Origin of the sequence: Clostridium sp. AF32-12BH, assembly GCF_003477935.1 — a bacterium.
Classification (GTDB): Bacteria; Bacillota; Clostridia; order Lachnospirales; family Lachnospiraceae; genus Brotaphodocola.
Map to the genome: position 1 here is coordinate 115,344 of NZ_QUEH01000010.1, position 47,221 is coordinate 162,564.

At 50.9% G+C, this 47,221-nt stretch carries 40 protein-coding genes, 4 tRNA genes and 1 pseudogene (1 of these 45 running past the window's edge); 17 read left to right on the forward strand and 28 right to left on the reverse strand.

Annotated elements, in window-relative coordinates:
• From DWZ40_RS11550 to DWZ40_RS11590, 9 genes are all read left to right on the forward strand, one after another.
• Window positions 1–1,819, forward strand: the 3' portion of a protein-coding gene (locus DWZ40_RS11550) for a glycoside hydrolase family 13 protein (RefSeq protein ID WP_118543213.1). Its footprint begins 254 nt before the window's first position; 1,819 of the gene's 2,073 nt are visible here — the last part of the coding sequence; its start codon lies beyond the left edge, outside the window; it ends in the stop codon at window positions 1,817–1,819.
• Between the two features lie 293 nt (window positions 1,820–2,112).
• Window positions 2,113–2,194, forward strand: a tRNA-Tyr gene (locus tag DWZ40_RS11555).
• Window positions 2,195–2,211: 17 nt separating this feature from the next.
• Window positions 2,212–2,297, forward strand: a tRNA-Leu gene (locus DWZ40_RS11560).
• 22 nt (window positions 2,298–2,319) lie between these two features.
• Window positions 2,320–2,392, forward strand: a tRNA-Phe gene (locus DWZ40_RS11565).
• Window positions 2,393–2,517: 125 nt separating this feature from the next.
• A tRNA-Gly gene (locus DWZ40_RS11570) sits at window positions 2,518–2,590 on the forward strand.
• A 384-nt stretch (window positions 2,591–2,974) separates the two neighbouring features.
• Window positions 2,975–4,306 (forward strand): leucine-rich repeat protein, encoded by a 1,332-nt coding sequence (locus DWZ40_RS11575; RefSeq protein WP_182431721.1) that lies wholly within the window; start codon window positions 2,975–2,977, stop codon window positions 4,304–4,306.
• A gap of 107 nt (window positions 4,307–4,413) precedes the next feature.
• Window positions 4,414–5,784 carry a VWA-like domain-containing protein gene (locus DWZ40_RS11580; RefSeq protein ID WP_118543186.1) on the forward strand — a complete coding sequence of 457 codons (1,371 nt, stop codon included), beginning with the start codon at window positions 4,414–4,416 and terminating at the stop codon, window positions 5,782–5,784.
• Window positions 5,785–5,896: 112 nt separating this feature from the next.
• A complete protein-coding gene (locus DWZ40_RS11585; RefSeq protein WP_118543187.1) occupies window positions 5,897–7,408 on the forward strand; it encodes an AAA family ATPase in 1,512 nt (503 codons plus the stop codon).
• 8 nt (window positions 7,409–7,416) lie between these two features.
• On the forward strand, window positions 7,417–8,355 hold the full coding sequence (locus DWZ40_RS11590) for a mechanosensitive ion channel domain-containing protein (protein WP_243035321.1): 939 nt from the start codon (window positions 7,417–7,419) through the stop codon (window positions 8,353–8,355).
• A 57-nt stretch (window positions 8,356–8,412) separates the two neighbouring features.
• On the opposite strand, the gene hcp is transcribed toward DWZ40_RS11590, so the two are convergent.
• Window positions 8,413–10,047 (reverse strand): hydroxylamine reductase, encoded by a 1,635-nt coding sequence (gene hcp, locus DWZ40_RS11595; protein WP_118543188.1) that lies wholly within the window; start codon window positions 10,045–10,047, stop codon window positions 8,413–8,415.
• A gap of 166 nt (window positions 10,048–10,213) precedes the next feature.
• On the opposite strand from hcp, the gene bsh reads away from it, so the two are divergent.
• Complete coding sequence (gene bsh, locus DWZ40_RS11600; protein WP_118543189.1) at window positions 10,214–11,203, forward strand: choloylglycine hydrolase; 990 nt, start codon at window positions 10,214–10,216, stop codon at window positions 11,201–11,203.
• Window positions 11,204–11,206: 3 nt separating this feature from the next.
• On the opposite strand, the gene DWZ40_RS11605 is transcribed toward bsh, so the two are convergent.
• From DWZ40_RS11605 to bioB, 4 genes are all read right to left on the reverse strand, one after another.
• Window positions 11,207–12,340 carry a diguanylate cyclase gene (locus tag DWZ40_RS11605; RefSeq protein WP_347560080.1) on the reverse strand — a complete coding sequence of 378 codons (1,134 nt, stop codon included), beginning with the start codon at window positions 12,338–12,340 and terminating at the stop codon, window positions 11,207–11,209.
• 62 nt (window positions 12,341–12,402) lie between these two features.
• Window positions 12,403–13,113 (reverse strand): alpha/beta hydrolase, encoded by a 711-nt coding sequence (locus tag DWZ40_RS11610; protein WP_118543190.1) that lies wholly within the window; start codon window positions 13,111–13,113, stop codon window positions 12,403–12,405.
• Between the two features lie 93 nt (window positions 13,114–13,206).
• Complete coding sequence (locus DWZ40_RS11615) at window positions 13,207–13,767, reverse strand: biotin transporter BioY (protein WP_118543191.1); 561 nt, start codon at window positions 13,765–13,767, stop codon at window positions 13,207–13,209.
• 22 nt (window positions 13,768–13,789) lie between these two features.
• Entirely contained in the window at window positions 13,790–14,761 is a 972-nt protein-coding gene (gene bioB / locus DWZ40_RS11620; RefSeq protein ID WP_118543192.1) for a biotin synthase BioB, read from the reverse strand.
• Window positions 14,762–15,108: 347 nt separating this feature from the next.
• Here bioB and DWZ40_RS11625 point away from each other — a divergent pair, with 347 nt between their 5' ends.
• A complete protein-coding gene (locus DWZ40_RS11625) occupies window positions 15,109–15,630 on the forward strand; it encodes a phosphatase PAP2 family protein (protein ID WP_118543193.1) in 522 nt (173 codons plus the stop codon).
• A gap of 225 nt (window positions 15,631–15,855) precedes the next feature.
• Window positions 15,856–18,447, forward strand: coding sequence for an ATP-dependent chaperone ClpB (gene clpB, locus DWZ40_RS11630; RefSeq protein ID WP_118543194.1), 2,592 nt, complete (start codon window positions 15,856–15,858; stop codon window positions 18,445–18,447).
• A 47-nt stretch (window positions 18,448–18,494) separates the two neighbouring features.
• On the opposite strand, the gene DWZ40_RS11635 is transcribed toward clpB, so the two are convergent.
• Window positions 18,495–19,394: a LysR family transcriptional regulator gene (locus DWZ40_RS11635; protein ID WP_118543195.1), complete on the reverse strand. Its 900-nt coding sequence runs from the start codon at window positions 19,392–19,394 to the stop codon at window positions 18,495–18,497.
• A 276-nt stretch (window positions 19,395–19,670) separates the two neighbouring features.
• Between DWZ40_RS11635 and DWZ40_RS11640 the strand changes: the two genes are divergently transcribed.
• Complete coding sequence (locus DWZ40_RS11640; protein WP_182431722.1) at window positions 19,671–22,055, forward strand: phosphoketolase family protein; 2,385 nt, start codon at window positions 19,671–19,673, stop codon at window positions 22,053–22,055.
• 362 nt (window positions 22,056–22,417) lie between these two features.
• Here DWZ40_RS11640 and DWZ40_RS11650 read toward each other — a convergent pair whose 3' ends face one another.
• From DWZ40_RS11650 to DWZ40_RS11690, 7 genes are all read right to left on the reverse strand, one after another.
• The gene (locus DWZ40_RS11650) at window positions 22,418–24,094 is read right to left on the reverse strand and encodes a recombinase family protein (protein ID WP_118543196.1); all 1,677 of its coding nucleotides are present in this window, start codon (window positions 24,092–24,094) and stop codon (window positions 22,418–22,420) included.
• Window positions 24,095–24,194: 100 nt separating this feature from the next.
• Window positions 24,195–24,422 (reverse strand): transposon-encoded TnpW family protein, encoded by a 228-nt coding sequence (locus tag DWZ40_RS20325; RefSeq protein WP_004613661.1) that lies wholly within the window; start codon window positions 24,420–24,422, stop codon window positions 24,195–24,197.
• A gap of 417 nt (window positions 24,423–24,839) precedes the next feature.
• Window positions 24,840–25,100 carry a helix-turn-helix domain-containing protein gene (locus DWZ40_RS11670; RefSeq protein ID WP_002569189.1) on the reverse strand — a complete coding sequence of 87 codons (261 nt, stop codon included), beginning with the start codon at window positions 25,098–25,100 and terminating at the stop codon, window positions 24,840–24,842.
• Window positions 25,081–25,521, reverse strand: coding sequence for a sigma-70 family RNA polymerase sigma factor (locus tag DWZ40_RS11675; protein ID WP_002569188.1), 441 nt, complete (start codon window positions 25,519–25,521; stop codon window positions 25,081–25,083). The genes DWZ40_RS11670 and DWZ40_RS11675 overlap by 20 nt, the downstream gene beginning before the upstream one ends.
• Window positions 25,522–25,622: 101 nt before the next feature.
• Window positions 25,623–25,808 carry a hypothetical protein gene (locus DWZ40_RS11680; RefSeq protein WP_009243795.1) on the reverse strand — a complete coding sequence of 62 codons (186 nt, stop codon included), beginning with the start codon at window positions 25,806–25,808 and terminating at the stop codon, window positions 25,623–25,625.
• 250 nt (window positions 25,809–26,058) lie between these two features.
• Window positions 26,059–27,048: a 23S rRNA (adenine(2503)-C(2))-methyltransferase RlmN gene (rlmN, locus tag DWZ40_RS11685; RefSeq protein ID WP_002569187.1), complete on the reverse strand. Its 990-nt coding sequence runs from the start codon at window positions 27,046–27,048 to the stop codon at window positions 26,059–26,061.
• Window positions 27,049–27,071: 23 nt separating this feature from the next.
• The gene (locus DWZ40_RS11690; protein WP_002588768.1) at window positions 27,072–27,251 is read right to left on the reverse strand and encodes a cysteine-rich KTR domain-containing protein; all 180 of its coding nucleotides are present in this window, start codon (window positions 27,249–27,251) and stop codon (window positions 27,072–27,074) included.
• A gap of 384 nt (window positions 27,252–27,635) precedes the next feature.
• On the opposite strand from DWZ40_RS11690, the gene DWZ40_RS11695 reads away from it, so the two are divergent.
• From DWZ40_RS11695 to DWZ40_RS11710, 4 genes are all read left to right on the forward strand, one after another.
• Entirely contained in the window at window positions 27,636–27,989 is a 354-nt protein-coding gene (locus DWZ40_RS11695; RefSeq protein ID WP_002569186.1) for a helix-turn-helix transcriptional regulator, read from the forward strand.
• A 267-nt stretch (window positions 27,990–28,256) separates the two neighbouring features.
• Entirely contained in the window at window positions 28,257–28,586 is a 330-nt protein-coding gene (gene mobC, locus DWZ40_RS11700) for a plasmid mobilization relaxosome protein MobC (protein WP_002569185.1), read from the forward strand.
• On the forward strand, window positions 28,547–29,893 hold the full coding sequence (locus DWZ40_RS11705) for a relaxase/mobilization nuclease domain-containing protein (RefSeq protein WP_002569184.1): 1,347 nt from the start codon (window positions 28,547–28,549) through the stop codon (window positions 29,891–29,893). The genes mobC and DWZ40_RS11705 overlap by 40 nt, the downstream gene beginning before the upstream one ends.
• 63 nt (window positions 29,894–29,956) lie before the next feature.
• The gene (locus DWZ40_RS11710) at window positions 29,957–30,208 is read left to right on the forward strand and encodes a helix-turn-helix domain-containing protein (protein ID WP_002569183.1); all 252 of its coding nucleotides are present in this window, start codon (window positions 29,957–29,959) and stop codon (window positions 30,206–30,208) included.
• A 177-nt stretch (window positions 30,209–30,385) separates the two neighbouring features.
• Here the strand turns inward: DWZ40_RS11710 and DWZ40_RS11715 are convergent, their stop codons facing one another.
• From DWZ40_RS11715 to DWZ40_RS11785, 15 genes and pseudogenes are all read right to left on the reverse strand, one after another.
• Window positions 30,386–30,751, reverse strand: coding sequence for a cysteine-rich VLP domain-containing protein (locus DWZ40_RS11715; RefSeq protein ID WP_002569182.1), 366 nt, complete (start codon window positions 30,749–30,751; stop codon window positions 30,386–30,388).
• The gene (locus DWZ40_RS11720; protein WP_002569181.1) at window positions 30,748–30,954 is read right to left on the reverse strand and encodes a transposon-transfer assisting family protein; all 207 of its coding nucleotides are present in this window, start codon (window positions 30,952–30,954) and stop codon (window positions 30,748–30,750) included. The genes DWZ40_RS11715 and DWZ40_RS11720 overlap by 4 nt, the downstream gene beginning before the upstream one ends.
• Before the next feature lie 2 nt (window positions 30,955–30,956).
• Window positions 30,957–31,910 carry a hypothetical protein gene (locus DWZ40_RS11725; RefSeq protein WP_002569180.1) on the reverse strand — a complete coding sequence of 318 codons (954 nt, stop codon included), beginning with the start codon at window positions 31,908–31,910 and terminating at the stop codon, window positions 30,957–30,959.
• 3 nt (window positions 31,911–31,913) lie between these two features.
• Window positions 31,914–35,477, reverse strand: a complete 3,564-nt coding sequence (locus DWZ40_RS11730; RefSeq protein ID WP_002569179.1) for a YodL domain-containing protein — start codon at window positions 35,475–35,477, stop codon at window positions 31,914–31,916.
• Between the two features lie 212 nt (window positions 35,478–35,689).
• Window positions 35,690–37,780: a DNA topoisomerase 3 gene (locus DWZ40_RS11735; RefSeq protein ID WP_002569178.1), complete on the reverse strand. Its 2,091-nt coding sequence runs from the start codon at window positions 37,778–37,780 to the stop codon at window positions 35,690–35,692.
• Between the two features lie 15 nt (window positions 37,781–37,795).
• On the reverse strand, window positions 37,796–37,984 hold the full coding sequence (locus tag DWZ40_RS11740; RefSeq protein WP_002569177.1) for a hypothetical protein: 189 nt from the start codon (window positions 37,982–37,984) through the stop codon (window positions 37,796–37,798).
• Window positions 37,981–38,682, reverse strand: a complete 702-nt coding sequence (locus DWZ40_RS11745; RefSeq protein WP_002569176.1) for a DUF4366 domain-containing protein — start codon at window positions 38,680–38,682, stop codon at window positions 37,981–37,983. Before DWZ40_RS11745 ends, DWZ40_RS11740 begins: the two co-directional genes overlap by 4 nt.
• The gene (locus DWZ40_RS11750; RefSeq protein WP_002569175.1) at window positions 38,675–38,953 is read right to left on the reverse strand and encodes a DUF4315 family protein; all 279 of its coding nucleotides are present in this window, start codon (window positions 38,951–38,953) and stop codon (window positions 38,675–38,677) included. Before DWZ40_RS11750 ends, DWZ40_RS11745 begins: the two co-directional genes overlap by 8 nt.
• 34 nt (window positions 38,954–38,987) lie before the next feature.
• On the reverse strand, window positions 38,988–41,057 hold the full coding sequence (locus DWZ40_RS11755; RefSeq protein WP_118543197.1) for a CHAP domain-containing protein: 2,070 nt from the start codon (window positions 41,055–41,057) through the stop codon (window positions 38,988–38,990).
• 35 nt (window positions 41,058–41,092) lie between these two features.
• Window positions 41,093–42,052 (reverse strand): site-specific DNA-methyltransferase, encoded by a 960-nt coding sequence (locus DWZ40_RS11760; RefSeq protein WP_002569173.1) that lies wholly within the window; start codon window positions 42,050–42,052, stop codon window positions 41,093–41,095.
• A complete protein-coding gene (locus DWZ40_RS11765; RefSeq protein WP_002569172.1) occupies window positions 42,049–44,487 on the reverse strand; it encodes a VirB4-like conjugal transfer ATPase, CD1110 family in 2,439 nt (812 codons plus the stop codon). The genes DWZ40_RS11760 and DWZ40_RS11765 overlap by 4 nt, the downstream gene beginning before the upstream one ends.
• Complete coding sequence (locus DWZ40_RS11770; RefSeq protein ID WP_002569171.1) at window positions 44,438–44,839, reverse strand: PrgI family protein; 402 nt, start codon at window positions 44,837–44,839, stop codon at window positions 44,438–44,440. Before DWZ40_RS11770 ends, DWZ40_RS11765 begins: the two co-directional genes overlap by 50 nt.
• 177 nt (window positions 44,840–45,016) lie before the next feature.
• Window positions 45,017–45,886 (reverse strand): VirB6/TrbL-like conjugal transfer protein, CD1112 family, encoded by an 870-nt coding sequence (locus tag DWZ40_RS11775; protein ID WP_002595174.1) that lies wholly within the window; start codon window positions 45,884–45,886, stop codon window positions 45,017–45,019.
• A 19-nt stretch (window positions 45,887–45,905) separates the two neighbouring features.
• Window positions 45,906–45,989 (reverse strand): annotated as a pseudogene (locus DWZ40_RS11780) (Maff2 family protein); the annotation flags it as partial.
• A 90-nt stretch (window positions 45,990–46,079) separates the two neighbouring features.
• Window positions 46,080–47,221 (reverse strand): recombinase family protein (locus DWZ40_RS11785; protein WP_118543198.1); only part of this gene is annotated, 1,142 nt, incomplete at its 5' end.

The window sequence follows — 47,221 nt, forward strand, 5'->3', positions numbered from 1 at the left end:
GCGGTATTATTTCCAGGTAGTGAAGGATAACGAAATCTGTTATTTTAACAGATTAGGAGCTACGATGGACATCCAGAGCTGCTATGCATTTCGCATTACCCCGGGTTTTCACACCCCGGAGTGGGCCAAGGGTGCGGTCATGTATCAGATCTTTGTGGACCGCTTCTGCAATGGAGACAAGAGCAATGATGTGACAGAGTGTGAGTACGTCTACATTGGGCGTCCGGTACACCGTGTTACGGACTGGAGCACCAATCCGTCTACGATGGATGTGGGCTGTTTTTATGGCGGAGACCTGCAGGGTGTGTGGGACAAGCTGGATTACCTGCAGTATCTGGGGGTGGAAGTCATCTATTTTAATCCGCTGTTCGTCTCCCCATCCAATCACAAGTATGACAGCCAGGATTATGACCACATCGATCCGCACTATGGCGTGATCGTGAAAGATGGCGGAGAACCGGTGGCAGAGAATGCAGTGAATAATGACCATGCGACCCGCTACCAGATGCGCAGTGCAGATCCGGAGAATCTGGCTGCCAGTGATGCCTTTTTTGCCCGTTTTATGGAGGAGGTCCACAAGCGCGGCATGCGTGTGATCATCGACGGAGTCTTCAATCATTGCGGTTCTTTTAATAAATGGCTGGACCGTGAGAAAATCTACAGCAACCAGGGCAGCTACGAGCCTGGTGCTTATGAGAGTAAGGAAAGTCCGTACCGCAGCTTCTTTAAGTTTTACAATGAAGATGCATGGTCGGATAACGGCACTTACGATGGCTGGTGGGGACACGATACCCTGCCGAAGTTAAACTATGAGGATTCCCCGAAGCTGTTTGAATACATCATGAAGATTGCCCGCAAGTGGGTATCCGCACCGTACCAGGTAGACGGCTGGCGTCTGGACGTGGCAGCCGATCTGGGTCACAGCAGCGAGTATAACCACAAATTCTGGCAGGAGTTCCGCAAACATGTCAAAGAAGCAAATCCGGAGGCTATCATTCTGGCAGAGCATTATGGAGACCCCAGCAGCTGGCTGGCCGGAGACCAGTGGGATACGGTCATGAACTATGACGCGTTCATGGAGCCGCTGACCTGGTTTTTAACGGGCATGGAAAAGCACAGCGATGAGTATAATGGTGCTCTCTACGGCGATGGTGTCAGCTTTTTCCGCTCCATGTATTACCACATGAGCCGGATGCAGACCCAGTCGGTATTGGTGGCCATGAACCAGCTGTCAAACCACGACCATAGCCGTTTTCTGACCAGGACCAACCAGATTGTGGGACGTCTGGCCAGTGCGGGTGCGAAGATGGCAGAATTTGGCATCAATTACGGAACGTTCCGGGAAGCCATTATGGTGCAGATGACCTGGCCTGGTGCGCCGACCTTATATTATGGCGATGAGGCAGGCGTGTGCGGTTGGACGGATCCGGATAACCGCAGAACCTACCCATGGGGATCGGAAAATTTTGAACTGATCGAGTATCACCGTTATCTCATTGACCTGCACAAGAAACTTCCGGCCCTGCGTCGCGGCTCCTTAAAACAGCTGCAGGCAGACCGTCAGCTTATCATGTATGGTCGTATGAGCGGGGAAAATAAGTGCGCGATCATCATCAACAACCGCGGCGATGGCAGAACCGTCAGCGTGCCGGTTTGGGAGCTTGGCATTACCGATGAAGATGTGATCACCCGCATGATGATGTCCTATGAGAGCGGCTATAACGCAGGACGGGTAGACTACCATGCAGACCACGGATATCTGACACTGGATGTACCGGCGCACAGCGGCGTACTGCTGTCCAGCGGAGCGCTGGTGTAAGGAGCGCCAATCGGTGTCAGCATGACAGACCGCATATAGACTGCAGTCTCGCGGAAGAATATGGAGGAATGTAACTGTTCAGTAGGGCTGCGCATTTACTGCGCTGACCGTAAGAAAACATAGGCTGACAGGAAAAAATCAGATAAAGAAAAGACCTTCGTACCGGGAACATGCCACGGTGCGGAGGTCTTTTTTGGCAATTTGTATCTATAAAAGTAAACGGAAAAGCAAAAAACTGCTTGCTTTTTGGCAGTTGGTATGATAATATAATTTTTGCTTGTCGAAGCTAGTATGGATGGGTTCCCGAGTGGCCAAAGGGGGCAGACTGTAAATCTGTTAGCTGTGCTTTCGGTGGTTCGAATCCACCTCCATCCATTTCCTGAAAAGGATATGCCGCAGTGGCGGAACTGGCAGACGCACAGGACTTAAAATCCTGCGGGACTAATCTCCCGTGCCGGTTCGATTCCGGCCTGCGGCATTAAAGCTTTTTGGCAGGACAGGCCTTGGTAGCTCAGTTGGTAGAGCAGAGGACTGAAAATCCTCGTGTCACTGGTTCGATTCCGGTCCAAGGCACTTGGATATACAAAGATTCTTATTCACATGGTTTTCACGAATTTCAAAAAAACTTGAAAAAGTGCTTGCAATCCTAAATAACTTGTGGTAAGATATGAAATGTCCGAAAGACAACAATAAAATATGCGCGAGTGGCTCAGTTGGTGGAGTACGACCTTGCCAAGGTCGGGGTCGCGGGTTCGAGTCCCGTCTCGCGCTCTCAACAGTACGGGTTCCGAGTTATTCGGGATCCGTTATTTGTTTGTATAAATGAAATTACTGAAAGTTTTTATTTGAAGAAAACCCCAGAGGATTAATTAGGACCCTCTGGGGTTTTTGGTTTGCCTTCTGGCAAATTCCAGTAATCTTTGGAGGTATAAGGACCTTTGACCAATGGCATGTTAACACTTCCTTTCCATTATCGTTATTATAGGAGAAACAGAGACAACAAACAAGGCTTTACTTTTGCCCCAAAGTTTTCTAATATATTAGAGAACCGTGTGACTGCAAAGTGTAACGCAGTTATTACCGTTCATGCGTTGCGCAAACAGCAGGATTTGTTTGTTGTTTTTCAGCAACAAGTTAGAATATAGAGGCATTACGATGAAGTTTATTTATACCAGAAGCAACGATGAAATCCGTATAGATCAGATCGAAGACCCAGAGGCGGTGATCTATGTACCGGAGCGTTTTGAGGATTGTCCGGTGACAGAGCTTGGCTCCTATGTGCTGGCGCACAGTTCTGTGGAGGAGATTCATCTTCCACCGTATGTCAGAAAGATCGGTGCGTACGGATTTTATGAGTGTGAACAACTTAAAAGAATTTATTGTTACAGCCGGGTGCTGGACCTTGGTGCCGGGCTGTTTGCGGGTGTACCTGCAGTAGAGTATCTGGATATTACGGAGTTTCCGGCTGAGCGTTCCTGCTTAAAGGAGATGTTGACAGAACTCCGGCAGACTTTGCGGGTGCAGATCCATTGTTACTGCACACGCATGCGTGTGCAGCAACGGGATTTTGCCGATGCTTCGCATTCCAAATCGGCAAAATCCGCAGCCACAACTGTATCGTACGGAATTTTCAGTTCAGAAAATTCCTACCCGTGTACAGCTATGATTCAGCCGCTGCGGCAGGCGGGGCGAAAGGAAGCAGGGCAGGAAATCTTAAAACCGGAAGAAACAAAGCAGCGGGAAAGAGAACAGCAAAACTTGGATCTGTCTTCGGAGAAACTGCCGGAAGAATACGAGGCGAGACTGATCTTTCCGGAGTATTTCGAGGATTCGGTTGAGAATACACCAGCCCGCATTGTCTGCATCGAGACGCATGGCTGTGGGCATCGTTACCGGTACTGTTTTGCCGGGCGGGTGTTCCAGTACCGGGGCTACGATGAGCTTTTTCCACATGTACAGGTGCAGGAAAAAGAAGAACTGGTTACAGAGCTGGCATTGGGAAGGCTGCTCTATCCCAAAGAATTATCGGAGAAATTCCGGGAACAGTACCAGACTTATATCCGGGAGCACTGGGAGATGGCCGGACGGCTTTTGATTCAGGCAGATAACATGAAGAAGAACCACGTGAGCAACCTGGAACCAGGAAAACTGCCGTGGCTGGTAGAAGAGGTGCTTATGCCAAGGAAGGATCAATGCGAAACCCGGCAGCCAGAACTTGCGGCAGAACAACTCCGGAATACGGAACAAAATCAGCCGCTTCAGAATTTCTCTGCCCAGCTTTCCACATTTATTCAGATAGCTCAGGAATCCGGCGATACGGAAATGGTGAGCTGGCTGATGGAACGGCGGCATCAGCTTCGGGCTGCAGATTCGATGCAGTCTGCAGGTGCACTACAGGATGCCGAAACAATACAGGATTTAACTGGTGACATGGAACATTCAGTGAAAACGCAGTCATCAAAGCGGAAACGCCGATTCGAATTTTGAAAATCGCCCTCGCAGTGTTTTTTGGCGATGGGCAGTTTATAGATAAGAAAGGGGAAATCGCTGTCGGACGCACATGGTTGTGTGTCTGGTAACGAGAATTACGGAACATGATCGATCCAACCAGGCACAGACAGCTGGAAGAACTGAATATGGTGGAACTTTGTACCCGGATCTTCCGGAATGCCAGGAATGAACTGTACCTGAATATGCGGTATCTGGACCTTTCGTTAAGTTCGCTTGGCTTTGAGGCAGACCCGTGCTGCCGTGGTGTGGGGACAGATGGATTTGTGATCTACTATCATCCGGATTACGTCTGCGATCTGTACCAGAGGGGGCGCGTGCATGTGAACCGGGCATATCTGCACATGGTGCTGCACTGCCTGTTCTGCCATATGGACACGCGCGGCAAACGGGAACCGGAACTTTGGAACCTGGCCTGCGATATTGCGGTGGAATCCATGCTGGACGACATGTATGTAAAATGCATTCGTGTGGCACCGACGCCGTTTCGCCGGGACTGGTACGGACGGCTGCATGCGAAGCTTACTGTGCTGAATGCAGAGGGTGTGTATCGTGTGCTGAAGGAAGAGCAGCTGGAGCCGAGGAGGCTGGAGCGTCTGGCAGCGGAATTTCTGGTGGATGACCACAGTTTCTGGGATCTCCCGGGGGATTCCCCGAAGACTCCCATGGTGCGCCAGACGCAGTGGAGCAATAACCGGGAAAAGGTGCAGACCGAGATGGAGACCATGGGAAACCAGCAGGACGAGGAAAATAAAAGTATGCTAGAGCAGATCCAGGTGGAGAACCGGGAACGGTATGATTACCGTCACTTTCTGCAGCGCTTTTCGGTGCTGCGGGAGGAGATGCAGGTCGATCCGGATTCCTTCGATGCGATCTTTTATACCTACGGGCTTTCGCTGTATGGCAACATGCCGCTCATCGAGCCGCTGGAATCCAAAGAAGTCAGCCGGATCGAGGATTTTGTTGTGGTGATCGACACCTCCATGTCCTGTTCCGGGGATCTGGTGCGGTGTTTTCTGGAGGAAACCTACGACGTGCTTTGTCAGTCGGACAGTTATTTTAAGAAGACCAACATCCACATCATCCAGTGCGATGAACAGGTGCAGCAGGATCGTCTCATTACGAATCAGGAAGAGATGGAAACCTACATGCGGGATTTTACCATCATCGGGCAGGGCGGCACGGATTTCCGTCCGGCATTCGAGTATGTGAATGGACTGATCCGCCAGGGGGCTTTTCGCCGCCTGAAGGGACTGCTGTATTTTACAGACGGAGAGGGGATCTATCCGGTAAAACGGCCGGTGTATGATACTGCCTTCGTCTTTTTGAAGGATCAGTATACCGATATTTCTGTCCCGGCCTGGGCCATGAAGCTGATCCTGGAGCCGGAGCAGCTGCTGGAGAACAGCGGAGGACAATCTTCTGGCAGTAAGGCAGCGAAGGACGGTCCGCTTTAGGAGCAGCTGCTGGAGAACGATGTCACAGGCAGCGAACATGACGGACGGAACGTAACTGTGAAGGTACGGAACAGTTACGACAGAATTACATTGGAAAGGAAGAATAGGAATCATGAACATTAAGCGGGCAAAACAGGAAATCAAAGACACTGTGGCCGCGTATCTGGCAAAGGATGAGTTTGGGGCTTACGAGATTCCCTCCATCCGCCAGCGCCCGATGCTTCTGATCGGACCGCCGGGAATCGGCAAGACCCAGATTATGGAGCAAGTGGCGCAGGAATGTCAGATCGGTCTGGTGGCTTATACCATCACCCATCATACCCGGCAGAGTGCGGTGGGACTGCCCTTTATCGAGCATAAACAGTACGGCGGAAAGGAGTATGCCGTTACCGAGTATACGATGAGTGAGATCGTGGCATCGGTCTACGAGCGCATGGAACGGAGCGGTATGCCGGAGGGCATTCTGTTTATCGATGAAATCAACTGTGTGTCGGAAACATTGGCACCGACTATGCTGCAGTTTCTGCAGGGCAAGTCGTTTGGAAACCATAAGATTCCGGAGGGCTGGATCATTGTGGCAGCAGGAAACCCGCCGGAATACAACAAGTCAGTGCGCGAGTTCGATATCGTCACCATGGACCGGATCCGCCGCATCGATGTGGAGCCGGATCTGAACGTCTGGAAAGAGTATGCAAAGACAGCCGGGGTGCATCCGGCGATCCTTTCTTATCTGAGCGTGCGGCCGCAGAATTTCTGTCAGATCGAGACGACGGTGGACGGCAAGCGCTTTGTGACGCCGCGTGGCTGGGAAGATCTGTCCGAACTGATCTGGATCTACGAAAAGCAGGGCCGCAAGATGGACCGGGAACTGGTGGGAGAATATCTGCAGTTTCCAAAGATTGCGAAGGACTTTGCAAATTATCTGGAGCTGTACTACAAATACCAGGATGATTACCAGGTGGAGCAGGTGCTTGCGGGTCATATTTCCGAGGCTGCGGTGGACAAGCTGCAGCGGGCATCCTTTGATGAGCGCATCAGCGTGGTGAGCCTGCTTCTGTCGGGGCTGAATGAAAAGTTCCGAAATCTTATTTATATGGAAGAGATGATGAGTCTGCGTATGGAGCAGATGAAAAAGCTGCAGAATGCCCAAACAGCAAACCGGGATGGTGTGCTGGCAAATGCCCTGGCAGCACTTGCCAATCAATTCCGCGCAGACTGGACCAACCGGCTGGAAAATGCCCTGCTCTCCCGCGCACAGCTTCGCACCTGCCGTGCGGTGAGTGCCAAACTGGAAGAGGATTCCATGGCACTCTTAAAGAGCGGCATCACCGACTGGGACGGGGGCTTTGCGCTGTTGCGTGAGCGTTTTGGCGTGGACAGTGACCGTTATGAGGAACGGTTCGACGAGGCGGGCGCAGCGCTGGAGCATGCGTTTGACTTTATGGAAGCGGCTTTTGCAAACAGCCAGGAGCTGGTGCTGTTTGTGACAGAACTCAATACCGGGGCATACAGCGTTCATTTCCTGCAGGATTATGAATGCGAGCGCTATTACCAGTACAACCGGAATCTGCTGTTCTCCCAGGAGGAGCAGGAGATCGAAGCACTACTAAATAAGAGAGGGTAAGAACCACAATGATGTTTTTGACAAAGCTGATGCTGCTCACGGCAGCAGAAACGGATGCAGACCTTTCTACTGTTTTGGAGGAAACCAAGGCAGTGGCAGAAGAGGTTCAGGAGGATCTGCAGAATTTAAAACCCAATGTAATTTTAGAAACCGTAAAGAGCTGGCTTCCGGGACTTATGAGCTTCGGATACCGTCTGGCGATCGCCATTCTCATTCTGGTGATCGGAAACCGGATCGTGCATGCCGTGCGCAAGTTCTTACATAAGACCTTTATACGCATGAATCTGGATCCGAGTATCAGCCGTTTCCTGATCTCTGTGGCAGATGCCTGCATTTACGCGCTGGCGATCTTTATCGCGGCCGATAAGATCGGTATCCCGTCGGCCTCCATCATCGCGCTTTTGGGTTCTGCCGGACTGGCCGTTGGCCTTTCCCTGCAGGGCAGCCTGGCGAATGTGGCAGGCGGAATCCTGCTGCTGCTGCTGCGTCCGTTTGGCGTGCATGACTATATTGTGAGCGGCGGATACGAGGGAACGGTACAGAGTATCGGCCTGGCTTACACCACCATCATTACGGTCGATAACAAAAAGATTACGATCCCCAATGGCCAGATTTCCAACAGCACGGTTGTGAATGTCACTTCCCAGGAAAAGCGCCGGGTAGACCTGGTGATAGGAATCGGTTACGGTGCCGATATCAAAAAGGCAAAAGAGCTGATCCGTCAGGTGTACGAGAAGCATCCGCTGGTACTGGCAGAGGACGGCATCACCGTTTATGTGGATGAACTGGCCGACAGCGCGGTTATGCTCGGCTGCCGCGGCTGGACCAAAACGGAAAATTACTGGCAGGTCCGCTGGGATGTGCTGGAAAGCATTAAGGAAGTGTTCGATGCGAACGGCATTGAGATCCCGTTCAACCAGATGGATGTGAATATCAAACATCAGTGAGACATTGAAAATGCACCGCAGGCTTTTGGCTTGCGGTGCATTTTTGCAGAAACTCCATTACTCGAAAAATAATTTCAGATCCTCTTCAACCGTTCCAATACCCGTGATGCCGAAGTTTTCCACCAGAACTTTCGCAACATTTGGGGATAAGAAGGCCGGAAGGGTCGGTCCTAAGTGGATATTCTTCACACCAAGGTATAAAAGCGCCAGCAGGACAATGACCGCTTTCTGCTCATACCACGCGATGTTGTAGACGATCGGCAGGTCGTTGATGTCGTCCAGACCGAAAACTTCCTTTAATTTCAGTGCGATGACAGCCAGGGAGTACGAGTCATTGCACTGTCCGGCATCCAGCACACGCGGGATCCCGTTGATATCGCCCAGGTCCAGCTTATTATATTTGTACTTTGCGCAGCCTGCGGTTAAGATCACGGCATCGTGCGGCAGTGCCTTTGCAAAATCGGTGTAGTAGTTTCTGGATTTGGCCCGTCCGTCACAGCCAGCCATAACTACGAACTTCCGGATCGCACCGGTTTTTACTGCGTCTACGATCTGGTCAGCCAGGGCCAGCACCTGGTTGTGGGCAAAGCCGCCCAGGATCTCACCCTGCTCAATCTCCGTTGGAGCGGCGCAGCGTTTTGCCTGCTCGATGATTTCAGAGAAATCTTTTTCTTCGCCAATCTCACCGCCGATGTGCTTACAGCCCGGATATCCGGCTGCACCGGTGGTGTAGAGGCGGTCTTTATAGCTGTCCTTCGGCGGCACGATGCAGTTGGTCGTCATAAGGATCGGTCCGTTGAAGCTCTCAAACTCTTCTTTCTGTTTCCACCATGCATTTCCATAGTTGCCGACGAAGTTCGGATACTTCTTGAAAGCCGGATAGTAGTGGGCCGGAAGCATCTCGGAATGGGTGTATACATCTACACCGGTTCCCTGTGTCTGGATCAGCAGCATCTCAAGGTCGCGCAGGTCGTGGCCGGAAACCAGAATGCCCGGGCGCTTGCCGACACCAATGTTTACACGGGTCATTTCCGGGTGACCGTAAGCGCCGGTATTGGCTGCATCCAACAGAGCCATGCCCTCCACACCGTATTTTCCGGTCTCCAGGGTTAAGTTTACATAATCCGAGACAGTCAGGGAATCATCCAGCGTAGCGGCCAGGGCGCGCTGCAGGAAAGCATCCAGCTCCGCATTCTCCTTTAACAGGGCATTCGCGTGCTTGCTGTAGGCGGAAAGTCCTTTTAAACCATAAGTGATCATCTCGCGCAGGCTGCGGATATCCTCATCCTTGGTAGAGAGAACCCCTACCAGGGCCGCTTTGACTGCAAAGGTATGTTCCTCACCGTTCCAGAGTGCGGCAGCCGGAAGCACGGAGGTATCCGGGCATTGCTTTAAGAGATTTTCCTTGGTGTCCAGCGTTTCGCGGATGCGGGCAACGATCATCTCTTTGTCAAAGTTCGCGTTGGTGATGGTGGTGAAGAGATTCACAGTGATGAGATGGTTGATCTCAGCGCTGATTTCGGTTCCCAGGCTGCGCAGATGCGTGGTGACAGCGGAAATCCCGCGGGTAACATATACTAAAAGGTCCTGCATGGCAGCGACATCCGGAGTTTTTCCGCAGACACCGGAATTGGTGCATCCGGTACAGCCTGCAGTTTCCTGGCACTGATAGCAAAACATATTCTGACTCATAAATATTTCCTCCTTATAAAACAAACAATAAAAATAATATTAGTAGCAACATGGTTAGAGTATAATAGATATTGCGGCATTTGAATGTTGTTAAAACAACAAAATTGCATTATAATGGTGTTAAAATGCTGGAAATATATGGAATGATAAAGAAGGAGGAACCGCGATGTGTACAGCAGCAGTCTATAAAACAAAAGACTTTTATTTTGGACGGAATCTGGATTACGAATTTCCGTACGGGGAGGAGGTTACAGTCACACCCCGGAATTATCCGTTCCATTTCCGTTTCCTTGGTGAGATGGAGCATCATTATGCCATGATCGGCATGGCACATATTGCGGATAACTATCCGCTTTATTACGATGCGGTAAATGAAAAAGGGCTCGGCATGGCCGGTCTGAACTTTGTGGGAAACGCTGTGTACGGAGAACCCGTAACCGATGGAACAAAAGAAAATGTTGCGCAGTTTGAACTGCCGCTGTGGCTGTTGGGACAGTGCGCAACTGTGAAAGAGGTGCGTGCGCTGCTTGCAAAAATCCAGATCACGAATACGCCATTCAATGAAAAATATCCGGTTTCCCAGCTCCACTGGATGATCGCGGACCGGGAAGAAACCATCGTAATGGAAGCCGTGGCAGACGGACTTCATATTTATGATAATCCGGCCGGAGTCCTCACAAACAACCCGCCGTTTCCGCAGCAGATGTTCCGCTTAAATGATTACCGCGGTCTGTCTCCGAGGCAGCCGGAAAACACCTTCGCACCGGGACTTGACCTTACGACCTACAGTCGCGGTATGGGTGCATTGGGGCTGCCGGGCGATCTATCTTCTGCATCCCGCTTTATACGGGCTGCTTATGTCCGTGCAAATTCTTTATCGAAAGACTCTGAAAGCGCAAGCGTGAGCCAGTTCTTCCATATCCTGCACTCCGTAGAGCAGCAGAGAGGCTGTTGTGATGTAGGCGGCGAAAAGTATGAGATTACGATTTATACTTCCTGTTGCAATGCAGACAAGGGAATCTACTACTACACCACCTACGAAAATCACCAGATTACAGGCGTGGACATGCATGCGGAGAATCTGGACGGGGCAGAACTCGCACGGTATCCGCTTGTGCAGGGTGAGCAGATCTGCTGGCAGAACCGGAGAAAATAACAATTATTTCCCCGAGCTATATTCCCGCCCCATCTTACTTTTCTGCTTATTCAGATACATGTAGTGATCTGCCTTGTCGAACAGCGTCCGCAGCGTGCATTCTTTGTACTCGGTGGATACTGCCCAGCCGCATGCATAGCTGATTGGCGTGTGCTTTCCATACTGGTTGAAGCGGTCAACCATTTCCTTTAATGCCTTCAGATGGGACATGATCTGGGGTTCATCGGTGTTGTAGATCACAGCCATAAATTCATCGCCGCCGTAGCGTCCCACAAAATCCATGGATGGGATGGTGTTTCTAAGGATCCGTGCGAAATTGGAGATCAGCGCATCTCCGGCAGAGTGCCCCAGGGAGTCATTGACGGTTTTTAAGTTATTCAGGTCAAAAACCAGGCAGCCGATGGGTTCCTCTGCCGAGATAAAGCTGGAATCCTGCAAAAGCTCCTCGCAGCGGCTCTTGTTAGGAAGGCCGGTGTGAACGTCAAGATACGCCTTTTGCTGGAGGATTTTGTTTGCTTTTGCGATTTTTCTTGCGGTGATATACTGGCGGAGAATCAGCACAAGAAGCAGGATCATAACGGCTGCGGAGATGTATTCAATCGACCGGATATGGCGTGCCAGCATTTCGGAATAATCCTCAGCGGCGGTTACGGTCTGGTCGGCAAGGGCGAAGTAGGTCTCACTCATGCCAACCACATCGGTTTTCAGATATCCGTTTTCGCGGACCAGAAGAATCTCCTGTTTTAGCTTTTCCCAGTAGGCAACCTGTTCATCCAGCTTCTGCTGGTAGGTATCGTCCGGGATACGCACCAGCTCGTATTCGCCGGTGCCGTATTTCAGACCAGTCAGAATATTGTCCAGATATTGGATCAGATTATTGTTCGGGGCATCGGTAATTTCGAGCTTGACCAGACGCTGGGTCGCACCGCGCACCAGTCCGGCATAGTTGATGACCCGGGCTGTGCCCTGGATCTGTCCGATCTGGACCATCATGGTGCTGACAAGTCCGATCAGGATCACGATCAGTATGCTTTGCAGGGCAGTGAAAAAATTCTGCAGTTTCTTTATCTGTTCCGAGACAAACTGGGAACGTGTCATGACAATGCTGTCTGAAGATGCTGATGATGTTTGTTTCATAAGAACTCCTCCGAAAAATGTGCTATAATGCGGCTATTGTTTCCATAATATTTAAAACGCTGTTAACGGGCGAAGCTTTCCCGGATAAAATCCAGAAGCCGGTGGTAAGAAATCTTTCCCTGCATGAGTGCCTGCAGGCGCTCTTCGGTCAGAGTTTTTCCCTTGTTGCCGAACATGACATCCCTTCCGTAATTGTCACGGAAGCTCTGGGTGTTGCAGGTCATGTCGGTCCAGGCGGAGATGCAGAATGCGGCTCTCGGCATGGTTTTGTTTAGATCCCGCAGCTTTAAGAGCAGAGCCAGGGCCAGATTGGCGCCTGCGGAGTCACCGCCCAGTATGATCTGGTCCGGCGCATAACCCTGCCGTTTGGTAAGATTATCCCAAAGATCCAGGGCTTCATTTAATTGTGTGGGGTATTGGTAGTCCGGAGCGCACCGGTAATCCAGGTAAATGGTCTCGCAGCCATTGGCTGCTTGAAAAAAGCCGGTGGAAAAATTGCGGTAGGATGGCACCAGGCCGTCCCGGTAGGCACCTCCATGAAAATATAGGAGTACACGTCCGGTACGTCCGGTGTCTGTACGGATGACACGTTGAAAGGCAGTGCCGCCTGGTGTGGTCTCTGCAGACCAGGTGTAGGCTTCTGGCAAGCGGTCTTTATTGAAAATAGCATCCTGCCAGCGGTGTCTTGCGGCAGAATGCTTTTTATGTGGCGCATTATGATTCATATTTTTCCAGATCATATGACTGATCAGGAGACCTCGGATGGATGTCATGTTTTTTTCCTCGCTTGTTTAAGGTTTTGTGTTTTTACGATTCGTTGTCTCATGGAGACACTCATGACATCCATTATACTACAGTTGTTGCTATTATTGAACCACAGAACCCAGTCTTTTGCGGATTTCCGGACCGATACTCATGGCAAGCACCATCTTGATGAGGTCAGCCGGGATAAATGGGATAACGCAGACTGCAAGGGCAGCCGATACCGTGTAGTTGGCCTGGAAGCAGAACCATACGGTTCCGAGTGCATAGCAGACCAGGGTGCCGACGATCATGCCGACCAGCTGAAGCCAGCGCTTTTTGTAGTGGTCAATCACAAATCCGGCAATGATTGCCATCGGGATAAAGCCTACTATGTAACCGCCGGTTGGTCCGGCGAGCTTGGCAACGCCACCGGTAAAACCGGAAAAGACAGGAAGTCCGGCAAAGCCGAGCAATAAATAAAGGAAATAACTGATTGTCCCTTTTTTCCAATCCAACAGGTAAAGAGACAGATAGATGGCGAAATTAGTAAGAGAGATCGGCACCGGCCCGATCGGGATGGACAGCGGTGCGAGAATACAGGTGACAGCGGTCATAAGCGCTATCATAGTCATGGCATAAGTGTTGCTTCTCCGGAAAGATCCGGCGGTAGTCTGGTTTGTCATAGTGAACTCCTTTCGTTTTTTGTTAAGCGGATTCGATTTCGTAAGTGAAACCGGCTTCCTCAATGGCCCGGATGGTATCCTGGATTCCCTGCCCGCCCGCGGTCAGGTAACCGGAGGCAAAAATGGAATCCACCACGCGGAGCAGGTCTTTTTCTTTTCCCTTAAAATAAACTTCCCGTCCGGCAGCACAGCGGATATCAGATTTCGGGACCAGAAGTCTGGCAAGGCAGAGCACCTTCAGACAGTATTCCGTTGTGAGCCCAGAAATATCGGCGTGCTCTAACGGCGTACCCGGGATCGGAAGCAGGAAATTGATCGGGAGTGCTTCCGGCTGGATCTCGCGGAGTTCCAGAAGCATGTCGACAACATCTTCTTTGGACTCGCCCATGCCGATGATTCCGCCGCTGCAGATCTCAAATCCCAGTTCCTGAAGCATTTTGATGTTGGCCACGCGCTGCTCAAAGGTATGGGTGGAGCAGATGTTGGGATAATAGGAACGGCTGCTGTTTAAATTGTGGTTGATGCGGTCGAGTCCGGCTTCTTTTAAAATTTTTGCCTGATGCTCGGTCAGAAAACCAATGGAACAGCACAGATGTGTACCGGTTTCTTTCATTTTACGGATCCGTTTCGCCAGATCTTCGATTTCCGCGTCGGTGAATTTCATTCCGCTTAAGCCGATACAGTGGCGGGACAGATGGTTCTCGTTGACAAAGTCATTGTCTTTATATAATTTCTCATCGTCTACCCATTTGTATTTATCAATCTCAGCTTTGGAGCGGCAGGACTGGGCACAGTAAGCGCAGTCCTGGGAACAGTTTCCGCTGCGGGCATTGGTCAGGATATGGATGCTTACATGGTTTCCTTTATACTTTCTGCGCAGGACCTCTGCACGGGCGATGAGTTCCGGAAGTTCTCCATCCGGAGTGTTTAAGATGGCAAGCGCTTCCTCGCGGGAAAGCTGTGGATCGGTGGAAATATCAGGCGTTGTGCTCATAAGATCGGATCTCCTTTGATATGGTAAATAAAAATTGGCTTTGAGAAATAAAATAGCACGGGGAGATATGATTGTCAACCTATAATTGAAAATTAGTTAACAATTAGATGCAAGGAAATAGAAGACAGTCAGAGCATGTGGACAAGGGAGTCCATGTATTGCGATGAAATTTTCAGAGTTTCGAATTTGTTTCGAAAATACCGTTGTTTTGTTAAAAATAGGTTGGTAAAATCGAGATACGATATGATAGGTACGATTCGATATCCTATAGAAATGATAAAATGATTTTCCGGGCAGGACCGGTTTGGGGCTGCTGCCGGAAATCAAAGGAAGGGTGAATCAATATTATGGAATTAAGAATATTAGACTGGATCCAGACTTTTCGGACACCGCTTGGGGATTCGCTGATGTGTCTGATCACGGGCGTAGGAAATGCGGGAATTATCTGGATTGTCCTTACCTGTGTTTTGCTGTTGATCCCCAAAACAAGAAAGTACGGTATGGTGGTGCTTGCGGCGCTGGCACTGGATATGGTTTTATGCAATGGTATTTTGAAGCCGTTGGTAGGCAGGGCACGCCCATTTACAGCAAATCTGTCGATTCAGCTTCTTGTCTCAAAACCGGCAGATTATTCTTTTCCGTCCGGTCATACGGCGGCAGCCTTCGCTGTCGTGTCGGCACTCTTTTTTGCCGGGGAGAAGAAAATCTGGAAAGGTGCACTGGTGTTAGCGGTGTTGATCGCATTTTCCAGATTGTATCTGTATGTGCATTATCCGACGGATGTGCTCGCAGGTGTTCTTGTGGGATGCATTTGCGGGTACGCAGGAAACTGGATGATAAAGAAAATTTCTGCTAAGTCATCCCGGTAAAAATTAACTGGAAAGCACTTTTTTGGATTCCTCCAGATGAAAAACCAGCTTTTTTTGCAGTTGCAGAAGATGGCATTGTGAGAAACACAAATTCTTCACAAAAAATTAGCACTCACCTCTTGACAGTGCTAACAACATGTGCTATAGTACAGTCAATGTTATAGAAGCAGTATAACAGATGAGATAAAAGATGACGTTGCACTAAAAGGAATGGAGGTGTGATTTATGAATATAAACAAATTTACCCAGAAATCAATGGAAGCCGTCCAGAACTGTGAAAAGCTTGCTTACGAATATGGCAATCAGCAGATTGAACAGGAGCATCTGTTTTACAGTCTGCTCACACTGGATGACAGCCTCATTTTAAAATTGTTAACCAAGATGGGCATCAGCAAAGAGCTGATTACCAATGAAGCACAGCAGAAGCTGGCAGGACTGCCGAAGGTAAGCGGTTCCAGCCAGGTTTACATCAGCAATGATTTAAATAAAGTCCTCATCAATGCGGAGGACGAATCCAAAGCCATGGGCGATGAGTATGTCTCTGTAGAGCATATTTTCCTGTCCATGTTAAAGTATGCGGACCGCACCATGAAGGAGCTGTTCCGTCAGTATGGCATTACCCGCGACACCTTTTTGCAGGCACTGTCTACGGTGCGCGGCAACCAGAGAGTTGTCAGCGACAATCCGGAAGCAACCTATGACACCCTGGAAAAATATGGCTACGACCTGGTAGAGCGTGCGAAGGACCAGAAGCTTGACCCGGTCATCGGTCGTGACAGCGAGATCCGTAACGTAATCCAGATTCTTTCCCGAAAGACCAAGAACAACCCGGTCCTGATCGGTGAGCCTGGTGTTGGTAAGACGGCGGTTGTCGAGGGACTGGCCCAGCGTATTGTCCGCGGCGATGTGCCGGAAGGCTTAAAGAACCGCAAGCTGTTTGCGCTGGATATGGGCGCACTGGTCGCAGGTGCGAAGTATCGCGGTGAGTTCGAGGAGCGTTTGAAAGCGGTCCTGGAAGAAGTCAAAAAGAGCGAAGGACAGATCATTCTGTTCATCGATGAGCTGCATACCATTGTGGGAGCCGGAAAAACCGAAGGTTCCATGGATGCGGGCAACCTCTTAAAGCCGATGCTGGCCAGAGGCGAGCTGCACTGTATCGGTGCGACCACACTGGATGAATACCGGAAATACATTGAGAAAGATGCGGCCCTGGAACGTCGTTTCCAGCCGGTGCTGGTAGACCAGCCGACCGTAGAAGATACCATTTCCATTCTGCGTGGTATCAAGGAGCGTTACGAAGTGTTCCATGGTGTCAAGATCACGGACTCTGCCCTGGTGGCAGCAGCTGTGCTTTCTGACCGTTACATCACCGACCGCTTCCTGCCGGATAAGGCGATCGACCTGGTCGATGAGGCCTGTGCCCTGATCAAGACCGAGCTTGACTCCATGCCGACCGAACTGGATGAACTTTCCAGAAAGATCATGCAGATGGAGATTGAGGAGACTGCATTAAAGAAAGAGACAGATCATTTGAGCCAGGAGCGTCTGGCTGATCTGCAGAAGAATCTGGCAGAGCTGCACGACGAATTCGCCAGCAAGAAGGCTCAGTGGGAAAATGAGAAGAATTCCGTTTCCCATCTGTCCGCATTGCGTGAGGAGATCGAGCAGGTAAACCGCGATATCGCGACTGCACAGCAGCAGTATGATTTAAATAAAGCAGCAGAATTGCAGTACGGCAAGTTGCCGCAGCTGCAGAAAGAACTGGAAGCCGAGGAGGAGAAGGTCAAGAATCAGGATCTGAGTCTGGTGCATGAGAGTGTCACCGAGGATGAGATCGCGCGGATCATCTCCCGCTGGACTGGCATTCCGGTAAACAAATTAAACGAGAGCGAGCGCAGCAAGATCCTGCATCTGGATACCGTGCTGCACAAACGGGTCGTAGGCCAGGATGAAGGCGTGGAAAAGGTAACCGAAGCCATCCTTCGTTCCAAAGCCGGGATCAAGGATCCGACCAAACCGATTGGTTCCTTCCTGTTCCTTGGACCGACCGGTGTCGGCAAGACCGAGCTTGCGAAAGCCCTGGCTGAGGCACTGTTCGACGATGAGAACAATATGGTCCGTATCGATATGAGTGAGTACATGGAGAAACATTCTGTAGCCCGCCTGATCGGAGCACCTCCGGGATACGTTGGTTACGATGAGGGTGGCCAGCTGACTGAGGCAGTCCGCAGAAAACCGTACTCCGTAGTCCTCTTCGATGAGGTGGAAAAGGCACATCCGGATGTATTCAATGTCCTGCTTCAGGTATTGGACGATGGTCGTATCACCGATTCCACTGGCAAGACCGTGGACTTCAAGAACACCATTCTGATCATGACCTCCAACATCGGTTCCCAGTATCTGCTGGATGGCATCGATGAAAACGGCAATATCAAGCCGGAGGCTGAGGCTATGGTCATGCAGGATCTGCGTGCCCACTTCCGTCCGGAGTTCTTGAACCGTCTGGATGAGACGATCCTCTTCAAGCCGTTAACAAAGGATAACATCAGCCACATCGTGGATCTGATGGTAGCCGATGTTAACCGCCGTCTGGAAGACCGCGAACTGAAGGTAGAACTGACCGATAATGCCAAGAGCTTTGTAACCGACCATGGTTACGACCCGGCATACGGCGCACGTCCGCTGAGACGTTATCTGCAGAAGAATGTAGAGACGCTGGCAGCAAGGATCATTCTGGAAGGCAATATCAGCGAAGGTCAGACCATCGTGATCGATACCGATGAGAAGGGCGAGAAGCTGATCGCATATGTAGAATAACAATATTATCAGGCTTAACAGCCCCGTGTGAACTGCCGAATGGCAGTTCACACGGGGCTTATTTCTTTCGCGAATTTCTGGAAAGCCTTGGATGCCACGCTCTGCGGATATTCGGAGTCGGAGATTAGTAGGATGTTTCGTTCCGGAAACTGCTCCTGCACCTGGATCTGGAAGATGTTTCCGGCGGCGAGTTCGCTGTGGGCGAAGGCTTCCGGGATGAACCCGATCCCTAAGTTGTGGCGCACGGCGGGCAGAATCAGGTCAGTGGTGGCCAGCTCCATGTCAGGTGAGAAGGAGAGTCCGTACTGCGCAAAGTAAGTGTTTAAAAAAGTACGGCTGATAGATTCCGAGGTCAGGCTGATCCAGGGGTAGGAGGCCAGCTCGCGCAGGGAGACCGGATGACCTTTCAGTTCCGAGAAGCGTTTTCCACTGATGAGAATATCGCGGTAGGTGTGCAGCTTTTTCATGCGCAGAGGCTCGGAAATATGGAGCGGGAGAGAAGAAACCACGGCAAAATCCACCTTGCCGTCCCGCACAGCCTGAATGGAATCCTGGGTGCTGTGATTTAAGATCTGGAAGTGGACACCGGGATATTCCTCATGGAAATTTTCCATGGCTTCAAAAAGCCAGGAGTGCAGGGCGGTTTCCGTGGCGCTGATGGAGATGCTGCCATTCTCCAGCTGCAGCAGATCACTTAAGTGGCTTTCTGCGCGGAAAAACTGCAGGCATCCGGCGGAGACGTATTCAAAGAAGCGGCTTCCCTCGGCGGTCAATTCCATTCCGGATTTACTGCGGATAAAGAGACGGCAGCCAAGGTCTGCTTCCAGCTTGTGGATGACGCGGGTTACGGCAGGCTGGCTAGTGTTTAAAGCAGCGGCGGCGCGGGTTAAGTTGCCGTATTTTGCGACATAGTAAAAGATTTTATAGTATTCGAAATTAGATGTCATGGTATATTCTCCAAGTTTATCAGTCTGTTTTTCTCAAAAGGTTGTCTCCATTATAGTACAGAAATCAAGGAAAATCCACGGTTTGCGGCATATCCATATCAAATTGATATGAATATAATGCAGAAATTGCATTTTACAGATTGGATTGTATGTGCGAAAATACAATGCGTAAACGTTAGAAAAATAACAAACAAAAATTTTTGAGCAAGAAACGCAACGTTTCCCATGTTGCGCAGACAGCAGCAAAACGACGTAAGCAAAGAAAGAGGTAAGATCATGGAGAACAACACCTGTCTGGAAAAGCAGCCTCTGTGTGAGGAAATGCTGGAAAAGATGAACGCCTACTGGCGTGCGGCAAACTATCTGTCTGCCGGTCAGTTATATCTGTTAGATAATCCGCTTTTAAAGAAACCGCTGAGCATGGATCAGATCAAAAAGAAAATCGTAGGACACTGGGGAACCGTTCCTGGCCAGAACTTTGTGTATGTGCACTGCAACCGTGCTATCAAGCGCTATGATCTGGATATGATCCTTCTTTCCGGTCCGGGACATGGCGGAAACTTCCTGATCGCCAACACCTATCTGGACGGAAGCTACAGCGAGGTATATCCAAATATCAGCCAGGATGAGGAAGGCATGAAGAAGATGTTCAAGCAGTTCTCCTTCCCGTGTGGTGTTCCGAGCCACTGCGCTCCGGAAACGCCTGGTTCCATCAACGAGGGCGGCGAGCTGGGGTACTCCATTGCGCATGCATTTGGCGCCGTGTTCGATAACCCGGACCTGATCGCAACGGTAGTTGTAGGTGATGGCGAGGCAGAGACCGGACCGCTTGCGACTTCCTGGCAGTCCAATAAATTCTTAAACCCGGTCACCGATGGTGCAGTTCTTCCAATCCTGCACTTAAATGGTTACAAGATCAGCAACCCGACCATTTTCTCCCGTATCCCGCATGACGAGATCAAGTCCTTCTTTGAGGGCTGCGGCTGGAAGCCGTACTTTGTTGAGGGCGATGACCCGATGACCATGCACAAGAAGATGGCAGAGACCATGGATACCGTCATCGAGGAGATCAAAGCCATTCAGAAGCATGCAAGAGAGGAGCAGGATCCGGAGCGTCCGAAGTGGCCAATGATCATCCTGCGCACTCCGAAGGGCTGGACTGGTCCGAAGGTAGTAGACGGACAGCAGATCGAGGGTTCTTTCCGTGCCCATCAGGTGCCGATCAGTATGGAAAAACCGGAGCATTTACAGCTGTTAGAAGCGTGGTTAAAGAGCTACCATGCAGAAGAGCTGTTTGATGAAACGGGACGTCTGATTTCGGAACTGGCTGAGCTGGCTCCAAAGGGCAATGCGCGTCTGGGTGCAAACCCGCATGCAAACGGCGGACTGCTGCTGAAAGATTTGCGTCTCCCGGATTTCCGCGAGTATGGCATTCCAGTTGAGCCGGGCAAGACCAAGGCTCAGGATATGATTGAACTTGGCGGCTATATCCGTGATATCTTTAAGCTCAATGAGGACAGCAAGAACTTCCGTATCTTCGGACCGGATGAGAGCATGTCTAACCGTCTTTACAAAGTATTTGAGGAGCAGAACCGCGACTGGAACGGCGAGCTGCTTCCGACCGATGATAAGCTGGCAAGAAATGGCCGTATCATGGATGGTATGCTGAGTGAGCATATGTGCGAGGGCTGGCTGGAAGGTTACCTGCTGACCGGCCGTCATGGCTTCTTCGCAAGCTATGAGGCATTTATCCGTATCGTGGATTCTATGGCTGCGCAGCACGCAAAGTGGCTGAAAGTCTGCAACCAGCTGTCCTGGAGACGCCCGATCGCATCCTTAAACTTCATCCTGACTTCCAACGTATGGCAGCAGGACCACAACGGATTTACCCATCAGGATCCGGGATTTTTAGACCATATCGCTAACAAGAAAGCAGACGTTGTCCGCATGTATCTCCCGCCGGATACCAACTGCCTGCTGTCCTGCTTCGATCACTGCATCAAGAGTAAGAACTATGTGAATGCGATCGTTGCATCCAAGCATCCGAGCTGCCAGTGGCTATCCATGGAGCAGGCTGTAAAGCACTGCACCCAGGGTATCGGTATCTGGGAGTGGGCAAGCAATGACTGCGGCGAGGAGCCGGATGTTGTTATGGCATGCTGCGGCGATACTCCGACCCTGGAGACCATGGCTGCCGTTACCATTCTGAGAGATGAGCTTCCTGAGCTGAAGATCCGCGTTGTAAATGTGGTTGACCTGTTCAAGATGGAGTCCGACCATAAACATCCGCACGGCTTAAGCGATGCAGAGTACGATGCAATCTTTACTCCGGATAAGCCGGTTATCTTCGCATTCCACGGTTATCCGACCCTGATTCATGAGCTGACCTACGAGCGCAACAACCACAATATGTCTGTTCATGGTTACCAGGAGGAAGGTACCATCACGACACCGTTCGACATGCGTGTCCAGAACCAGCTTGACCGCTTCAGCCTGGTGAAAGATGCCGTGATGCATCTGCCGCAGCTTGGCAACCGTGGTTCTTTCCTGATCCAGAAGATGAACGACAAACTGGTAGAGCACAAGCAGTACATTGCCGAGTACGGTCAGGACCTCGAAGAGATCCGCAACTGGGAGTGGCATGTACCGGTAGAAAAATAAGTACAGATGATAGTGAAACAGAAGTATTATATATAGAAGAAACGCCGTCCGCAAAATGGGCGGCGTTTCTTTGTCTAAAAAAATCAGCGGAGGCGCCGGTGGCACCTCCGCTGATCTGGCAGTTGTGGGTATACCGCAGGGCGGCACACCATGTTTAGAAGGATAATGAGGAAATGAATTACATCGCACGAACCGTCATTACTCCGGAGCGTGCATGGACCATGCATTGTGGTCCGTGTGTAAGATCATGTGGGACTTGTGGGAAAGAGGATGTTCAAGGAAATCCTGGTACAGCTTTTGTTGAGGTAAGATAACGATACCTTTTTTGCAGAGGGTGTTATCTTACCTCTTTTTGATGTATGTTAGATAGCATAACTCTTTACGTCGGCTCCTATCTGTCTGAAATAGGAGATACTTTCGGTAGGCTTGTCACCTGTATCAACTCTGCCGACAAAGCTATAAAAGATTTCGATTTTGCGGGTGTTCGTTTCCTTATCCAGTTCGTGAATAAGAATACGGTCAATAAATTCATGGACGTTTTCGTAGGTCAGTTCTTCAATCGCTGTGTATCTGCGTACCAGTGCGACAAACCTTTTTACGTCCGCGCTGCGCTCGGTGGCGTTGTCGATTTCCTGTGACAGCTCCGCAATCCTCCGGGTCAGCGTCTTTTTTTCTTCATCATAGCCGGAAGTCAGAAAAGCAAATTGTTCATCTGAAAGTTTCCCTAAAGCGTTGTCCTCGTAGAGCTTGCGGAATAAGATGTTCAGCTCGTTAATACGGTTCTGCGCCTTGTCAAGCTCTTTCCGCTGCTGTGTCAGCGTCTTTTGTACTGCCTTTGCGCTGCACTCGTTGGCTGTTTCGATAAACTCCTGTTCATGCTCTTTCACATAAGACGTTACTCGCTGCAAGTCTGCAAGGACAAGTTCTTTCAATACGCTTTTGCGGATATAATGCGTAGTGCAGAGCATATCATTTCTTGCCCGGTTGCGGTAGTTGCCGCAAGTGTAGGCGTGTTTCCGTTCAAGCATCCCGGCTCCGCGTACTGCATACATTTTGTAGCCGCAGTCCCCGCAAAAGAGCAGCCCGGAAAACAGGTCAATTTCATCAACCTTTGTCGGGCGTTGCCGGGTGGCAATCCGCTTCTGTGCAAGTTCAAAGGTTTCTTCATCAATCAAAGGTTCGTGAGTGTTGGGGAAGAAATACCTTTTTTCCTCCGGGTTCTTTTTCGTCTTTTTCGACTTATAAGATACCTTGTAGGTTTTCCCGGTTATGGTATGCCCTAAATATTCTTTCCTTGTCAGAATGTCGTACAGCGTCTTATCCGGCCAGTTGTACCATGCGTTGAGCTGTGGGCGGGGGTGGCGTTTGCTCCCTGTCCTGCGGTAGCGCAGTTCCCCGACGGTCAGTATTTCATTGTCCCGCAGCCAGTTCTGGATTTCACACATACGGTCGCCCCGTACATACATTGCAAAAATCTGTTTTACGACGTGCGCCGTTTCCGGGTCGGGTATCAGATGATTGCGGTTATCCGGGTCGATAAGGTAGCCGTAAGGAGCTTCGCCGTTGACGCGCTCGCCTTTCTGCGCCTTTGCCTGTTTGACAGCCCGGATTTTCTTTGAGGTGTCGCGGGCGTAAAACTCGTTGAACCAGTTCCGCAGAGGGGTAAACTCGTTATCTTCCCTTGCTGTGTCTACACCGTCGTTAATGGCAATGTAGCGCACTTCATATTCGGGAAAGACAATCTCTATCAGCTCCCCGGTTTTCAGATAATTACGTCCCAGACGGGAAAGGTCTTTTGTTATGACGGTCGCCACGTTCCCGGCTTCAACCTCATGCAGCATGGCTTGAAGCCCCTCACGCTCAAAGCTCACGCCGGAAAATCCGTCGTCTACGAAAAAGCGCGTGTTGAAAAAGTGGTGTTCGTCAGCATACTTTTGTAAAATCAGTTTTTGGTTCTGTATGCTCTCGCTTTCCCCGGCTTGCATATCTTCCTGGCTCAATCTGCAATATAAAGCGGTAATCTTGTCTGTCTGTAACATTTTGTCCTCCTTTCCGACGACAGACAAGCATGGTATTTGTACTGTCTATATTATACCACATACCGCTGCCTGTGTCATGTATAAAATGTGAAGAAACGCCCTATTTCCGGGCGTTTGCGGGGTTCAGTTCCATGTCTTTGCGAATGAGTTTTTTTATCTTTTTATCCAGTGTGTCCGTTGCGCGTTCACTTGCGGACGAACATACAAGGTAAGTAACTTTTCCTATTTTATGCTCCGTTGTGGTAACGGGCGTTTGGTTTTGCGTCAAAGAAAATCCCCCTTTCTTTCGCAAACATATAATATAGTCTATGAATAGCAGCAAGTCCACTATTCAATAAAACAAAGGCTTTAATCGGACGGTTATTAGCATAACCTCATGGGAATTTCACCCCGGCATGGTTCTCATGCCGCCCTACCCATTGCCTGCGACGCTCTTAACGCTCGGACTGTGGCTGTAAGGAAGTATCATTGTATATTCTGCGTGTCGTCGCCCGCAAGCCGCTACACTTGCTTTCCGGCGCGGTGTTGGTCGCTCGGCTGTCCGGGCGGGGATAACCTCACCCGGATAGCGTCATGGCGCACCCGCCGTATGGCTCGGCGCAAAAGGAACGTATCCGATTTGCCCTATGCTGCGCCGCCGTTATCTTGCGCCGCTTTCTTTGTCAAGGTTCAGAATGGCTTTGCTGCCGCGTCAGCAGCGGAACGGAAAAGGGGGAGAGAGAAAGCGTCCCGCCGCCGCTGCGGTTTATTCCTCTGCCTTAAAGGTGAGGACAGCCATCATCAGTTTTGCTTGCAGCCGTTCCCGAATGTCGTGGTCTACGCCAAAATAGACGTTCCCGCGCTCGTCGTACAGCTTCCGCATGGAGAGGCGGGCTATGTAGCCGCTGAAATGCTGCAAGACAATCTTCATGGCGTCCGGGTCGCCCTTTGTCGCTGCCACAATGACAGGATAAGGAACAAGGGCATTTTCCGGGTAGCCGGGTTCGTTACCATTCGTCCCATTCATCAGCATTTTCCTCCAGATATTTTCTTAATTTCTCAAAAGAGCTTGTCCGCCTGTACTGTATCGTGCTTCTCGACGTGTTGAACAGCTCCGCAATCTCGGTATCGTTCATTCCCTCGAAGTAATACAGCAATATGGCTTTGCGCTTTTCTTCCGGCAAAGTACGGATTGCTTCAAGAAGCAGCTTTGGCGTGATTTTCTTCCCGGCTTTCTCAAAGACGGTTTCGGCGGCTTCACGTTTGAAATATTCATCAAACGTATGAAGCTGCCGCGCTTCGTCTAAGGTCATGTCGGAAAAGGTCACTTCCTTTGCCTTGTGTCTGCGAAGTTCTCTATGGGTGTCGCAAGCTTCATTGTGCAATACCGTATTACAAAACTTCTGAAAAGCACACTGTTTGTAAAACTCCCTGCTATTAGGTTCCACATTCTCACCTCCTTTCTCGTTGGAAAGTTGGTGGTGCTTCCCCCCTTTTCGCGGGGCAATACGGCGTTTTTCAAAAACGCCGAAGATTTTTTGAAATTTCTTCAAAAATTTTTTGAACGTACAAAATGCGCCCGTCCGAAAAGCCCGGACGGGCGCATAGGCATTGTAAGCAGTATCCAGATGATTAGACAGTTCATATATATAAGCGTAGTTTCCCCCGGTGGTGGGCGGGCTTTTTTTGATAAGTCAATAACTGTCGGATTTTGTCGATATGCTTTTTGCTTCATGGCGGCTACCTCCTTTAGCCGCCGATTTCAACAGTGATACCGCGTCATTTCATTAGAAGATAAAAAGAAACGGCGGCTTTGATTTTTCAAAGCTGCTGCGGAAATCAAAGAACGACAAGCAACAGTTCTGATTTTGCTCCAATATGGTTATTAGGGGCACAAATTAAAATCAAAAAAGAGCCGATAACAGCAGTATTTCAAACTGCATATTATCGGCTCTGCGTCTGTGCGTCTGGCTCTTTTAATTAAATTATTTCTGTTGTTTTTTGGCTTTATTATATGTATTAGCTAACTGTCCACAAGCTGCTTTAATCTCTCTACCATGAGAAACTCTCATGGTAACTTCAAGTCCTGTTTGCTCTAATTGATGTTTGAACGCAACCATTTCTTGTTTTTGTGGTGCTCTAATTTTTGAATTACTCGTCGGGTTGTATTGCAGCACGTTAATCATAACATTTTTGCCCTTAAACCATTTTGCAAGTTGCCTTATATCTGAGGAACGGTCATTTATACCTGGTAAAAGCAAATACGCAAATACCACTTTTCGATTATGCCTTTGAGAATAGGACAATGCTTGCTTAACAACATCTTCAATAGCGTACATGTGCATATGAGGAATGATACAGTTTCTCGCAGCCTGTGTTGCTGCATGTAAAGATATTGTCAACTGAATTTTTAGATGTTCTTCGCGCAATTTTTTTAATTGATTAACTGGACCAACTGTTGATACGGTAATGCCGTCGGTTGGAAAGTTAAGTCCATTTCTATCTCGAAGAATATGGATTGCTGCAATCAAGTTGTCGTAATTGAATAAAGGTTCTCCCATTCCCATAAAAACGATACGATTTACTTTTTGACGTATCAATACAACCTGCTGCACAATTTCAGACGGTGTTAGATTACGAACAAAACCATTGCGTCCGGACTCACAAAAAATACAGCCAACAGAACAACCAACTTGCGTACTTACGCAAACAGTCCCACCATCTCGCCGTTTAATAAAAACCGTTTCAATATACCTGTTATCTTTCAATTCATAAACATACTTTTCAGTATCGCTACTTTTATAGACTTTTTTTGTTGATATTGATAGATTTTCTTTGTGAAATGGCTGTTTATACAATTCCGTATATAAGGCTCTTGCTTTATCCTCTCCAATTACTTCCGACATTTCTTTGTAAGTAAATCCGTATGGGTCATTCAATATTTCCGTAGGTGTACTTTTAGGTAAGTGTTTCATTTAAATATCCTTCCTTTTCAAAATTAAAAAGTTTGTTTTTCAGAGTTTTTGATTATGATTTCTAGTTTTTCAACATCAACGATATGCGTTAATTTACATTTAGGGCAGAAAAGAGGAAAATTTCTTAATACCGTATTATAAAATACTTGAACCCTCGTCTTTCCGTTACAAATTGGACATTTTATCCAATATTTTTCAAGCATAATATTTCTCCTTTTGCGCAAAAAAATGCAGGTCAATTCTCAACATGAGCATTGACCTGCATTTATACATATAATACTACAACAAAATTAAGGCATAGTTTTTATACTATGTCTATACGTCGTTAGTTTTGTTGTATAGCATACGCAAAATAAGCATGACAAAAAAGCCCATATTGAAAATGGGAAAAATCTTTTTTGATTTCAATGCTTATCGAATACGCATGCTATGTAACATAAACATTCCCCCCCTTTTATATAATATTATATACAAAAGCAGCTTGTTGTCAACATATATATATATGAATTATTTTGGCTAACTGATAGAACTACGTAGACATATCCAAGAAGAAAGGGGAACAGTAAAATGTAATAGGGTGAATAACTATGGCAAAAAGACCAGTACCACGATACGACTTTAAGGCTTTTGGGGCAGCGATAAAGGCAGCGCGTGAGGGATGCAAGGAGAGCCGCAAGAAAGTAGGCGACGAAATGTTTATCTCGCCGCGCTACCTTGCGAACATTGAGAACAAGGGGCAGCACCCAAGTTTACAGATATTCTTTGAGCTGATACAGCGTTACCATATATCCGTAGACCAATTCCTTTTAGAAACGCCGCCGGAGAAGAACACGCAGCGGCGGCAGCTTGACGCGCTTCTTGACGGTATGAGCGATACAGGCATACGGATTGTAACCGCAACGGCAAAGGAGATTTCCGAAGTCGAAAAAGAGGGCGAATAGGAATGTCCGACTTAAAACTGAACAGGATTTAGAAAGCGTTGTAATCTTTTTTGAGGTTGCAGCGTTTTTCTTTTGCGTAAGTTTGGCAAAATCGCTTTTTCTCCGTAGTAGGTGATAAGAGCCTAAAGGATAAAAACATTCGTAGCAAGCATAGGAAGCGGGTACCACTTCCGTATTTTCGCCCTCCCGCGCTGCGGCGCGTCGGTTGAAAATTGCTTGTTGGGAAGTGTCCCAAACCCTCGGAACGGAAAGGAAAGGAGCGAACACATGGACGGACGCAAAAGGACAGTGCAAATCAAATTCAGAGTGACGGAAGCGGAACGGGATTTAATACTGGAAAAAATGAAGCTCGTACCCACCCGGAACATGGCGGCGTATCTGCGGAAGATTGCCATTGACGGGTATATCATTCAGATAGACCACGCCGATATAAAGGCTATGACCGCAGAGATACAGAAAATCGGTGTCAACGTCAACCAGATAGCACGCCGCGTAAACGCGACGGGGAACGCATACCAAGAGGACATAGAGGAAATAAAGGGGGTGCTTGCGGAGATATGGCGGTTACAAAGATTAAGCCTATTAAAAGCACTCTAAGCAAAGCCCTTGACTATATCGAAAACCCGGACAAGACGGACGGGAAAATGCTTGTGTCCTCTTTCGGTTGCTCCTATGAAACGGCAGATATTGAGTTTGAATATACCCTGTCGCAAGCACTCCAAAAGGGGAACAATTTAGCCTTTCATCTGATACAGTCCTTTGAGCCGGGGGAAGTCGATTATCAGAAAGCCCATGAAATCGGAAAGCAGCTTGCCGACGCGGTAACAAAGGGGCAGCATGAGTATGTACTCACGACGCACATTGACAAAGGACACGTCCATAACCATATCATTTTTTGCGCGGTGAACTTTGTAGACCACCATAAATACAATTCCAACAAAAGGAGCTATTACGGCATACGGAACATGAGCGACAAGCTGTGCCGGGAAAATGGCTTGTCCGTTGTCGTCCCCGGCAAGGGCAGCAAGGGAAAGAGCTATGCGGAGTACCAGGCAGAAAAGACGGGTACAAGTTGGAAAGGCAAGCTGAAAACCACTGTTGACGCGCTTATCCCCCAAGTTTCCAGTTTTGAGGAATTGCTAACGCGGTTACAGGCGGCGGGCTATGAGATAAAGCCGGGGAAATATGTATCATGCCGCGCCCCCGGACAGGAACGCTTCACCCGCCTTAAAACCCTCGGCGCAGACTATACAGAGGAAGCCGTAAGGGAACGGATAGCGGGCAGACGGACAAAGGTGGCGAAAGCTCCCAGAGAGCAGCGCGGCGTGTCGCTGCTTATCGACATTGAGAACAGTATCAAGGCAGCGCAGAGTAAGGGCTATGAACAGTGGGCGAAAATCCACAATCTGAAACAGGCAGCTAAAACAATGAATTTCTTGACGGAACATAAGATTGAGCAGTACGCGGATTTAGTCAGCCGGATTGAGGAAATGGCAGCGGAAAGCGGACAGGCGGCAGACGCATTGAAGAACGCCGAAAAGCGGCTTGCGGAAATGGCGGTGCTTATCAAGAATGTTTCCACCTATCAAAAGACAAAGCCTGTCTATGACGCATACCGCAAGGCAAGGAACAGGGAGAAGTACCGCGCCGGACAGGAACAGGCAATTATCCTCCATGAAGCCGCCGTAAGGTCACTGAAAGCGGCGGGCATTGCGAAGCTCCCGAACCTCGCCGCGCTGCAATCGGAGTATGAAGCCCTCCAAGCGCAGAAAGAAGCCCTTTACGCCGACTATGGAAAATTGAAAAAGAAAGTCCGGGAATATGATATTATCAAGCAGAACATTGACAGCATTTTACAGGCAGACAGACAGCCGGAACGGGAAAAGGAAACAGAACGCGGATAAGGATAGCAAAATCCCCGCCGCTGTGCTATGATAGGGCTATCAAAAAGCAGAGGAGCGTTGAGCATGGAAAACCAGAAAATGCCGGAATATGAAACCATACGCGCCGCCGTTGCCGGGGAGAAATGGGCGGTGGAGAAAGTCGTGGATTGCTACAAGGACGAAATCGACAGGCTATCGACGGTAGCGGTCAGACAGCCAGACGGAAGCACGAAACAGGAAATCAACGAAGATATGCGCCAGTCTATCACAAAGAAGCTGATAGAAGCCCTCCCGCAGTTCCCGCTTGAAGAAATGGAAAAGGGAAATGTCAGATAGGCAAAAAAAGAACAGGGCGCGGAAGCCAGTATATGACTTCCGCGCCCTGTCTTTTTATGGGTGCTGTTTTCGTGAATGTTACGCAGTAGAACGCCATTTTCGGGGGTAAAGGTATAAAGTATCGCCTATCCGATTTTCACGCCCGGAAAGCCCTGTAAATCAAGGGATTTTCCGCACCTACTGCGTAACAGGGGTGCGTCTTTTCCTCATGCGCTCGGCAGCTTGTCTGCGGGTGATACGCTTCCGGCAGACGGGGCAGTATTTGACACTGTTAGAGGTTGACGCAAAGAACGCGCCGCACTCGGTACACTTCTTCTTGTCCCCTGTCTGGTAAAGCTCCGCATAGAGTAGCCTGTCGGCGGGAAGCACCGCAGCCCGGAACCACTTGCAGAGAAGCGAATAGGAAATGAGCTGCGGACAAACGCACTCGTCCCCGTCGTCCAGTAAGATACAGTTCCCGTTATCATAATTGCAGCACGTCCGGCGCACAAGGGCGTTGACTTTCCGGCTCTGGGGCGGCGTCAGCCGCTTAACCCCGTTCATACTTCATCAGCGGCGTAAATGGGAAGCTCTGCAAATTCCGCTTCGGTCAAAGCGTCCACTTTGGAAAGGGTGCGCTTTGCAAGCTCCCGCATATCCGCGTCCATGTAGGGCAGCGCGGCGTTGACATTCTCAATCAAAGCCCGCTTGCCGCCCTCGTTGTAAATGCTCAAAAGGTTTGTTTCTTCAACAGTCAGTCTAATCATGCTCATACCTCCATATCGTGATTTTTTGTTTTTGCCGCCGCCTTTTTCGGGGCGGTCTTTGCCTTGTCTGCTTTAAGCTGCGCCCGGATAGAGGGGCGGGGCTTCCTTATCTTCCTGTCCCGGTTCTCCCCCTTGTCAATCAGCGCATACGTCCCATGTCTGCCCTCGATTTTGGAAAAGGCAAGGGTCTTGTAGGGCAGCATGGAGAAAAGGCGGTCAGTGTCCTTTGTGGCTGCAAGCTGCATGAACGCCGGGGAAAGCTCTACCATGAAATGGGTCTTGTTGGGGCTGTTCGGCGTGTCGTGCCGCTTCATTTCCCGTACAATGCGCCGCGCTTCCGTTTCAATCAGCCCGTCCCGCAATGCGGCGATATGCGCCTTGAAATCCCCCGGCGGAAGCTGCTCCCGGCTGCGCCGTTCTTCCTGTAAGAGCGATTGCAGCGCGTCCGGGTCGTTGGGTACGGCTTCAAAGCGTTCAAACTTTCCAAGCTCATAATCGGGATTGCCGTTGAAAAACTGTCCGGCGGGTATCTCCCGTTCCCCATGCTCATAAATCAGCTTCACCGTATCGGCGGGCAGCTCCTTTTCCTTGACGCGCTCATAATGTTTAGCGTAGTCCAGTTCGTACAGATTGCCCTTGATTTTCCCGCGCTCCGTCCCCGTTAGCTCGATTGCATAGGCAAGGACGCGGTCGCTCGTCTGCTCCATGTAGAAACGCCATGTGTTGTGGGGCGCGGTGTCTTTGAGGAAAACGTCGCGCTCCCGGAAGCAATGCGTCCCGGACGGGCGGCAGAACCACAAAAGGGTCTTGTCCTCCTTGCGGGGGCTTGCCGCCGCCTTTGCGATAATCTCCTTGTCAATCTCCAAGTCGCTCTGGTAAAAGCCTGTGTTCTGCTTCATAACCGCATTGAGGGAAGCGAACAAATCCACGTTCTCAAATTTACTCTGTTTCGGCATGGGTCAGCTCCTTTCCAAATCCTGTAATTTCTGCTTTGCGTTTTTCTTCTGCGCCTTTTCCTTGTCAGCCCTAAGCTGCGCCCGGATAGAGGGCTTCTTTTCCGGCTTCGCTTCCTTGCCGCGCTCTTTGTCGGCTTTGACCGCGTTAGCCAGGTCAACAAGGGAAATTGTTTCTCCCGCCTTAACCTTTGCTTCCAGTTCGTCAACGGTAGGGGTGTTGTTGATGATACCGTCAAAGTTGTTGTCGTTCTGCTCTACGGTGTCCTCGATATGCTTCAAGGGGTTTGCCTTTTCCGGCTGCTCTGCGGCAACAGCAAACGCCCGCGTCCCGTTCCCCATAATCAGATACTTTCCGTCGTCCGACTGGTGGTGAAAGCCATATCCGGCGGCTTCTATCTGCTCCCGGCTCATGGCGGTCACATGGAAAGTCCCCCTCGGTGTCTGGATTGTTTCGCCCGTTGTCAGCTCGTCCGGGGTAAGCTGCTTCTGCTCCTGTAAAAACTCCGGCACTTGCCGGAAGCCTACGCTGTCAACGTAATGCGCGGTGTCCTGTCCGTTCTGATGAAGCACTACCACGTCCGAAACGGAAAGGCTGTGTCCCTTAAAATCTTTTGGGTGGTCGATATTGAAGCGGGTATAAATATCTTCAAGGGAAGTTTCCGGCGCAAGGGGCGCGGAATAGACAAGCTCATAGTTCGCTTTATCAACCACATTTCCCGCCGCCTGCAGGCGGTCGTAAGGCTCAAAGCGGAAGTCCCTTGTTTCGTCCCCGCCCTTTATCTGGTAAATGGAAAAGGTGTCCTTGTCCTGTCCGGTGGTCTGCGCCGTTTCCTGTGCCTTTGCGTAAAGCTGCTTTACGTCGCCCTCGGTCAGCTCGCCGCTTTTGAGCTGCCCCATAAGCTCGCGGCATTTCTCCGGCGTTCCCGTATAAAGCACGTCGCCCATTTTCGCCCGCCCGTTCTCCTGTGTCACATAGGCTTGCAAGAGGTGGCTGTTTTCCCGGCTGTCGCTGTAAGGGTTCCGGCGCACTCTGTAAATCGTTTCCGGGGTAAAGGCTTCTTTCGGGGCTGCTTCCGGCTTTTCTTTCCCGGCTGTATCTGCTTTTTTCGGGGCTTCCGGCTGTGGCGCGGCTTCTTGTCCCTCTCTGGTGGGCTGCTCCTGTCCGGCGGTCTGCTCCTTGTCCTGTGCCTTTTGCAGCTCCGCAAAATTCGCGTCTATGGAATTGATAATCTCGGCGGCTGCGCTGCGTATCGTTTCAAGGGAGCTTTTCAGCTCGGACAGCTCCCGCCCGCTGCTCCACCCGGCGACATAGCCGAAAGAATAGTCCGACGTGTCAAGCCCGTAATGTTGGCAGACGGTATAGGCGACGCTTTCCGCTTCGACTTCGCGGGTGCGGCGGTCAACGCGGGGTTGCTCGTCCTTTGGCGCGTTGAGGTCAATGTCGTGCAGCTTCGCATGGGCGATTTCGTGAATGGCGGTCTTTAAGGTCTGTAATTCGCTCATGCCCTCGTTGATAGCAATGCGCTTGTCCTCCAAGTGGTAGTAGCCATGAGAGCCGCCCTCGATATTCTCAAAGGCGATAGGAACGGGGGAAGTCTTTTCAAGGGCTGCGAAAAAGTCCTTATAGCGGTCAACGTCGCCTGTCAGTTCGTCAACGGCAATGTCCGGCAGTTCCTTTCCCTCGGTCTGGGAAACGTCAAAGACGGATACCACCTTGTAGGCGGGTATGGTGATTTCCTTTTCCTCGGTGACGGGCTTTCCGTCCTTGCCGATTATGGGCTTCTGCGTGTGCGGGTCGATTTTCTGCATTTCCTGTTTGATTTTATAGGGCGACGGGGCAATGATTTTAATTCCCTTTTGCCCTCTCATCACATTTCGCTCAAAGTTGTTCTTCCAAGCGGAAAAGCCCGCCAAAAGGGAAGCGTCCGGCTTCTGCATGGCGATAAGGACGGTGTTTCGGAAGCTGTAATTATGGAATTTTGACATGACTTTCAGATATTCCTTGTAACGCTCGCTGTCAAAGAGTTCCGTAATGCCCTGTTCCAGACGGTCGGTAATCTCTTTTAATTTCTCGGCGGGCTTCCCGGCTGTCAGCACGATAGGGATAACCGGGTGCGGCTCCTGTGGCTGCTCTGCGGCGGTTCGGGCGGTCTGCTCTGTGGCGGCTGCGTCCATAAAGGTCTTGTCCTGTCCGCCGCGTTCCGGCTGTGGGAAGCTCATAACGCGGTATTCTTTGGGTATCTCGTTTTCCGTTCCCCGATACCATTCGGTAAAGGTGTTCTGATTGTTATAGATATAGCCCTGTTCGGTAAACTGCCCCTTATCCTTGCTAACTGCGTCCCGCCCGTATTCTTCATACTTGAAATATTTCTTTGCTTCTTCGGGAAGCTCCAGCTCGTCCAGTTCGTCGATAAGATAATAACCGTAATCTTCTTCGCTGCGGACAGTGGGATAGAGCCAGTAACAGTCAAGGTTTTGTGCAAGGTTGATAAGGTCTTTCATGCTTCCGGCATACTCGCCATGTGTAACCGCCGCCGCAAATTTATCCTTGTCCCCGTCACTCTGCATTTCCAGAAGTTTTCCAAAATAATTCAGCTCGTCCATGCTTGCGCTTTGGATAACGGAAAGCGGCAAGTCAAAGGGGCAGTCCTCCGTAGAAGAATACCCGTTGATGAAAAAATCCTGCGGATTGTCTGCGGTAATGCCGACGCTTTCCATAGCCGCATGAAGCTGCTCTGTTGTGGTCGGCATGGGAAGCCACACGCCGCCCGGTTTGCCTGTTTCAAAGCGGCTGCGGCTGTCGATAAGAATTGAAAACTGCTCGTTTATGGTTTCACGCTCCTTTCTCTGTTCGGTGTCCTGTGGCGGCTCTGCTGTGGTGGGGGCTGCTTTTTCAGCGGTAGGCTGCGCCCGTTCCTCGCCCTCGATAGCATAGCCCGGTAAAAGCTGCCCGTTTACTTTGAAATGCTCTGCATACTCTGGCGGGATAGGCGGCGATACCTCGGTGAATAAATGCTGATAGGCTTTGATACGCCCATTCAGATATTTTTCCATAGCTGCCTTGTCTGCAAAGACTTTCCTTTCCTGTCCGGCGATTTTTGCCTGTCCGTAATTGTGGGGGCTGTTGGTGTAAATACTCCATGAAAGCGTCCACGAATAGGGAATGGATTTCTCTTTTTCCCTGTCATACCGGGTATTCTCGGATATGTGGTAGCGCATTTGGTAGACGCGGTTGCTGATGTGCTTCCCGTAGTCCGTAGCTTCCCACTGGTTCGCGGTATGCGTAGCTTCGGGTGTCCTCACATACTCAATGGCTTTGTCAATGGCAAGGGTCTTTCCCGCCTGTTCGTCCCATGCCGCCGCCTGTTCTTGCAAGGCTTCAAAAGCTGCCTGTTCAGCCGCCGCGTATTCTTCCCGCAATGCCTGTAACTGTTCTAAGGGCAGGGCGGTAAGCCCGGAAAGGTCAGCGGTCTGTTCCTCAAAATAAATATTTCGCTCTATCCGCATACTGTCAGCCGGGTCTAACTTGTCACGCTCAAACATGGAGTAACCTTTTTTCTTTTCCATTCATTCGCTCCTTTCTGAAATGGCGGCGCACCGCCGCGCTTTTGGGGTTCGCCCCGTACTACGGTGGGCTGTGCGTTATGCCAACAATTTTTTCATTTTTTTAGAGGGTTTGGGAAACTTCCCAACAAGCAAAATCCCCGTCCGGCGCGTCAGCGGCAGGACAGGGATTTACGGAAGTGGGTACCCGCTTCCTATGCTTGCTATTCAAGTTTTTAGTTCTTCTGTACTTCGATACGGTAGTTGACGTATTTCCCGCCAGTGTCAGCCAGAACGATAGTTCCGTCATAGGTCTTGCCTGTTTTCGGGGAATAGAGCTTCTTCACATTCACTTTGCCGGATTTAAGGAGCGCGGCGGCAATCTTCGCGGAAAAAGCGGTCTTGCGTTCCTCGAAAAAGCGGTCATTCTTCCACATGACAAAGGCACATTCTTTGTTGCTGCAATAATAGTTTTTCTTCCCCTCATGGACGGGGGAACCGCAACGGGGGCATTTGCCGACAGAGGGCTTTTCCTCCCGGAACAAATCCTTTTTCCCGTCCAGTGCTGCGGCGTGTGTCTGCACAAGCTCCCGCGCCATAGCTTCAATGCCGGACAGAAATTCGCCGGGGTCTGCGGCTCCCTTTGCTATCTGCGTCAGATTGTTTTCCCATTCTGCGGTAAGCTGCGGGGAAGTGAGCATATCCGGCAAGACTGATATAAGGGCGGCTCCGTTCTGCGTGGGGATAAGCTGCTTCCCCTTGCGCTCTGCAAAGCCGCCCTTTACCAGTTTTTCAATGACGGCGGCGCGGGTGGCGGGAGTGCCAAGCCCCCGGCGTTCCGCGTCCGGGTCGGTGTCCCCGTTCCCGGCTCGCTCCATAGCAGAGAGAAGCGACGCTTCGCTGTGGGGCTTCGGCGGCGTTGTGGTATGCTCCGTTACTTTTGCGGCGGGGTTAGGAAAGTTCTGTCCCTCGGAAAGCTCCGGCAGCGTCACGCCCTCATTTTCCCCGTCCTCTGCTTCGGGCTTATCTTTCAGCGTCGCCCGGTATCTGCGTTCAAGCTCTTTCCAACCCTCCGCAAGTACGGTCTTTCCCCTTGCGGTGAAGTCTGTCCCGGCGCATGAGAAAACCGCCGTAACCGCTTCATAAATATGCGGCTCGGCGGTGGCAAAAAGCAGACGCGCCCCCGCAAGGGTAAGGATATTCTTCTCGCTTTCCGGCAGCGCGTCCGGGTCAGCCTTTGCAAGCTCCATAGTGGGAATGATTGCGTGGTGGTCTGATACTTTCTTGCTGTCTAATACCTTTGCAATCTCCGGCGTGAAGTCCGCGCCCGCCATAAAGGGGAGCTTTTCGCAAAGCAGCGCGATAATGTCCGCTGCGGTGCCGCCCATGTCGTCAGTAAGAAAGCTGCTGTCCGTCCTCGGATAAGTAAGGAGCCGCTTTTCATAAAGGGATTGTGCAAGGTCAAGGGTCTGCTTTGCGGTGTAACCGAAAATGCGGTTCGTTTCCCGCTGCAAAGAGGTAAGGTCAAAGAGCTTTGGCGGGGCTGCGGTTTTCTTCTCTCTGGTAAGGGAAACGCATACCGCCTTTCCCGCTTCGCAAGCCCCTTTCAGCGCGTCGGCTTCTGCCTTGTCCGAAATCCTTTCGCTTGCCGCGTCCGCGCCGGATAAATCAAGGCGAACATGATAATATTTTTCTTTCTGGAAATGGGAGATAGCCGCGTCCCGGTCGGTGAGCATTTTTAAGGTCGGGGTCTGGACGCGCCCCACGTTCAAGGTCTTTCCATACAGGCAGGAGAAAAGCCGGGTGGCGTTAATGCCGATAAGCCAGTCAGCCTTTGCGCGGCAGAGGGCGGACGCAAAGAGCGCGCCATAGTCCCGCCCGTCTTTGAGGGAAGCAAAGCCCGCCTTAATCGCCCCGTCCTCCATTGAAGAAATCCACAAGCGGCGCATGGGCTTCTTGCAGCCCGCCACTTCGTAGACAAAGCGGAAAATCAATTCACCCTCGCGCCCCGCGTCACACGCATTTACCACTTCGGAAACGTCGGCGCGGTGCATAAGCTCTTTAATGGTTTTGAATTGCTTCCCCTTGTCCGGGTCAACGGCGTACTGCCATTCCTCCGGCAGAATGGGTAAGCTGTCAAAACTCCATTTTTTATATTGCTCCCCGTAGGCGGCAGCTTCCGCAAGCTGTACCAAATGCCCGACGCACCATGAAATGAGGTAGCCGCCGCCCTCGATATACCCGTCCTGTTTCCCCTTAATGCCAAGCGCGGCGGCGATAGTCTGCGCCACGCTCGGCTTTTCTGCAATCACAAGTCTAAATGCCATGAAAAAATCCTCCTTTCAGCGTTCCGGCGCGGTGTGCTTCTTCTCCTGTGCCTGTTTCAGACAATAGCCGATACAGGGGGATTGCGCCTTATAAGGGCAACGCATACACGCCGGGGATTTTGGAACGGGCGGCGCACTGTCACGCCGCCCGGTGGGTCTTTGTACCATCATTTTTTCTAAAGGGTTTTCGGTAAAAAGCGTCATGCTTCCTCGTCCTCCTGTTCTTCATCAGAAAGCCCGTCCCCCTCGTCCTCGTCGTAATCGTCAAAATCGAAATCTTCAAGGTCGGTGTCGCCCTTGACGTTCTGCTTTGGCTTCATAAACTTAAAATAATAGAACGCGCCCCCGCCGCCAAGAAGTGCCACGACAAGGAAAAGCACAAGCCCGCCTGTATTGCCTTTCTCTTTGGGCTGCTCTGTTGGTTTCTCGGTTTCCGGCTCCGCTTCCTTGCCGCTGCAAGCGGTCATGTTGTCCTTGCAGACAGGGCAGCTCACATTTACCTTTCCGGCTTCGCATTTATCGGTGCAACTGCAAACGGCGGGCGGGGCTGCTTCGGTGCTTCCGTCCTCCATGAGTGCCATAAGGTCGGCTTCGTCCACTTGATTAAGGAAATGTACGGTGTCCTCGCCCTCGTCGTCCCGGTCGATAAGGATATAAAAGTAATTGCCGTTTTTGGTCGTCACTGTGATAAGCTGCTTGTTGCCGCCGAAATCGTCTACAAGGGTCGCGTTCCCGTCCGGGGTAAGGGGTTCTTCCTTTTCGGGTTCCTCATAGACAACGCCGCTGTCGTCGGTCGCGTCCTGTCCCTCCGGGGTCTGTGCAAAGGCGGTGACGGAAAAGCCGCCCGTCAGCATGAGGGCGGCGCAGAGTGCGGTCAAGGTTCTAAGGATTTTCTTATTCATTCTCGGTGTCCTCCATTTCTTCGGTGTCGTGGTCTGCGGGTTCTGCGGGGTAGCCCGGCGCGGCTTCCATGCCCGGAATACCGCCGCCGGAAAGCATAGCGGAAAGCTCATGCGGGGAAAGGCGCATGGAGCGCACAAGCTGTACGATTTGCAGGTTTTCCGCTTCGGTTTTCTGCGCTTCAAGCCCCCTTAATCTGTTCTGGTACTCGGTGATTTTCTCGCGGGTCTTTGCAATCTCTTTGTCGATACGTTCAATTTTGTTCATAGCCATCAATAAATTTCTCCTTTCTTTGCTCAAAAATATGTTAATTCCAGTTCATCAGCCCATAGCCTTTGATACAGGAGTAATTGACGGGGTAGCTCTTTATCTTGCAGGCGTCGCCGGAATTGCCCTCGACGGTATAGACGCGCTCCCCGTCCGTTCCGATAACAAGCCCCACATGGTCTGCGCTCCCGTCCCCGTCCCAGTCGAAAAAGATAGCGTCGCCGGGGGCGATATTCTCATAGCCCCTCGCGCCCCATTGCCCGCGTGACTGGAACCAGGGTACGCCCTGTGACTGGCACCCGGCAAAGCGCGGCTCGCTCTTTCCGGCTTGATTGTAGCACCATGAAACGAAACAGGCGCACCATTCCACGCGGCTGTTAAATCCGTACCAGCTCCAAAAGGGTCGCCCGCCCACGTTGCCGACTTGCCGCTTCGCAAGGTCTACAACGGCGGTGTTGCCGGGGCGTGTGCCGTTTACAAGCTGTACGCCGCTTAAATCCTCGGACGCGCCCATATCGGGGGAGCCGCCGCCGAAAATCAGCGGTTTGTTTCCGCTTGTTTCCAGATAGACGCGGTACATTTCAAGCTGCTGTGGCGTTAGAAGTTCCTCCGCAATCTCGGAAATGGGCTTGTTCGTCAGCTTCACGTTGAGGATATGGTACTCGTAGGGTACTTCCTCGGTGGTCGTTTCCCCTGTTTCCGGGTCTGTGCTTGTTTCTGTGCGGTAGCGGATTTCCGTTTCTTCTGTCAGCGTCAAAGTGTACTGCATGGCAAAGACGCGATTTAGCTCTGCCTGTGCGCTCTGCGGGGTGTAGGTCTGTAAAAGGGCGGTGAGGTAGGACGCTAACTCATGGGGGTTATGCCCGATACTGTCAAGGTCATAGCGGTATTCGTCATAGCCGGGGTGGGTGCTTTCGATATTGTCAATCTGCTGCTGAAGCTCGTTTTCCTTTGCGGCGTAATTGTTCTCCGTCGCCACAAGGTCGCTGTCCTCCGACGTGTAGGAAGTCCCAAGTATGCCGTTCATCAAGCCGGGGAACATGGAACCGCAAGAGGAAAGCCCCGCCGATACCATGATGAATAAGAGTAGCGCGGCAACGGCGATACATACGCCCGCCGGGTGCCGCCCTACAAAAGCGATTGCCTTTTTTGTTTCCTCGGCGGTCTTTTTTGCCGCCTTGCGGGTGTTCTCTGCGGCTTTCTGCGCCGTTTTTGCGCCGCCTTTCCTTGCCGACTTTGCATACTGCCGCTTGATTTGCTGCTTCTGCATGAAGCGGGAAAGGGGATTGCCCGCAATCTGCGGATTGTCATGCAGGGCTTTATGGTACTGAAAATCCACATTCGCCTTGAACGCCGCTTTCTCTGCCTTTGCCGCCGCCCGGTAGGGTTTGAGCTTGTGGCTGTGGTAGCCCTCCTTGACTTTCCGCGCCCCGTACTTTGCGCCGCGCTCTGCCAGTTCTTCGGATTTGTGCGCCCCCTCAACGCCGGAATTGTCCTTTTCAACGGAATGTATCTTGTTGTGGACGAAAATACCCGCTTCCTGTGCGGGGCGGGATAGCGGGTTATTGTGGGGCTTATTCTTTCCTATGGGCTTTTCCTGTTCCTCAAAATGTAGGCGGGTCTTGCCTTTCCCGGTGGCTTCATCAAAGGTGCGCTCCCGTACAAGTTTCTTTTCTTTGGGGATAGCCGCCTTTGCCGCGTCCAGACGGTCGGCTGCTTTGTCCGATTTTCGGATATACCTTTCAAGCTCCGGCGTTGCCCGTTCCTCGTCGGTAAACTGCAAGCGGGAAGATTTTTCTTTTGCTGTGGCTTCTGCCTGTGCTTTCCTCGCCGCCTTTTTGCTCGCCTTTCTGGTACGCGCCCCGTCGATACGTTCCAAGACGCGCTCGGCTGCTGCGGTGTCCTGTTCCCGTTCTGCCCCCGGCGCATGGGGAAGCGGCGGCGTGTCGGTTAAGGGCGGGGAAGTTGCGCCGCCCGGTAGGGGCTGCGCTGCCTGTTCCGGCTGCGGTGGGGCTTCGGTCTTTGCAAAGTCCGCGTCCCTTATCCGCTTGCTGATACGTTTCTTTTTCCCGGTAGCGGCGTTTACCTCGACAGCCCCCTCGCGGGTCATTTTCTGCGTGACTTTTTCACGCGCCTTATATTGTTTTATGTGTCTGTCCCTCCAATCCGCGCCCTTGCAAGGGCGCAATACTCGGCGTTTATCTCAATGCCTATATAATGCCTGTCAAGCTGCTTTGCGGCTGCCCCCGTCGTGCCGCTGCCGAAAAAGGGGTCAAGCACAACGCCGCCTTTCGGACAGCCCGCCTTGATACAGGTTTCGGCAAGTTTTGGCGGGAACGCGGCGAAATGCCCGCCCTTGTAGGGAACGGTATTGATAAGCCACACGTCCCGCCTGTTCCGCATGGTCGGCATGAGGGCTTCGTCGTAGTAGCTGCCGCTTCGCGCCCGGTTAAGCCCCTGTACGTTCCCCTGTCCGGGTACTTCGTCCGCATATTTCTGTCCCGCGCTGCGCCCGGTGCGGTACCGCGCCGCCGTTGTGGGGGCTAACGGCTCGGCTATGGCGGCTGCGTCATAAAAATACTTCTTTGACTTCGTAAGCAGAAAGATATGTTCATAGCAGCGGGTAGGGCGGTCTTTCACGCTCTCCGGCATGGGGTTTTCTTTCTGCCAGATAATGTCGCTCCGTAAATACCACCCGTCAGCGCGTAGGGCAAAGGCTAAAAGCCAAGGGATACCGATTAAGTCCTTTTGTTTGCAGCCGGAAACGCGGTTGTTTCTTGCAATCTGCTGTCCGTTTCTGCCTTTCGGGTTCTTCGGGTCTGCATGGTAGCCTTTATTTCCTGTGCCGCAGTAGGTGTCCGCGATATTCAGCCAGAGCGTACCGTCAGAACGCAGTACCCGGCGCAGCTCGCGGAAAACCTCGGTCAGCCTGTCAATGTACTGCTCCGGCGTGTCCTCCCGCCCAATCTGCATATCAAGCCCGTAATCCCTAAGCGCATAGTAGGGCGGGCTTGTGACGCAACAGTGTACGCTTTCCTCTGGAAGCTCCCGCAAGGCATAGAGCGCGTCCCGGTTGATGATTGTGTCAGTTTTCAGCCCGTTCATGCTTCGCCCACTTCCTCCGGCTTCGTCGTCATTACCCGGTAAAGCTCGGTGTCTTTCGGGAAGCGGTCTACAAAGGGCAGCACCACGTTCCCGTAGAAGATAAGCCCCTCGCCCGCTTCGGTGTGGGTGACATACTTCATCTGCTGCGGGGAGATGTTGAGCTGCTTTGCAAGGATAGCCCGGTCGCCCGCCGCCTGATTGAGCATGAGGACAAAATCAGAGTTTTCAAAGATATTCTCCACTTCGCGGGAAGCAAGCAAATCTTTGACGTTCTGCGTGATTGCTGTGGGTATGCCGCCCCATTTTCTGAAACGCTTCCAGATTTCAACGGAATAGGCGGCGGTCTGTTCCTCTTTCAAGAGAAGATGAAATTCGTCCATAAAATACCGGGTGGATTTCCTTTCTGCCCGGTTGACGGTGACGCGGTTCCATACCTGGTCCTGCACAATGAGCATACCTAATTTTTTGAGCTGCTTCCCAAGCTGCTTGATGTCAAAGCAGACAAGGCGGTTTGAAAGCTCTACATTCGTCCTGTGGTTAAAGACGTTAAGGCTCCCGGAAACATAAAGCTCCAACGCCGCCGCGATACGCGCCGCTTCCGGCTCCGGCTGCTTCAAAAGCTCGTTGTAGAGGTCGCCCAAGATAGGCATTTTCTCCGGGTCGGGGTCTGCAAGGAAAGGGCGGTACACGTTCCTAACAGCGCGGTCAATGACGGTCTTATCGACGGGCTGCAAGCCCTCCTTGCCGCCTATGACAAGCTCGCAGAGGGAGAGGATAAAGTCGGATTTCAGCGCAAGGGGGCTGTCGTCCTCGCTGTAATTGAGGTTAATATCCATAGGGTTCACATACTGGGGCTTCCCGTCAATGCCCTTGCCCGTAGGCGATAACCGTATCACTTGCCCGTCAAGCCGCTGCACAAGGGAAAAATACTCTGCTTCCGGGTCGCAGATAATTATGTCGTCGTCGGTAATGAGGAAAGCGTTTGTCATTTCCCGTTTGGCGGCAAAGGATTTCCCGCTTCCCGGCGTACCCAAGATTAAGCCGTTGGGGTTCTTTAGCTGCTTGCGGTCGCAGAGTATCATGTTGTTAGACAGGGCGTTTAAGCCGTAATACAAAGCCGCGCCCGTCTGAAAAAGCTCCTGCGTGATAAAGGGGATAAAGATAGCGGTGCTTGACGTGGTAAGCCCTCTTTGAATGGGGATAAGGTTCTCCCCAAGCGGTACAGAGGACATAAGCCCCGCTTCCTGTTGGTAGTCAAGGCGGGTTAAGGCGCAGTTGTTCTTCTGTGCAATGCCCGCCGCCGCGAATACGTCATTTTCCAGTTTCCTTTTTGTGTCTGCCATGTTCACCACAAGGAACGTCAAGAGGAACATTCTTTCATTCCGGCTCTGCAAGTCCTGTAAGAGGTTCTTCGCTTCGCTGCCGAAAGTGGCAAGGTCGGACGGGATTATATCCATGTCGTAGCCGCTGCGTACCGCTTTTTTCTGTTCTTCGATTTTCATTTTGTCAAGGTCGGTGATTTTCCGCTTGATTGTCTTTATGGCTTCGGTCTGGTCGATACTGTGGATATGCAGATTGACGATAACGCCCGTTTCCAAGTCCAGAATGTCAGATAAGATACGGTCGTTTAATTCCGGCGCAAGGATTTCAAGGAATGAAACCGCGCCGATTTTGCGCCCCATGCGGAAATACCGCCCCTCGCCAAAACGGAAAGAGGACGGGGCGATAAAGTCCTTTGTGGAAAGCCCGGACGGGGCAAGCCATGAAAAATCAAAGGCAAACTGCCCGCCCTCCGGGTGGAAAATGCCATGCAGCATTTTAAGGCGTTCATAGCCTGTCATGGGGCGGGCAGACACGCCCAAGAGCTTAAAGTTGTTGAGTACGTCCGTTTCGATACGGGCAAGGCGGGATTTCGCCGCGCCCAGACTGTCGGCTTCAATGGCAAAGGTGATATATTTTGCTTTGACAAGCCCGTTGTTGCCCTTTGCAAGCTGGTTTTTCAGCATATCCCGGTATTCTGTGCGGATAGAATTGAAAGCGTCCTCCTGTGCCGGGATATTGACCGCCTTTTCCGCTTCGCCGCGCTGCGTCCCCTGATTGATGAAAGAGAGCTGCACCGAAACGGAAGCGTCAAAGTAGTTGAGGAAGTCGCACCAGTTCTCAAAAATGGCGGTCTTGTCGTCTGCCTGTGCAAGCTGATAGTTAATATCTTCAAAGGCGACGGTCTTTGAGTATTTCCGTCCCGTAACCTTGCAGATACCGTCCGGGTACATCTGGATATAAGGGATTGTCTGCTGCGCGGTGTGCGCTTTCCCGTCGCCCTTTGCCTGTCTGATGATTTCCGCAATCTGCTTTTTCTCGGCGCGGGTGAGCTTGCGGGGCGGGTTAGGCTTTGCGCTTCCCGCCGCGCTGTTTCTTCGTGTTTCCTTTTGCAATCGCTGATACCTCCTTTTCAAGTTTTCTCTGCCGTTCTAAGACGGAATAAAAGTTGTCTGTCCTGTATGGTCGTTCTTTGGGGGCTATGAATTTCGTCTGAATGATGTTCTTCACCACCACTTCAAGGGGCTGTCCATGCTTCTCATACATGGCAAAGAGGAAACAGGGCAGCATGACGGCAATCATAGCCATAGACGCAAGGCTTGTGCCTGTGCTGTCTTTGAGCAGAAAGAAAAGCGGCAAGCCGAACAGGAGAGCCGCCGCAAAACATACAATCTGCCGTTTGGTAAGGTTGAACGCTACTTTTGTCTTGACTTTGGATAAGTCTTTGGGTACGGGTACATACGCCAAGTGAAAACCTCCTTTCTCTGGGTTTGGTGTTGCTGTAACTTCCCATAAGGGTAATCAAGGCAAAGGTCAATCTATGCCCTTTGCCCGCCCGTATTATATGGGGGTTATCCGCGTCAAGGTCGGGTCGTATTTTCGCCGCTTCGCTCTGAAAATCTCCACCCTGCCCTTGACACGCCGCTAATGCGCGGAGAATATCGACTTCGCCAGTGCGCCGGATTTGAACAGGGAGAAACAGAGGATAACGGTATAGGCTGCAAGGGAGAATATCGCGCTGTGCAGATTGTCCGCTATTATCATGTTGTTTACCAGAACCGCGTAAATGCCGACGCATATCATAATGAGGAAGCCTTGAAAACCGATAGCGAACAGGGATTTGAGGTAGTTGTTTCCTATCTGCCCCCATTCCCGGTTCGTCATTGTTGCAAACGGGATAGGCGATACCGAACAGTAAAGGTAAATCTCTATCATGCGCCCGTAGAGGATAACGGTTATCAGTACGGACATGATTTTCATGCACAAGCTCACAAGGCTTGTTTCCATGACAAGTAAGAGCAGTTCGGGGATTTCCATAGCGTCAAGCCCGTCCTGCATGGAAGCAAGGGCGGCGGCAACATCAATCTCTGTGCTGCCGCCGATTACCCCCGCCGCGCCGGAAACAACGTGCTGCGCCATATCGAACACCGCCATAGTGATGTCAAAGGTGTGCGTCACAAGGTAGACTGCCACAAACGCCTTGAACACCCACTTGAAGAACATGGAAGTGTCAACGTCGTGCATATTGTTCTTTTCCGTTACCATGCTGATAAGCTCATAGCATAGGACGTAGGTAATGACAAGCCCCGCAATGGGTACGATTACATTCTCACTAAGGGTCTGTATCATGGAGAATATATTTGCGTTCCACCCTTGCGGGGTCTGCCCTACCTCTGCGGCGATAGTGCCGACTTTCTCGTTTACGTCCCCGAACATAGTTGACAGATTACCGTTTATGGCTCCTATGAGGATTTCCTTTATCCATTCGTTAATCGCGTCAAGTATGCTCTGCATAAGCCTTTACCCGCGCTTCTTAACCGAACAAGCCGGAAAGCAGCGGTACAAGGGTCATGCCGATAAGGGCAACGCCGCCGCCCGCCATAAGCTGTTTTATCCCCAATTAGGTGTAAAACTCTGCTCGATGGCGGGCGGCGGCGTACAAAAAATCTATATGGTGTTTTTAAGAGAACCGTCCCGGCGGGACAGGTCAGGCAGTGACCTGTTCCACCTCCGGGATGGGTTTGAGATTAAAATGAATTTCGATAGAAATGTGTCTTGTTTTATCTTCGTCAATGCGCTCATGCACGACGATTTCTTTGATTAAGCGGTTGAGGGTGGCTGCGTCCAACTCTGTGATGTTGGCATATTCCTGAATGGCTTCCACCCATTGTTTTGCGTCATTGGCAAGCTGGACTTCATCGGACAGCCGCTTTCTGCCCTCGGACACTTTTGTTTTAAGTTCCGTCTGCTCGGTCTGTGTCTTTTCCAGCATGGTGTTGAAGTTCTGCTCACTGATACGCCCTGCAATCATATCTTCATAAAGCCGCATTACCATTTTGTCCAGAACCTCAATCCGTTCCTCGTCCCTTGTAAGGGAGCGTTCCATTGCTTCCCGCTGTTCCCGCTGCTCGGCTTCACAGGTATTGGTCAGGCGGTCAGCAACCGCTTTCCCGTCCATCAGGGCAGCTCTGGCACATTCCCGGATTTTCCGCAGCACATGACTGTAAAGGGTGTCATAATCAATCCGGTGCTGGGTGCAGTGGTTCTTTCCAAAGGCATTGTAGGTCTTGCAGGAGTAAATCTGCTGGGGATGTTTTGCGTTTGTGTAGCGTACCGTCAGAGACTTCCCACACTCGCCGCATTTTATCAGTCCGGCAAACAGGCTGATTTCATTGGTCTGCCCCGGACGCTGGCGGGATTTCAGCTTGTTCTGCACAATGTCAAAGCTCATGCGGTCAATCAGCGGTTCATGCTGTCCTTCCACTACAATCCAGTCCTCCGGCTTCTTTTCCCCAATCGTGCCGATTTTGAAACGGTAGTCCTTTTTCTGGGAAGCAATCGCCCCAGTGTAAACGGGATTCATCAAAAGGTCTTTGATAACGGAAAAGTCCCACATATACCGCCCGTTTTCCGGGTCTTTCTTTTCCCATTTGGTGCGGGTATTGCGAAGCCCCCGTTCCCGGTTCCACCATGTGGGGCAGGGGATTTTTTCTTCCTCCAGCCGTCTGCGGATATAGTTCGGACCATGACCGTTTAGGGCATATCCGAAAATCAGCCGCACAATCGGGGCGGTTTCCTCGTCAATGAGCAGATGGTTTTTGTCCTCCGGGTCTTTCCGATACCCAAACG

What these genes read in the sequence shown, in the direction of transcription:
- DWZ40_RS11575 (WP_182431721.1), top strand. Translation starts at nt 2,975, where the DNA reads ATGAAGTTTATTTATACCAGAAGCAACGATGAAATCCGTATAGATCAG.
- DWZ40_RS11580 (WP_118543186.1), top strand. Translation starts at nt 4,414, where the DNA reads ATGATCGATCCAACCAGGCACAGACAGCTGGAAGAACTGAATATGGTG.
- DWZ40_RS11585 (WP_118543187.1), top strand. Translation starts at nt 5,897, where the DNA reads ATGAACATTAAGCGGGCAAAACAGGAAATCAAAGACACTGTGGCCGCG.
- DWZ40_RS11590 (WP_243035321.1), top strand. Translation starts at nt 7,417, where the DNA reads ATGATGTTTTTGACAAAGCTGATGCTGCTCACGGCAGCAGAAACGGAT.
- hcp (WP_118543188.1), bottom strand. Translation starts at nt 10,047, where the DNA reads ATGAGTCAGAATATGTTTTGCTATCAGTGCCAGGAAACTGCAGGCTGT.
- bsh (WP_118543189.1), top strand. Translation starts at nt 10,214, where the DNA reads ATGTGTACAGCAGCAGTCTATAAAACAAAAGACTTTTATTTTGGACGG.
- DWZ40_RS11605 (WP_347560080.1), bottom strand. Translation starts at nt 12,340, where the DNA reads ATGAAACAAACATCATCAGCATCTTCAGACAGCATTGTCATGACACGT.
- DWZ40_RS11610 (WP_118543190.1), bottom strand. Translation starts at nt 13,113, where the DNA reads ATGACATCCATCCGAGGTCTCCTGATCAGTCATATGATCTGGAAAAAT.
- DWZ40_RS11615 (WP_118543191.1), bottom strand. Translation starts at nt 13,767, where the DNA reads ATGACAAACCAGACTACCGCCGGATCTTTCCGGAGAAGCAACACTTAT.
- bioB (WP_118543192.1), bottom strand. Translation starts at nt 14,761, where the DNA reads ATGAGCACAACGCCTGATATTTCCACCGATCCACAGCTTTCCCGCGAG.
- DWZ40_RS11625 (WP_118543193.1), top strand. Translation starts at nt 15,109, where the DNA reads ATGGAATTAAGAATATTAGACTGGATCCAGACTTTTCGGACACCGCTT.
- clpB (WP_118543194.1), top strand. Translation starts at nt 15,856, where the DNA reads ATGAATATAAACAAATTTACCCAGAAATCAATGGAAGCCGTCCAGAAC.
- DWZ40_RS11635 (WP_118543195.1), bottom strand. Translation starts at nt 19,394, where the DNA reads ATGACATCTAATTTCGAATACTATAAAATCTTTTACTATGTCGCAAAA.
- DWZ40_RS11640 (WP_182431722.1), top strand. Translation starts at nt 19,671, where the DNA reads ATGGAGAACAACACCTGTCTGGAAAAGCAGCCTCTGTGTGAGGAAATG.
- DWZ40_RS11650 (WP_118543196.1), bottom strand. Translation starts at nt 24,094, where the DNA reads ATGTTACAGACAGACAAGATTACCGCTTTATATTGCAGATTGAGCCAG.
- DWZ40_RS11670 (WP_002569189.1), bottom strand. Translation starts at nt 25,100, where the DNA reads ATGAATGGGACGAATGGTAACGAACCCGGCTACCCGGAAAATGCCCTT.
- DWZ40_RS11680 (WP_009243795.1), bottom strand. Translation starts at nt 25,808, where the DNA reads ATGAAGCAAAAAGCATATCGACAAAATCCGACAGTTATTGACTTATCA.
- rlmN (WP_002569187.1), bottom strand. Translation starts at nt 27,048, where the DNA reads ATGAAACACTTACCTAAAAGTACACCTACGGAAATATTGAATGACCCA.
- DWZ40_RS11690 (WP_002588768.1), bottom strand. Translation starts at nt 27,251, where the DNA reads ATGCTTGAAAAATATTGGATAAAATGTCCAATTTGTAACGGAAAGACG.
- DWZ40_RS11695 (WP_002569186.1), top strand. Translation starts at nt 27,636, where the DNA reads ATGGCAAAAAGACCAGTACCACGATACGACTTTAAGGCTTTTGGGGCA.
- mobC (WP_002569185.1), top strand. Translation starts at nt 28,257, where the DNA reads ATGGACGGACGCAAAAGGACAGTGCAAATCAAATTCAGAGTGACGGAA.
- DWZ40_RS11705 (WP_002569184.1), top strand. Translation starts at nt 28,547, where the DNA reads ATGGCGGTTACAAAGATTAAGCCTATTAAAAGCACTCTAAGCAAAGCC.
- DWZ40_RS11710 (WP_002569183.1), top strand. Translation starts at nt 29,957, where the DNA reads ATGGAAAACCAGAAAATGCCGGAATATGAAACCATACGCGCCGCCGTT.
- DWZ40_RS11715 (WP_002569182.1), bottom strand. Translation starts at nt 30,751, where the DNA reads ATGAACGGGGTTAAGCGGCTGACGCCGCCCCAGAGCCGGAAAGTCAAC.
- DWZ40_RS11720 (WP_002569181.1), bottom strand. Translation starts at nt 30,954, where the DNA reads ATGATTAGACTGACTGTTGAAGAAACAAACCTTTTGAGCATTTACAAC.
- DWZ40_RS11725 (WP_002569180.1), bottom strand. Translation starts at nt 31,910, where the DNA reads ATGCCGAAACAGAGTAAATTTGAGAACGTGGATTTGTTCGCTTCCCTC.
- DWZ40_RS11730 (WP_002569179.1), bottom strand. Translation starts at nt 35,477, where the DNA reads ATGGAAAAGAAAAAAGGTTACTCCATGTTTGAGCGTGACAAGTTAGAC.
- DWZ40_RS11735 (WP_002569178.1), bottom strand. Translation starts at nt 37,780, where the DNA reads ATGGCATTTAGACTTGTGATTGCAGAAAAGCCGAGCGTGGCGCAGACT.
- DWZ40_RS11740 (WP_002569177.1), bottom strand. Translation starts at nt 37,984, where the DNA reads ATGACGCTTTTTACCGAAAACCCTTTAGAAAAAATGATGGTACAAAGA.
- DWZ40_RS11745 (WP_002569176.1), bottom strand. Translation starts at nt 38,682, where the DNA reads ATGAATAAGAAAATCCTTAGAACCTTGACCGCACTCTGCGCCGCCCTC.
- DWZ40_RS11750 (WP_002569175.1), bottom strand. Translation starts at nt 38,953, where the DNA reads ATGGCTATGAACAAAATTGAACGTATCGACAAAGAGATTGCAAAGACC.
- DWZ40_RS11755 (WP_118543197.1), bottom strand. Translation starts at nt 41,057, where the DNA reads ATGACCCGCGAGGGGGCTGTCGAGGTAAACGCCGCTACCGGGAAAAAG.
- DWZ40_RS11760 (WP_002569173.1), bottom strand. Translation starts at nt 42,052, where the DNA reads ATGAACGGGCTGAAAACTGACACAATCATCAACCGGGACGCGCTCTAT.
- DWZ40_RS11775 (WP_002595174.1), bottom strand. Translation starts at nt 45,886, where the DNA reads ATGCAGAGCATACTTGACGCGATTAACGAATGGATAAAGGAAATCCTC.